Source organism: Streptomyces achromogenes subsp. achromogenes, assembly GCF_000720835.1.
Lineage (GTDB): Bacteria > Actinomycetota > Actinomycetes > Streptomycetales > Streptomycetaceae > Streptomyces > Streptomyces achromogenes.
In genome coordinates this window covers 1-54344 of the sequence record NZ_JODT01000045.1, presented here as the reverse complement: position 1 = coordinate 54344, position 54344 = coordinate 1, and the positions used below count along the sequence as shown (strand labels likewise).

At 73.0% G+C, this 54344-nt stretch carries 56 protein-coding genes and 2 pseudogenes (1 of these 58 running past the window's edge); 34 read left to right on the top strand and 24 right to left on the bottom strand.

All coding sequences use genetic code 11. The features are described from left to right. The 3 genes in view from IH25_RS0133080 to IH25_RS0133070 are tightly spaced (at most 46 nt apart) and all read left to right on the top strand, a layout consistent with a single transcriptional unit that may run on beyond the window. Positions 1–1086 carry the 3' portion of a cytochrome P450 gene (locus tag IH25_RS0133080; protein ID WP_030619322.1) on the top strand. The gene continues 138 nt to the left of window position 1, outside the view, so 1086 of the gene's 1224 nt are visible here — the last part of the coding sequence; its start codon lies beyond the left edge, outside the window; its stop codon occupies positions 1084–1086. 46 nt (positions 1087–1132) lie between these two features. Then, a complete protein-coding gene (locus IH25_RS0133075; protein ID WP_030619319.1) occupies positions 1133–1327 on the top strand; it encodes a ferredoxin in 195 nt (64 codons plus the stop codon). Next, the gene (locus IH25_RS0133070) at positions 1324–2598 is read left to right on the top strand and encodes an NAD(P)/FAD-dependent oxidoreductase (RefSeq protein ID WP_030619316.1); all 1275 of its coding nucleotides are present in this window, start codon (positions 1324–1326) and stop codon (positions 2596–2598) included. The genes IH25_RS0133075 and IH25_RS0133070 overlap by 4 nt, the downstream gene beginning before the upstream one ends. A 46-nt stretch (positions 2599–2644) precedes the next feature. Here IH25_RS0133070 and IH25_RS0133065 read toward each other — a convergent pair whose 3' ends face one another. Further along, positions 2645–4774 (bottom strand): cellulose binding domain-containing protein, encoded by a 2130-nt coding sequence (locus IH25_RS0133065; RefSeq protein ID WP_030619313.1) that lies wholly within the window; start codon positions 4772–4774, stop codon positions 2645–2647. Between the two features lie 351 nt (positions 4775–5125). Further along, positions 5126–5326 (bottom strand): SCO3870 family protein, encoded by a 201-nt coding sequence (locus tag IH25_RS0133060; RefSeq protein WP_030619311.1) that lies wholly within the window; start codon positions 5324–5326, stop codon positions 5126–5128. Positions 5327–5451: 125 nt separating this feature from the next. Between IH25_RS0133060 and IH25_RS0133055 the strand changes: the two genes are divergently transcribed. Next, positions 5452–6273, top strand: coding sequence for a DUF1963 domain-containing protein (locus IH25_RS0133055; RefSeq protein WP_030619309.1), 822 nt, complete (start codon positions 5452–5454; stop codon positions 6271–6273). A gap of 267 nt (positions 6274–6540) precedes the next feature. On the opposite strand, the gene IH25_RS0133050 is transcribed toward IH25_RS0133055, so the two are convergent. Further along, positions 6541–7419: an alpha/beta fold hydrolase gene (locus IH25_RS0133050; RefSeq protein ID WP_030619307.1), complete on the bottom strand. Its 879-nt coding sequence runs from the start codon at positions 7417–7419 to the stop codon at positions 6541–6543. Between the two features lie 114 nt (positions 7420–7533). Here IH25_RS0133050 and IH25_RS0133045 point away from each other — a divergent pair, with 114 nt between their 5' ends. Next, a complete protein-coding gene (locus IH25_RS0133045; RefSeq protein WP_030619305.1) occupies positions 7534–9471 on the top strand; it encodes an AfsR/SARP family transcriptional regulator in 1938 nt (645 codons plus the stop codon). 112 nt (positions 9472–9583) lie between these two features. Here IH25_RS0133045 and IH25_RS0133040 read toward each other — a convergent pair whose 3' ends face one another. The 3 genes from IH25_RS0133040 to IH25_RS0133030 are packed head-to-tail and all read right to left on the bottom strand — an operon-like array spanning position 9584 to position 11685. Next, positions 9584–10399: a nucleotidyltransferase domain-containing protein gene (locus IH25_RS0133040; protein ID WP_030619302.1), complete on the bottom strand. Its 816-nt coding sequence runs from the start codon at positions 10397–10399 to the stop codon at positions 9584–9586. A gap of 42 nt (positions 10400–10441) precedes the next feature. After that, positions 10442–10948, bottom strand: coding sequence for an NUDIX hydrolase (locus IH25_RS0133035; RefSeq protein WP_030619301.1), 507 nt, complete (start codon positions 10946–10948; stop codon positions 10442–10444). Between the two features lie 20 nt (positions 10949–10968). After that, positions 10969–11685 (bottom strand): TetR/AcrR family transcriptional regulator, encoded by a 717-nt coding sequence (locus IH25_RS0133030; protein WP_030619300.1) that lies wholly within the window; start codon positions 11683–11685, stop codon positions 10969–10971. Positions 11686–11933: 248 nt separating this feature from the next. On the opposite strand from IH25_RS0133030, the gene IH25_RS0133025 reads away from it, so the two are divergent. Beyond that, positions 11934–13067 (top strand): FAD-dependent oxidoreductase, encoded by a 1134-nt coding sequence (locus tag IH25_RS0133025; RefSeq protein WP_030619298.1) that lies wholly within the window; start codon positions 11934–11936, stop codon positions 13065–13067. 249 nt (positions 13068–13316) lie between these two features. Here the strand turns inward: IH25_RS0133025 and IH25_RS0133020 are convergent, their stop codons facing one another. After that, a complete protein-coding gene (locus tag IH25_RS0133020) occupies positions 13317–13973 on the bottom strand; it encodes an HD domain-containing protein (protein WP_030619282.1) in 657 nt (218 codons plus the stop codon). A gap of 366 nt (positions 13974–14339) precedes the next feature. Between IH25_RS0133020 and IH25_RS0133015 the strand changes: the two genes are divergently transcribed. Then, positions 14340–15056: an MIP family channel protein gene (locus IH25_RS0133015; RefSeq protein WP_030619279.1), complete on the top strand. Its 717-nt coding sequence runs from the start codon at positions 14340–14342 to the stop codon at positions 15054–15056. A gap of 122 nt (positions 15057–15178) precedes the next feature. Here the strand turns inward: IH25_RS0133015 and IH25_RS0133010 are convergent, their stop codons facing one another. Continuing rightward, positions 15179–15805: a hypothetical protein gene (locus IH25_RS0133010; protein WP_157847068.1), complete on the bottom strand. Its 627-nt coding sequence runs from the start codon at positions 15803–15805 to the stop codon at positions 15179–15181. Between the two features lie 771 nt (positions 15806–16576). Next, the gene (locus tag IH25_RS0133005) at positions 16577–16762 is read right to left on the bottom strand and encodes a hypothetical protein (RefSeq protein ID WP_030619273.1); all 186 of its coding nucleotides are present in this window, start codon (positions 16760–16762) and stop codon (positions 16577–16579) included. Between the two features lie 234 nt (positions 16763–16996). Here IH25_RS0133005 and IH25_RS43245 point away from each other — a divergent pair. The 4 genes and pseudogenes from IH25_RS43245 to IH25_RS0132990 form a co-directional block, all read left to right on the top strand. Then, a pseudogene (locus IH25_RS43245) lies at positions 16997–17211 on the top strand (IS5/IS1182 family transposase); the annotation flags it as partial. 174 nt (positions 17212–17385) lie between these two features. Then, a complete protein-coding gene (locus IH25_RS41440; RefSeq protein WP_157847067.1) occupies positions 17386–17955 on the top strand; it encodes a Scr1 family TA system antitoxin-like transcriptional regulator in 570 nt (189 codons plus the stop codon). Next, positions 17952–18750 (top strand): annotated as a pseudogene (locus IH25_RS38075) (SAM-dependent methyltransferase). The gene IH25_RS41440 and the pseudogene IH25_RS38075 overlap by 4 nt, the downstream one beginning before the upstream one ends. A 191-nt stretch (positions 18751–18941) precedes the next feature. Beyond that, on the top strand, positions 18942–19295 hold the full coding sequence (locus tag IH25_RS0132990; RefSeq protein WP_157847066.1) for a hypothetical protein: 354 nt from the start codon (positions 18942–18944) through the stop codon (positions 19293–19295). A 178-nt stretch (positions 19296–19473) separates the two neighbouring features. Here IH25_RS0132990 and IH25_RS0132985 read toward each other — a convergent pair whose 3' ends face one another. After that, the gene (locus tag IH25_RS0132985; protein WP_030619268.1) at positions 19474–20433 is read right to left on the bottom strand and encodes an alpha/beta hydrolase family protein; all 960 of its coding nucleotides are present in this window, start codon (positions 20431–20433) and stop codon (positions 19474–19476) included. 169 nt (positions 20434–20602) lie between these two features. Here IH25_RS0132985 and IH25_RS0132980 point away from each other — a divergent pair, with 169 nt between their 5' ends. Both IH25_RS0132980 and IH25_RS0132975 read left to right on the top strand, forming a co-directional pair. After that, the gene (locus tag IH25_RS0132980; protein WP_030619267.1) at positions 20603–21196 is read left to right on the top strand and encodes a TetR/AcrR family transcriptional regulator; all 594 of its coding nucleotides are present in this window, start codon (positions 20603–20605) and stop codon (positions 21194–21196) included. A gap of 188 nt (positions 21197–21384) precedes the next feature. Further along, a complete protein-coding gene (locus tag IH25_RS0132975) occupies positions 21385–22005 on the top strand; it encodes an SRPBCC family protein (RefSeq protein ID WP_030619266.1) in 621 nt (206 codons plus the stop codon). Positions 22006–22011: 6 nt separating this feature from the next. Here the strand turns inward: IH25_RS0132975 and IH25_RS0132970 are convergent, their stop codons facing one another. After that, positions 22012–22908 (bottom strand): phenylalanine 4-monooxygenase, encoded by an 897-nt coding sequence (locus tag IH25_RS0132970; RefSeq protein ID WP_051754334.1) that lies wholly within the window; start codon positions 22906–22908, stop codon positions 22012–22014. Positions 22909–23650: 742 nt separating this feature from the next. On the opposite strand from IH25_RS0132970, the gene IH25_RS0132960 reads away from it, so the two are divergent. Both IH25_RS0132960 and IH25_RS0132955 read left to right on the top strand, forming a co-directional pair. Next, positions 23651–24730 carry an MDR family NADP-dependent oxidoreductase gene (locus tag IH25_RS0132960; protein ID WP_030619260.1) on the top strand — a complete coding sequence of 360 codons (1080 nt, stop codon included), beginning with the start codon at positions 23651–23653 and terminating at the stop codon, positions 24728–24730. 34 nt (positions 24731–24764) lie between these two features. Further along, positions 24765–25184 (top strand): MerR family transcriptional regulator, encoded by a 420-nt coding sequence (locus IH25_RS0132955; RefSeq protein ID WP_030619257.1) that lies wholly within the window; start codon positions 24765–24767, stop codon positions 25182–25184. A gap of 46 nt (positions 25185–25230) precedes the next feature. Here the strand turns inward: IH25_RS0132955 and IH25_RS0132950 are convergent, their stop codons facing one another. Next, positions 25231–26451: an MFS transporter gene (locus IH25_RS0132950; protein WP_030619254.1), complete on the bottom strand. Its 1221-nt coding sequence runs from the start codon at positions 26449–26451 to the stop codon at positions 25231–25233. Positions 26452–26546: 95 nt separating this feature from the next. On the opposite strand from IH25_RS0132950, the gene IH25_RS0132945 reads away from it, so the two are divergent. Both IH25_RS0132945 and IH25_RS0132940 read left to right on the top strand, forming a co-directional pair. Then, on the top strand, positions 26547–27011 hold the full coding sequence (locus tag IH25_RS0132945; RefSeq protein WP_030619253.1) for a winged helix-turn-helix transcriptional regulator: 465 nt from the start codon (positions 26547–26549) through the stop codon (positions 27009–27011). Between the two features lie 156 nt (positions 27012–27167). Further along, the gene (locus IH25_RS0132940) at positions 27168–27812 is read left to right on the top strand and encodes a 2'-5' RNA ligase family protein (RefSeq protein ID WP_245172961.1); all 645 of its coding nucleotides are present in this window, start codon (positions 27168–27170) and stop codon (positions 27810–27812) included. A gap of 366 nt (positions 27813–28178) precedes the next feature. On the opposite strand, the gene IH25_RS0132935 is transcribed toward IH25_RS0132940, so the two are convergent. Together IH25_RS0132935 and IH25_RS0132930 are read right to left on the bottom strand one after the other, a co-directional pair. Further along, positions 28179–28550, bottom strand: a complete 372-nt coding sequence (locus IH25_RS0132935) for a hypothetical protein (RefSeq protein WP_030619247.1) — start codon at positions 28548–28550, stop codon at positions 28179–28181. Positions 28551–28734: 184 nt separating this feature from the next. After that, positions 28735–29139, bottom strand: coding sequence for a winged helix-turn-helix transcriptional regulator (locus tag IH25_RS0132930; protein WP_030619245.1), 405 nt, complete (start codon positions 29137–29139; stop codon positions 28735–28737). Positions 29140–29229: 90 nt separating this feature from the next. Here IH25_RS0132930 and IH25_RS0132925 point away from each other — a divergent pair, with 90 nt between their 5' ends. Further along, positions 29230–30051: an MBL fold metallo-hydrolase gene (locus IH25_RS0132925; protein WP_245172960.1), complete on the top strand. Its 822-nt coding sequence runs from the start codon at positions 29230–29232 to the stop codon at positions 30049–30051. A gap of 48 nt (positions 30052–30099) precedes the next feature. Here the strand turns inward: IH25_RS0132925 and IH25_RS0132920 are convergent, their stop codons facing one another. The 3 genes from IH25_RS0132920 to IH25_RS0132910 all read right to left on the bottom strand — a co-directional run bounded on the left by IH25_RS0132920 (position 30100) and on the right by IH25_RS0132910 (position 33120). Next, entirely contained in the window at positions 30100–30900 is an 801-nt protein-coding gene (locus tag IH25_RS0132920; protein WP_030619240.1) for a GNAT family N-acetyltransferase, read from the bottom strand. Between the two features lie 90 nt (positions 30901–30990). Next, entirely contained in the window at positions 30991–32385 is a 1395-nt protein-coding gene (locus IH25_RS0132915; RefSeq protein ID WP_157847065.1) for an NB-ARC domain-containing protein, read from the bottom strand. A 135-nt stretch (positions 32386–32520) separates the two neighbouring features. Beyond that, on the bottom strand, positions 32521–33120 hold the full coding sequence (locus IH25_RS0132910; RefSeq protein WP_030619235.1) for a TetR/AcrR family transcriptional regulator: 600 nt from the start codon (positions 33118–33120) through the stop codon (positions 32521–32523). 146 nt (positions 33121–33266) lie between these two features. Here IH25_RS0132910 and IH25_RS41830 point away from each other — a divergent pair, with 146 nt between their 5' ends. Then, positions 33267–33413 carry a hypothetical protein gene (locus tag IH25_RS41830; protein ID WP_167346062.1) on the top strand — a complete coding sequence of 49 codons (147 nt, stop codon included), beginning with the start codon at positions 33267–33269 and terminating at the stop codon, positions 33411–33413. Positions 33414–33487: 74 nt separating this feature from the next. Here the strand turns inward: IH25_RS41830 and IH25_RS0132900 are convergent, their stop codons facing one another. After that, positions 33488–33970 carry a cupin domain-containing protein gene (locus IH25_RS0132900; protein ID WP_037656099.1) on the bottom strand — a complete coding sequence of 161 codons (483 nt, stop codon included), beginning with the start codon at positions 33968–33970 and terminating at the stop codon, positions 33488–33490. A 269-nt stretch (positions 33971–34239) separates the two neighbouring features. Here IH25_RS0132900 and IH25_RS0132895 point away from each other — a divergent pair, with 269 nt between their 5' ends. After that, complete coding sequence (locus IH25_RS0132895) at positions 34240–35001, top strand: SDR family NAD(P)-dependent oxidoreductase (protein ID WP_030619228.1); 762 nt, start codon at positions 34240–34242, stop codon at positions 34999–35001. A 155-nt stretch (positions 35002–35156) separates the two neighbouring features. Here the strand turns inward: IH25_RS0132895 and IH25_RS0132890 are convergent, their stop codons facing one another. Both IH25_RS0132890 and IH25_RS0132885 read right to left on the bottom strand, forming a co-directional pair. Then, on the bottom strand, positions 35157–36386 hold the full coding sequence (locus IH25_RS0132890; RefSeq protein WP_078844546.1) for a Cmx/CmrA family chloramphenicol efflux MFS transporter: 1230 nt from the start codon (positions 36384–36386) through the stop codon (positions 35157–35159). Positions 36387–36529: 143 nt separating this feature from the next. Next, positions 36530–37480: a helix-turn-helix domain-containing protein gene (locus IH25_RS0132885; protein ID WP_051754331.1), complete on the bottom strand. Its 951-nt coding sequence runs from the start codon at positions 37478–37480 to the stop codon at positions 36530–36532. A 518-nt stretch (positions 37481–37998) separates the two neighbouring features. On the opposite strand from IH25_RS0132885, the gene IH25_RS0132880 reads away from it, so the two are divergent. The 3 genes from IH25_RS0132880 to IH25_RS0132870 all read left to right on the top strand — a co-directional run bounded on the left by IH25_RS0132880 (position 37999) and on the right by IH25_RS0132870 (position 40081). Continuing rightward, a complete protein-coding gene (locus IH25_RS0132880; protein ID WP_051754329.1) occupies positions 37999–38970 on the top strand; it encodes an alpha/beta hydrolase in 972 nt (323 codons plus the stop codon). Between the two features lie 71 nt (positions 38971–39041). Next, positions 39042–39452 carry a RidA family protein gene (locus tag IH25_RS0132875; protein ID WP_030619217.1) on the top strand — a complete coding sequence of 137 codons (411 nt, stop codon included), beginning with the start codon at positions 39042–39044 and terminating at the stop codon, positions 39450–39452. Between the two features lie 50 nt (positions 39453–39502). Continuing rightward, a complete protein-coding gene (locus IH25_RS0132870; RefSeq protein ID WP_030619214.1) occupies positions 39503–40081 on the top strand; it encodes a TetR/AcrR family transcriptional regulator in 579 nt (192 codons plus the stop codon). A gap of 105 nt (positions 40082–40186) precedes the next feature. On the opposite strand, the gene IH25_RS0132865 is transcribed toward IH25_RS0132870, so the two are convergent. Further along, positions 40187–41080, bottom strand: coding sequence for an NADP-dependent oxidoreductase (locus IH25_RS0132865; RefSeq protein WP_030619212.1), 894 nt, complete (start codon positions 41078–41080; stop codon positions 40187–40189). A gap of 70 nt (positions 41081–41150) precedes the next feature. Between IH25_RS0132865 and IH25_RS0132860 the strand changes: the two genes are divergently transcribed. Beyond that, complete coding sequence (locus tag IH25_RS0132860; protein ID WP_030619209.1) at positions 41151–41756, top strand: TetR/AcrR family transcriptional regulator; 606 nt, start codon at positions 41151–41153, stop codon at positions 41754–41756. A 77-nt stretch (positions 41757–41833) separates the two neighbouring features. On the opposite strand, the gene IH25_RS38065 is transcribed toward IH25_RS0132860, so the two are convergent. The 3 genes from IH25_RS38065 to IH25_RS0132845 all read right to left on the bottom strand — a co-directional run bounded on the left by IH25_RS38065 (position 41834) and on the right by IH25_RS0132845 (position 44091). Then, positions 41834–42106 carry a helix-turn-helix domain-containing protein gene (locus tag IH25_RS38065; protein ID WP_030619206.1) on the bottom strand — a complete coding sequence of 91 codons (273 nt, stop codon included), beginning with the start codon at positions 42104–42106 and terminating at the stop codon, positions 41834–41836. A gap of 195 nt (positions 42107–42301) precedes the next feature. Next, positions 42302–43261 carry an amidohydrolase family protein gene (locus IH25_RS0132850; RefSeq protein ID WP_030619203.1) on the bottom strand — a complete coding sequence of 320 codons (960 nt, stop codon included), beginning with the start codon at positions 43259–43261 and terminating at the stop codon, positions 42302–42304. Between the two features lie 29 nt (positions 43262–43290). Then, positions 43291–44091 (bottom strand): arylamine N-acetyltransferase family protein, encoded by an 801-nt coding sequence (locus tag IH25_RS0132845; protein WP_030619200.1) that lies wholly within the window; start codon positions 44089–44091, stop codon positions 43291–43293. Positions 44092–44372: 281 nt separating this feature from the next. Between IH25_RS0132845 and IH25_RS0132840 the strand changes: the two genes are divergently transcribed. The 10 genes from IH25_RS0132840 to aroC all read left to right on the top strand — a co-directional run. After that, on the top strand, positions 44373–44690 hold the full coding sequence (locus tag IH25_RS0132840) for a helix-turn-helix domain-containing protein (RefSeq protein ID WP_078844545.1): 318 nt from the start codon (positions 44373–44375) through the stop codon (positions 44688–44690). Positions 44691–45103: 413 nt separating this feature from the next. Further along, positions 45104–46279 carry a 3-deoxy-7-phosphoheptulonate synthase gene (locus IH25_RS0132835; RefSeq protein ID WP_030619196.1) on the top strand — a complete coding sequence of 392 codons (1176 nt, stop codon included), beginning with the start codon at positions 45104–45106 and terminating at the stop codon, positions 46277–46279. Positions 46280–46337: 58 nt separating this feature from the next. Beyond that, positions 46338–47108, top strand: coding sequence for a 2,3-dihydro-2,3-dihydroxybenzoate dehydrogenase (locus tag IH25_RS0132830; protein ID WP_030619195.1), 771 nt, complete (start codon positions 46338–46340; stop codon positions 47106–47108). Between the two features lie 22 nt (positions 47109–47130). Continuing rightward, on the top strand, positions 47131–47790 hold the full coding sequence (locus IH25_RS0132825) for an isochorismatase family protein (RefSeq protein WP_030619193.1): 660 nt from the start codon (positions 47131–47133) through the stop codon (positions 47788–47790). 29 nt (positions 47791–47819) lie between these two features. Next, positions 47820–49712 carry an anthranilate synthase family protein gene (locus IH25_RS0132820; protein ID WP_030619190.1) on the top strand — a complete coding sequence of 631 codons (1893 nt, stop codon included), beginning with the start codon at positions 47820–47822 and terminating at the stop codon, positions 49710–49712. Beyond that, complete coding sequence (locus IH25_RS0132815) at positions 49700–50041, top strand: hypothetical protein (protein WP_030619188.1); 342 nt, start codon at positions 49700–49702, stop codon at positions 50039–50041. The genes IH25_RS0132820 and IH25_RS0132815 overlap by 13 nt, the downstream gene beginning before the upstream one ends. Before the next feature lie 375 nt (positions 50042–50416). Beyond that, positions 50417–50932, top strand: coding sequence for a shikimate kinase (locus tag IH25_RS0132810; protein ID WP_030619185.1), 516 nt, complete (start codon positions 50417–50419; stop codon positions 50930–50932). 91 nt (positions 50933–51023) lie between these two features. Then, a complete protein-coding gene (gene aroA, locus IH25_RS0132805) occupies positions 51024–52319 on the top strand; it encodes a 3-phosphoshikimate 1-carboxyvinyltransferase (protein ID WP_030619183.1) in 1296 nt (431 codons plus the stop codon). Positions 52320–52367: 48 nt separating this feature from the next. Next, positions 52368–53570, top strand: a complete 1203-nt coding sequence (locus IH25_RS0132800; protein WP_030619181.1) for a 3-hydroxybenzoate 6-monooxygenase — start codon at positions 52368–52370, stop codon at positions 53568–53570. Beyond that, the coding region (gene aroC, locus IH25_RS0132795) for a chorismate synthase (RefSeq protein WP_037656104.1) at positions 53567–54344 on the top strand (778 nt) is incomplete at its 3' end. The genes IH25_RS0132800 and aroC, both read left to right, overlap by 4 nt.

Sequence of the window (54344 nt, the reverse complement as noted above, 5' to 3'; positions counted from 1 at the left end):
TGGCTCGCCACCCGGTACGCGGACGTCCGGGCGATCCTCGGCGACACGCGCTTCAGCTCCGACACCTCCGCCCCGGGCTATCCGGTCAGCGGCATGACCGGCGGCAGCCCGCGTCCCGGCGCCACCCGGGGCTTCATCCGCATGGACCCGCCGGAGCACACCCGGCTGCGCCGCATGGTCACCCGGGACTTCATGGTCAAGCGGGTGGAGGCGCTGCGCCCCACCCTGCAGCGGCTCACCGACGAACTGTGCGACGCGATGGAGCGCGTCGACCGCAGCGAGCACCCCGTCGACCTGGTCCAGGCCCTGGCGCTGCCGCTGCCCTCGCTGGCCATCAGCCTGCTGCTGGGCGTGCCCTACGAGGACCACGACACCTTCCAGCGGCTCACCGGCACCCTGCTCTCGCGTGACCTCACCGAAGACCAGCGCGAGCCCGCCCGCGTCGAACTCCTCGCCTACATCAACCAGTTGGTGAACGCCAAGAAGGCCGCGCCGGGCGACGACATCATCAGCCGGCTCGTCACCGAGCAGTACGCGCGGGGCGAGCTGACGCACGAGGACCTCGTGGCGTTCGCCGTACTGCTGCTGGTCGCCGGGCACGAGACGACGGCCAACATGATCGGCCTGAGCGCCCTGTCCCTCATGCTCGACCAGGAGACCGCCGGCCGGCTGCGCGAGGACCCCTCCCTGGTCCGCGGCGCCGTGGAGGAGCTGCTGCGGTTCCACAGCATCATCCGCAACGGCCCCCGGCGCGCGGCCCTGGCGGACGTCGAGGTCGGCGGACAGCTCATCCGCCGCGGGGAGGGCGTCATCGTCGCCGTGCCCTCCGCCAACCGCGACGAGGACACCTTCCCCGACGCCGACCGGCTCGACATCGGCCGCCCCAACGCCCAGCACCACGTGGCCTTCGGCTACGGCATCCACCAGTGCCTCGGCCAGGCGCTGGCCCGCGCCGAGCTCCAGGTGGTGATCACCACCCTGCTGCGCCGCTTCCCGGGCATGCGCCCCGCCGTGCCGGTCGAGGAGATCCCCTTCCGCACGGACATGGTCGTCTACGGCTGCCACGCCCTCCCGGTCACCTGGTGACCCACGGATCCCTGGCCGTCCCCACCCCACCCTTGGAGGAATCCTGATGCAGATCACCATCGACGAGGCGAAGTGCTGCGGCGCCGGCCAGTGCGTGCTGGTCGCCCCCGAGGTCTTCGACCAGCGTGACGAGGACGGCATCGTCGTCCTGCTGGACGCCACCCCGGACGCAGGGCAGCACGCCGCCGTGCGCGAGGCCGCCACCATCTGTCCCGCCGCGGCCATCCAGGTGCGGGAATGAGCGCCGCGCACACCCCCCGCCCCCGTATCGCCGTCGTCGGCGCGGCAGCGGCCGGGCTGGCCGCCGCCGAAGGGCTGCGCCGCCTGGGCTGGGACGGGGAGATCACCCTCGTCGGCGACGAACCCCATCCGCCCTACGACCGGCCGCCGTTGTCCAAGCACGTGCTGTCCGGCAGCTGGGAGCCCGAGCGCACCGCGCTGCGGGACGCCGGCCAGTTGACGGAGCTCGGCCTGGACCTTCGGCTGGGCACCCGCGCCGTCGCCTACGACCCCGAGCGGCGTGCGCTCACGCTCGGCGACGCCGGGCGGACCGTGCTGCGCTGCGCCGGTGTCATCGTCGCCACCGGTGTGCTGCCCCGCACCCTGCCCGGCGGCGACGGGGTCGAGGGGGTGCACGTGCTGCGCACCCTGGACGACGCGCTCGCCCTGCGCCGGCGCCTCGCCACACCGGGCCGTCGGCTGGCCGTGGTCGGCGGTGGTGTGCTCGGTGCCGAGGCCGCCGCCGTGGCGCGTGCGCTCGGCCACCAGGTCACGCTCGTCGGCACCGAGGACACGGTGATGGGGCGGGTGCTGGGCCCGGAGGTCGGCCGGCTCCTCGCCGACGTGCACCGCGCCCAGGGTGTCACCCTGCGCTCGGGGCAGGCGGTCACCGGCATCCGCGCCGAGGCCGGCCGGGCCACGGGTGTCGTGCTCGCCAACGGCACCGTGGTGGAGGCCGACGACGTGCTGCTGGCCATCGGCTCCGTCCCGGCCGTCGACTGGCTGCGCGGCCCCGGCGCCGAGGCGGTGGGCCTGGACCTGTCGGACGGACTGCGCTGCGACGAGTTCTGCGCCGCGGCCCCCGGGCTCTACGGCGCCGGTGACGTCGCCCGCTGGTACCACCCCGGCCTGGGCCGGGAGCTGCGGATCGAGCACCGGATGAACGCCAGCGAGCAGGGCCTCGCCGCCGCCCGCAACCTCCTGGCCGAGCTGGACCCGGAACGCTTCGGCGAGCGGCGCCCGTTCACCCCGGTGCCGTACTTCTGGTCCGACCAGTACGACCTGAAGCTCCAGGCCCACGGTGTACTGGCCGGCGCCGACCGGACGGAGGTCCGCGTGCTGGGCAAGGACCCGCTGCGGCTGGCCGCGCTGTACGGCACCGCCGGCCGGGCCACCGGAATCCTGACGATCGGCCTGCCCCCGCGTCGGACCCGGTCGCTGCGCGCCCTGATCGCCACGCCCGCCCCCTGGCCGGAGGCGATCACCGGGCTGACGGAGACGGTGGAGGCCTGACCGGGCCCGCCCGGGACAGGTCGGCTGCCCCGGGCGGGCCGATTCCTCAACCGCCGGAGCAGACGGCGCCGTTGAGACGGAAGACCGTCGGATCCGGGTTGGGGCCGTCGTTGGCGCCGACGAATCCGAAGGAGGCCGTCGACGCGCCGTCCGGGGCCAGCGGCCCGGCGCCCTCGGGCGCGGTCACCCGCACGTGGGAGCCGGTCTGGTGGAACGTGGCGTTCCAGCCGGAGGACACCGACTGGCCGCCGGTCGGCCAGTCCCAGTCCACGGTCCAGCCGGTGATCGGCGTGTCCGACAGATTGCGGACGGTGACCGTGGCGACGAAGCCGTTGCCCCAGCCGGTGTCCCGGTGGTACGTCACCGCGCAGGTCGCGTTCGACGGGGTGCCGGTGGTGAAGGTCAGCGGGGAGGACGGGGCGGAGAGCCGTCCCGAGGCGTCGGACGCGAGCACGTTGACCGTGTGGCCGCTGCCCGGGGGCAGGTTGCGCAGGGTCACGGAGGTGCCGGTGGTCTCGCCGACCAGGCGGGTGTACGCGCCGTCGCGCTCCTGGACCAGATAGCGGGCCGCGCCCGGAGCACCCGTCCAGGACAGGCGTGCGGTGGTGTCGGTCACCGCCTCCAGCCTCGGGGTGCCCGGGGTCCCCGCGGCCGAGGCGCCGGGACCGGTGCCGGCCCGCGGTTCGAGCGTGACCGTGAGCAGCCCGTACGGTGGCACGGTGACCTGGGATGCGGTCGCCGCCCCGGCACCGGCGTCGGTGATGTCGCTGTCGCCGCGCGCGTAGCGGTGGACCACGGGTGCGCCGGCGGAGGGGGTGAAGCCCGCGTAGTCCAGGTCCACGGTGTGGGCGGCGTCCGGGTCCTTGTTGACGAGCAGGACGCTCAGGCGGCCGTCGCGACGGAGCACGGCGTGCGCCGAGACGTCCCGCGCGGAGGACTCCGTGGCGACCATGGTGTCGCCCGCGGTGCCCAGTTCGCTGGTCATCTTCATGCCGTAGTAGGGGTGGAACGGCGTGTTCGGCGCCGGCTCGCAGACGTCGCCGGTGCAGGCGCCGCTGGAGAGCATCCCCATGTCGCCGTAGTCGGTCTCGCCGTCGACGGTGGTGATCTGGCCGGCGCCGTTGTGGGTGTCCCACCAGTCGACGTTGAACACGCCGTTCTCCAGCGCCGTCATGAAGGCGTCGGCGGCGAACAGGCCGTTGGGGCGGGCCGTGAGCCGGGCACCGCCGGTGTTGGTGTTGATCTCCGTGAGGGCGATGCCGATGCGCGGTGAGTCCGCGCCCGCGTACCGGTCGAGCTGGGCGCGCACCTCCCGCAGCTCACCGGGCAGCCGGGCCAGCCGGTCCATGGCGTCCTGGGCGGTGGTGTCGGACCCGCCCGCGTACCAGTGGACGCTCACGAAGTCGATCACGTCGGTGACTTCGGCGAGCACGGTGTTGTTCCAGTCGCCGGGATCGCCCTCGCCGACCACGCCGTCCGGCCACTCGCCCGGCGCGGTGAGGACCGCGCCGATCTTGACCGTCGGGTCGACGGCCTTCATGGCCTCGGCGTACGCGCGGACCTGGCGGGCGTACTCGCGGGGGCTCTTGTCGGCGTGGTCGTCGTGCTCCCAGCCGCTGCCGTAATGGCCGTTGCCGTAGATCTCGTTGCCGATCTCCCAGTACTTCGCGCCGTAGTTCTTGGTGATGTTCGCGTACCTGACCCAGCCGGCCGCCTCCTCGGGCGTTCCCGAGCCGTAGTTGGCGATCAGGATGGGCTGCGCGCCGGTGGCGCGGACGGTGCCCATGAAGGCGTCGAAGCCGGTGCCGGGGGCGACGTATCCGCCGGGCGCCGTGTGCGTCTCCCAGTGGTAGATGTCCGCGTACGAGCCGCCGGGGTAGCGCATCATCCCGACATCGGCGGCCTTCATCAGGCGGGTGACCTCGGGGTCGTTCATGTGCGAGTCCCAGATGGCGGTGTTGACGCCCCGGGCGGTGTCGGACAGCCGGCCCAGTGCCGCCTGGGCGTTGACCCGGACGTCCACGTCCCCGACGGCCGCCGTCCGCGGTGCGGCGGGTGCGACACCGGCCAGCGGGGTCAGCAGGGCGAGCGCGGCGGCCAGCACGAACGCGCCGCGTGCGAGGGCGCCAGGGCCCCCGGCGCCGGCCGGCCGGCCGGGTCTGTGCAGTGGTGGCATGGGGTCCTCCCTCATGGTCCGGCGGCACGGCGGATGCCGGACGGGACCGCCGGACAGGCGAAGTGCCGGCGCGGCAGCAGGACGTTCCGCGCCGGTGACACGGGAAACGGAGCGGGCGGAGCGGAGTGCGTTGCGATCGTGCGCGTGCGGAGGCGATGGTGCGGGGCGGTACGGGGCGGCCGGATTCCCTCTATGGGAGCGCTCCCATGATGAGAGGGGTGTGACGCCGTGTCAACGCCTGTACAGGAGGGAGGATCGGGGCCGGGGCCCGTGGGACGCGGCGCCCGGCGCGCACCTGCCCTGCCCCGGCTCGGCTGGGGCAGGGCAGGTGTCCGGTGTGCGGGGCCCGGCTCAGTTCGAGTGCGGCCGGCCGTCCCGCACCCAGGTCATCACCACGAGAGCCGCGGTGATGTACATCAGGACGCTGAAGGTGCTGACGGATTCGACGTACTGCTCGTGACCCTGTGCGCGCAGTTCGAGCGCGAGGGAGCCGAGCGCGGTGCCCAGCGCCACGGTAGCGACGGACATGGCGACGAACAGACCCTTCGTCATGGGTACTTCCTCCAAACCGCGAGACTGTTGACCAAGATCGAGGCTACCCGCACCACGAAGTCACCTGTCACTCCACGCGATTCGGGTCCGCGACGGCTCGCCCAGGAGCCCGTTAGGGTGACCGCGTGACCGACGAGACCGTGGACGGACCGAACCGCTTCCGAGCCGAGGCGGCAGCCCAGGGCCTGCCGCCTCAGGAGGTGGAGGCATGGATACGTACCGCCCGGCCGGCGGTGTTCCTGGCCGAGGGCGGTGACGGTCCCGTCGTGGCCCGGGCCGGCGGCGACCCCCTGCTCCCGCACGGTGTGCCGAAGCCGTCCGATCCGTTCGTGGCCTCGGTCGACCTCGCGGCCCTCCCGCCGGGCGCCACCGGCCTCCCCCTCCCCGCCGACGGCCACCTGCTCTTCTTCGCCGGCACCGATGTGGGCGGCGGCGAGGGCCAGGTGACCGACGCGGTGATGTACGTCCCCGCCGGGACCCCGACGGCACCGAGCCCCCTTGACCACGCCTGGCGCAAGCCGTACCGGCCGCGTGAACTCCGCACGGTCTGGCAGCAGTTGAGCGCCCAGATGCCGGAGAGCTTCGCCCTCGACCGCTGGGGCGACCTCGCCGACGACGAGCAGTTCGAACTCGCCGACGAACTCGCCGACGCCTGGGCGCACGGGGGCGGCTACCGCCCTCCCTGGGCCTTGCAGCTCGGCGGCCATCCGGTCTCGCCCCAGAACGACCCCGTCCACTACGCCCGTGATGCCGGGGAGGCCGGTCCCTCCGGGCAGGGCGGCACGGCCGAGGCGGCGGGCGCCGGCGACTGGGCTCTCCTGGCCACCTGGAGGTACGGCGACGACGTCCCGGAACTGGACTCCGGCGTGGCCCACTGGGTGATCCGACACCGGGACCTGGCGGCCCGGCGCTTCGACCGGGTCCACCGCTACATCGAGATGGCCTGACGGCGCGGGGCGAGGACGGCCGGCCCCGCCGGGAGCACCGGTCGTCCTCGCCGGCCCGGCCGAACAGGCCGCCCCGGTCGAACAGGTCGCCCGGTCCGTGCCGTCATCGTGGCGGCCCGGCCTGCCGGACGCGGGTGCCGAACGCCTCCGATCCCCCGCTCCACCCCTCCGGCTCCCCTCCTACACCACGGCAGCCCCGCCCGTGGGGAAATGCGACTGGGACGGATCCCGGCTCGCGCGCCGCCGCCCGTGGCCCGGTCGGCCGGCTCAGCGGCGCAGCAGGTCGCGGATCGCCCCCGCGATGTCGTCGGGCGCCTCCTCGGCCATGAAGTGCCCCGCCCTGGTCAGCCGGTGGTCCAGGTCCGGTGCCCACGCGCGCCAGACGGCGGCGGCGTCGTAGCCGAGGCGCGCGCCCCAGTCCTGCTGGACGACCGTCACGGGCATGGCCAGCTGGGAGCCGGCGTCCCGGTCCGCCTGGTCGTGGGTGACGTCGATGCCCGCCGAGGCCCGGTAGTCCGCGACGATCGACGGCACGGCCGCGGCGCTCGCCCGCAGGTACTCGGCCCGGACGGGTTCCGGCAGGGCGGCCGGGTCGGCGGCCCAGGCGTCGAGGAAGGAGCCGAAGTAGGCGTCCGCGCTGTTGGCGATCATCGTCTCCGGCAGCCCCGGCGGCTGCGCCATGAGGAACAGGTGGTAGCCGACCGCGGCCCGGACGCCGTGCAGGACGTCCCACATGTCCAGCGTCGGCACGACGTCGAGGATGCCCAGGTGGGTGAGGGTCTCGGGATGGTCCAGTCCCGCCCGGAAGGCGACCAGGGCACCCCGGTCGTGGCCGACGAGGGCGAAGCGCTGGTGGCCGAGCGCGGCCGCCAGGGCGACGACGTCCGCGGCCATGGTGCGCTTGGAGTACACCTCGGGGCCGGTGGCCGCCGGCTTGTCGCTGGCGCCGTAGCCGCGCAGGTCGGGGCAGATCACCGTGTGCTCGCCGGCGAGCCGCTCGGCGACGTGCCGCCACATCAGGTGGGTCTGGGGAAAGCCGTGCAGCAGCACGACCGGACTGCCGCTGCCGCCGACGGCGGCGGCCAGCTCCACTCCGTCCGTGCCGGGCAGGCGGACGTGGTCGAAGCCGGGAAGGGTGAGTGTCATGAAAGGCCCTTTTCTGGGGTCGGCGGGACTGACCGGACCAGCGTGGGCGACGGCGATCAGCAGCCGATCAGTACGCTTCGACACCGCGGACCCGCGGCCTGGAAGATGGAGTGCATGCGAATCGACGTGCTCGGTGCCGTGCGGGCCCTCCGTGCTGACGGCACCCCGGTTGACCTGGGCGGACCCCGCCATCGCGAGGTACTCGCCCGGCTCGTCGCCGCCGGGGGACGGATGGTCGCCACCGACACCCTCGTGGCCGACCTCTGGGCCGAGCCGCCGGTGCGCGCCGTGGGTGCGCTGCGTACGTTCGTCGCCGCGCTGCGCCGCGCCGTCGAACCCGACCGGCCGCCCCGCACTCCGCCGCGCGTACTCGTCACGGAAGGCCCTGGCTACGCGCTGCGGCTGCCGCGCGACCAGGTGGACGCCCACCGGTTCGAGGACGCCCTGGCCCGTGCCCGGCGCACCCCCGAGGCGCTGGCCGACCTCGAAGCGGCCCTCGCGGCCTGGCGCGGTCCCGCCTACGCCGACGTGACCGGCTCCCTGTGGGCCCAGCGGGAGCGGGCCCGGCTGGAGGAGCTTCGGCTGGAGGGGATCGAGCTGCGCGCCCGTCTCCTCCTGGACTCGGGTGCGGGGGCCGAGCTCGTCGCCGAACTGGGCGCGCATGTCACCGAACATCCCTGGCGTGAGCCGGCCTGGGGGCTGCTGGCCCGCGCGCTGCACCGGGCGGGCCGTCAGGCGGACGCGCTGGCCACCCTCCGCCGGGCCCGCACGATGCTCGTGGAGCAGCTCGGGCTGGACCCCGGTGCCGAACTCCGGCGCTTGGAGGCGGACATCCTGCACGGAGCCACGACGCTCCCGCCGGCGCGTACCGTGTGGACCGTCGGCGTACGGCTCGGCCCGCGCACCACCGTGGAACTGGCCCGCACCCTGGCCCTGGCGGGTGGCGACGCCCTCGTCCACTCGCGGCGCGACCGCCTCGCCGCCGTCCAGGCGGCGGAGCGCACCGGGGACATCGCCCTGACCGCCCGGGTCATCGGCGCCTACGACGTGCCCGCCCTGTGGAGCCGGGCCGACGACCCCGAGCAGTCCCGCGCCGTCGTCGCGGCGGCCGAGCGTACGCTCACCGCGCTCGGTACCGACGGCCCCGCCGCACTGCGCGCCCGGCTGCTGGCCACCGTCGCGGTCGAGAGCCGCAGCGCCGATCTGTCCGGCACCGCGTCGGAGCGTGCCGGGCGGGCGGCGCGTGAGGCCGAGGCGCTGGCTCGGGAGCTGGGCGATCCCGCCCTGCTGGTGTTCGCCCTCAACGGCGTGTTCCTCCAGTCCTTCACCCGTCCCGGGCTCGCGGCGGCACGGGACGTGATCGGCGCCGAGATCCTCGAGCTGGCCACCCGGCACGCGTTGCCGAACTTCGCCGTGCTCGGCCGGCTCGTCCGCCTGCAGTCCGCCTCCGCGCTCGGCGACCTCGACGCCGCGAGCGCGCACGCCCGGGCCGCCGAGCGGCTCGCCGTGAGCACCGAGGCCTCTCTTGTCCCCGTCCTGACCGGCTGGTTCCGGGCCCGGGTCACGGCCGCCCGCAGCGCGGAGCCCGGTGGGCCGACCGCCGCCACGGCCGCGGCGCACTACCGCGCCGCGGAGGACGCCCTCGCCGGGACCGCGAGCATGCCCGGGCTGCACCGGGGCCTGTTCGCCCTCGCCCTCCTGGGCCTGCGTCTCCTGCACGACCGTCCCGCGCCCACCGATCCCGCCCTCGACTGGGGCCCGTACCGCCCCTGGACCCAGCCCTTGGTGCTGCTCGCCCGGAACCGGGTCGAGGAGGCCCGTACCGCCCTGGCCGCGGCTCCCGAACCACCCCTTGATCACATGCAGGAGGCACTCTGGTGCCTGACCGCCCACGCCGCCGCCCGCCTCGGCGAACACCGGGCCGCCGCCCGCGCCGCCACGGCCCTGCGCACCGCCCGCACCGAACACGCGGGCGGCGCGAGCGGACTGCTGACGCTGGGCCCGGTGGCGCGGTACCTGAAAGAGGCGGAAAAATGCGCCACCCAGGGGTGACCGGCACACCCCGCGCACCGCACCTGCCCTGCCCAGACTTGACGTCCGTCTCGGCCGGGACCCGGCCTTCGACAGCCAGTGGGTCGGCAGGGGCACGAGCGGGGCACCCCGTTCACCCCGCGAGTTTCTCGCACACCTCTGCGGTCAGGCGGTCGGCGTCGTCGAGTGTGGTGGTGAGGGTGCGCGGAGTCGTGCCGAGGGCGGAGAGCAGTTGGTGCGCGCGGTCGGTGAAGTCCGCGGGGGCGATGGCGAGTTCTCCGGTGGCGCGTACCGCTCCCTTCTCGTTGAGGACCCAGCGGCGGGCGTGGGCGTGGAGGGCGTGGACGAGGAGTCCGACCGCGCGGAAGAGACAGCCGGCGACGTAGAAGACGTCACCGCGGGCTGCCCCCTTGCGGGCGCCGGCCAGGATGAACGGTGCCTCCCAGCGGGCGTTGTCGATGAGCGCCTCGCGCAGTGGCTCCGGGTAGTGGCGCGTCTGCTCCCGCAGGGTACGAAGCTCACCGCCGGGGTCGGCGAGGACTTGGCCGAGGGCCACCTCACCGGCGTAGGAGTGGGAGTACACGCCCAGGGGGTGGCCGGGCTGGGTGCCGATCTCGAACCGCCCGGCGCGGCACTCCCGCCAGACGCGGTGCACCCGGTCCAGGTCCCGGTAGATCCAGTCGACGCGGTGGCCGTCGATGGTCAGCCAGGCGCCGCCGTCCACCCACGGCCCCCAGCCGCCCGGCTCGGTCACCTCCACCGGCCCGCCGGTCAGCTCGGCCGCGAGCAGGCGCAGGGCGGCGGTGTCGAGCGGCGGCCGGTAGTACAGGCCCAGGTCGAAGTCGGAGTCGGGGCCATGGGTTCCTCTCGCCCGGCTGCCGCCCAGGCACACCCCGACGACGCCGCCGACACCGGCCAGCCGATCCGCGATCTCCGTCAAGCGCTCCACGCCCCCCAGTCTGCTGCCGGTACGCCTCCCTCCGCGACCGGATTACCCGGCCCCGAAGGAGTGCTCTCGCAAGGCCTTCGCGATCAGGTCGTGGACGAGGCGTTCGCCGGGGGCGCGATTCTCCTTGAGGACGGGAAGGTCGTCGGGGCCGAACCAGCGGTAGGCGGTGTGTTTGGCCCACTCCAGGACGGGGCGGTCCAGATCGCCGTCGACCTCGACGAGGTAGTCGGCCTCATGCCGGAGTCCGGCCCCGTCGTCACCGGTCCAGGTGCTGATTCCGAGCAGGCTCCGGACGCGGCGCAGACGCCAGCCGGTTTCCTCTTCGATCTCGCGGGCGAGGGCGTCCCGCAACGACTCGCCGGGCTCGACGTGCCCGCCGACGATGTCCCAGCAGTCGGGGAAGAGCCGCCGGCGAGGACCGCGCTTCTGGGCGAAGGCCCGGCCGTCCCGGTCGAGGACGACCGCACCGACCGTCCACGCTTCACCGGGGGCGGGTACGGGGAACTCGACATCGTCGTCCACGGTCACGTGGTGCTGGTCGTCCGGCATGCCCTCACCCTAGGGGCACGTCAGGGCCGTGTCCGGCCGTCGGCCCGGCCGGCGGTGATGCCCGCGAGAATGAGGTCGATACCGGCGACGAACTCCGCTCGGTCGTCGTGTTCGCGCAGTTGTCCGGCGACATCGCGGGTGAACCGGTACTGGTCGGGGTCCAGTTCCCGCCACGCGGTCGCCACCGCGTCGAGGAACGCGGCCCGGTCCGTGTTCGCCCGGTCCGCGTTAGCCTGCGCCGCCCGGGTGTTGGCGGCATTCTGGCCCGCCACTCCGAGGATGTAGCTCAGCAGCGCGGACGCCGCGGTGAACTGGGCGGCTTCGGGCACGCGCAGCGCCTGGACCTGGCGTCCGATGCGCTCGAAGACCCGCAGCATCGGGGACTTCCCCGGCGTGCGGGGGAGCTGGGCGAGCGTGGTGCCGACCCATGGGTGGGCGTCGATCGCGTCGAACACCCCGAGCGCGAGCGAGCGGATCGCCTCCTGCGGCGTCGTGCCGGTGTCGTCGCCGGCGAGGGTGGGGGCGATGACGGCGTCTATGGCGGCGGCGAGGAGTTCGTTCTTGCCCGTGACGTGCCAGTAGATCGCTCCCGGGCCGGTCGCGAGGCGCTCGGCCAGCGCGCGGAACGTGAGACCGCCCTCGCCGACGGTGTCGAGGAGTTCGACGGCGGCGGCGACGATGCGCTCCCGGGAGAGGGGTTCCTGCCGTCGTTCCGGACGACTCTTCCTGCTTGCCATGTCTCCATTCTAAGCGCGATGGAACAGCATTCCAGCTTGACAAGACATGGAACACCGTTCCAGGGTGGGACTGCTGGAACAACGTTCCAGTCGGCACATGGAACACCGTTCCAGTCGACTGACGGACCCCCGTTCGAGTCGGCTGACGGACCACGGTTCCAGTCCGCTGACGGACCACCGTTCCAGTCGTGCTTGGCCGATCCGCCGGGTGTCCGCCCGGCGGTCCGCGATCCGAAGGGAAACCACCCATGACCACTCCTGTCACGATCATCGGAGCGGGACTCGGCGGACTCACGCTCGCCCGCGTTCTCCATGTGCACGGCATCCCGGCGACGGTCTACGAGGCGGAGACCTCCCCGGCGGCCCGCACCCAGGGCGGCCTGCTCGACATCCACGACCGCGACGGACAGCTCGCGCTCAAGGCCGCCGGGCTCCACGAGGAGTTCCTCGGCATCGTCCACCAGGGCGCCGAAGCCTCCCGGATCCTCGACAAGGACGGAAAGGTCCTGCTGGACGAGCCGGACGACGGTACCGGCGCGCGTCCGGAGGTGCCCCGCGGCGAGCTGCGGCGGATCCTGCTCGACTCGCTGCCCGCCGGCACGGTCCGGTGGGGGCGCAAGGTCACCTCGGTACGGGCCCTCGGCGGCGGCCGGCACGAGGTGACGTTCGCGGACGGGGCGACCGTGACGACCGGCCTGCTCGTCGGCGCGGACGGAGCATGGTCGCGGGTCCGTCCGCTGCTGTCCGGGGCCAGGCCCGAGTACGTCGGGACATGCCTGATCGAGACCTACCTGTACGACGCCGACACCCGCCATCCGGCCAGTGCCCGGGCCGTGGGCGACGGCTCGCTGTTCGCGCTCGCCCCCGGCAGGGGCATCGCCGCCCATCGCGAGCCGGGCGGCGTCCTGCACACCTATGTGACGCTCCGCAAGCCGCGGAAGTGGCTGGACTCCCTCGACTTCGGCGACGCCGCCGGTGTCACCGCCCGGATCGCCGCCGAGTTCCACGGCTGGGCCCCGGAACTCACCGCACTGATCACGGACGGGGAGACTCCGCCGGTTCCGCGCGCCATCCACACCCTGCCGACCGGACACCGCTGGGACCGCGTGCCCGGCGTCACCCTGCTCGGCGACGCCGCCCACCTGATGTGCCCGTCCGGCGAGGGAGCCAACCTCGCCATGTACGACGGGGCCGAACTCGGCAACGCCCTCGCCGCGCACCCGTACGACACCGAGGCCGCGCTCGCCTCGTACGAGGAGGCCCTCTTCCCCCGCAGCGCCGCCGCTGCCGCCGAGGCTTCCCGCGTCCATGCCCTGTGCCTCGACGACAACGCCCCGCACAGCCTCGTCGGCTTCTTCACCGGCCACGGACAGGCCGAGTGAGCCGCCGGGGTTTTGGCCGGAGGACACGGGGGCGGATCCGGCGCTGCGACACCGGGTCGTCGGACACCGGGGCGTCTACGGCCGGTGGATCTCCCGCTGCCCGGCAGGGCGACGTGCCGGGCGCGCGGCTGCGGGTCGGCGGAACGACACCCGGCGCCAGGGCCGGGCGCGCGGCTCCGGACCGACGGAGTGACACCCGGCGTCAGGGCCGGGCGCGGCGGCTCCAGGCCGGCGGAGAGACGCCCCGCGTCAGGGCCGGGACACGCCGCTTCTCGACCAGCCGCGGGTCTCCCCCTCGTCGATGAGGCGCCGCCCGGCCTCCCACAGCGCGGAGGACGCCTCCCCGATCACGGCCTTGCGGGCGCGGACATCGTCCGCGGTGATCCCCGGAGTACGCCAAGTGCCGCCACGGGCCATCCAGTTGAGCAGGAGTGGCTGGAGCCGGTCCATCGCCTTGGCGAACTTCGCTTCCGGGGTGCGGCGTTCCTCGAATTCGTCCCACAAGGAGCGCATCCGCCGGGCCTGGTCCGCCGGCAGCAGCCCGAACAACTCGTCGGCCGCGGCGACTTCACGCTCCCGCTGATCGACCCCCGCGGCACTGTCGTACAGCGGGGTGTCGCCGGCGTAGATCTCCACCAGGTCGTGCAGCAGGACGAGCTGGATGGTGTGCCCGACATCGATGGGCTCGTCGGAGTGTTCGGCGAGGATCACCACCATCATCGCCAGGTGCCACGAATGCTCCGCGTCGTTCTCGCGCCGGTCCGCGGCGGCCAGGGGGGACTGCCGGAGGATGGTTTTGAGCTGATCCACCTCCACCAGGAAGGTGAGTTGGGCGCGCAGTCTTTCGTCGAGGTCGTCGGGGAAGGGTGTCTTCTCCGCGAGCAGGCTCCGCCGTTCATCACTCATGCGCTCATCGTGACACACAGGGTTACGAAGACATCCGCGGCCGGGAACGGCCACGCACGGAGCCGCTCTCGGGCACCCCGCGTGTGCGCCCCGTGTCAGTGGTGCGCGACGGACTCGCCTCGGCGGCGTACGGCCGGGCCGGGTCGCCTCGCATGCCGTTCCCGCGAGCAGGCCCGGCTCACCGCGGAGCCTGGCGAAGCCGCACGCGCTGCCGTCGCGAGGACGACTGAGGCCGGGCCGGCGAGGTCCATCCGTCACTCCTTCGGCCCCGTATCACGCCCTCCGACGGGCGCGCGTACCCCATCCGGCCGAGGCTTCCTTACGACACGACTGAAATCGACGTGGGTGAGGGTGGTGGCGATGGCGATGCGCACGCGGGCGTTGGCATCGGAGTTCCTCGGTACTCTGCTTCTGGTCTTCTTCGCCGTGGGCTGCGCGGTTCTGGGGGTCGAGTTCCTCGGCACCCTGGGGATCGCGCTGGCTTTCGGCTTCGTGCTGCTCGCCCTGGCCTACGCGCTCGGGCCGATCTCCGGGTGCCACGTCAATCCGGCGGTGACCCTGGGCATGCTGTGCGCCCGCCGCATCGACGTGGGCACCGCGATCGGCTACTGGATCGCGCAGTTCGTCGGCGGCATCGCCGGGGCGGCCCTGCTCTTCCTGCTGGCCAAGCAGGTGCCCGGCTTCCACGCCGACGGCGCCTTCGGCAGCAACGGCTACGGGAACCGGTCCCCGGTGCACATCAACACCGGCGGCGCGTTCCTCGCCGAGGTCGTCCTCACCTTCCTCCTCGTGTTCGTGGTGCTCGGAGTGACGCACCGGGTCGCGGTCGTCGGCTTCGACGGCCTGCCGATCGGCATCGCCCTCGCCGTCATCCACCTTCTCGGCATCCCGCTGACCGGCACGTCGGTCAATCCGGCGCGCAGCCTCGGCCCGGCCCTGTTCGCCGGTGGTTCCGCGCTGTCGCAGCTGTGGCTGTTCATCGTCGCACCGCTGGTCGGCGGTCTGCTCGCGGCGCTCGTCCACCACGTGACGCACCCGGCGGGCGAGGAGCGCTTGATCGCCGACGAAGCGGCGGCGGCCTGAGGACGGACCTGTCGGTCGAGCAGTTCCGCGACCATTGCGGCGATCTCGTCCGGGGTAGCGAGGCGGACGCCGAGGGACTCACCCTTCACACGCTGGGCCCCCCCACCGCCGCGACGGCCAGATCAGCCCACGAGTGGTCCGTCGACCGAAGCGGCAGGCACGGCCTGCGCACCCTGGGGAGGTGACGCCACGGTGACGGCCTTGCCCAAATCGGTCAGGTTCATCGTCGAAGAAACCTTCGCGCTGCCGAAATCGCACACCAGGAGGACGCGGGTGATCAGTCCGTCCTTGGTGACCCACACGTCGGCGGTCGCCGGAAGTCCGTCGCCCATCTTCACCATCGGCTCTTCCGCCTTCTCGCGACGCTCCTTCACCATCCGCAGCAGCAGAGGCTTGTGGTTCAGCTTCCCGGTGTAATGCCGAGCCGGAACTCCGTTCACCTTCTCCTCGCCGGCCGCGGTGACGCTGTGCGCCATGCTCACCTGGCGCAGCACGAACTCCGGGTCGTTGAGGGGCGCGCGCAACATCGCGTGGACTTCGGCCTCGTCCCGGGGAGTGGACCGCCAGCCGGTGTCGCCGTTCATTTCCTCGGGCATGCGGAAATAGACGGTGCTCCCGTGGAAGATCTCGTCCAGGGGCACCGCGGCATCGGAGGAGGTGCCGGTCTGCGCCAGTGAGACCTTCAGGCTCCCCCGGTCGGCCTTCATGTCGAAGGCACCCTTCACCGTGGTGGTGAAGTCCTGGCCCATGCCGGTCACCCTGATCCGGTCGTCGATCCGGGCCGTGCTCTGCTTCGTGGTGTCGACGGCGGCCTGTATGTCCCGGCCCGCGTCGACGGCCGGTGCCGGAGACGACGCTGCGGACGTCGTCCGTTCCTTGCCCTCGGCCCCCTGTCCGTCCTCCGAGCCCGAGGAGCAGCCGGACGCGAGTACGGCTATGGCACTGATGCCGATGAGAGTGGCTGAACGCCGCATGTGATCCCCGTAGGTATTGATGGGACGAGGCGGAGCCCCCCTTGTTACAGACGGCAGTCTATTACCGCAGCTCAGCCCGCCTTACCTGCACCGCGATGTGACCGCGGCCCACCCCTTGGCCAGAACATGCGCAGCGGCTGAGGCGGGATCCCCTACTCGCCGAGGACGCGGGCAACCGAGCCGCCCCCGTCGCCGCGGACACCCTCGGCTACCACGGCAAGCCCATCACCCGGCACCGCAACGAGTCCGGCGGGACATGGCAAAGGCGGGCGACCGCCTCCTACGCGTTCCCGGCCCGCTGCCGCCGCCCGCTCCTGAAGGGCGATGACCAGCCAACGCCCGCCAGGAACAGGGATGTTGCAGCGGAGCTGCCACAGGACGCGAATCGACGCAGGACCTGCTGGACGCGGTGGGCGCACGCCCTCACCGCCGACCCGCACGCCTTCGGAGACCCGGCCGGCCCCCGGGGCAGATCACAACCGACCCCGGCGGCCCGGCCGCCGACTCCTGCTCCTGGTTCCTGCTTCGGCCGCGGCTACCTCGTTCTCACCAGGCGGTGGGAAGCTGCTTGGGCTCGAAGGCGTTCCGCGGTGCACCCGGCTGGGAGGTTGACATCCAGGGCAGTACCCGTGCCAGGTCGCGATGTATGCGGTCGGCTTCACCGCGGACCTGGACGGGGATGTCGCCGCGTTCGGCGACGAGGCGGTCGTAGACGGGTGTCTCCTGGAACACAGTGGGACGGTTTCCCTTCAGCGGGCGGTTTGCCGGACGTTCGCAGCATACGGGCCGCGTGCTCATGACCGCCCTCGGTAGGAGGCAAGAGCCGCAGACGGCAGCCGTCTTGATGCTGAACCAGTGAAGTGAAGACAGTGCCGACGGGTGAGCTTGGCCAGTACCAAGCCCCGCCGCCCCGGCGCCTTGCCCGAGGACGGCCTGGTTTGCTACGGCGACGAGGGCTGTTAGGACGCCGGCGGCACCATACGGGTGCCCTTCCGCGGCAAACACCGCGACCTCTCCTCGCCCAGCAGGCCACCAATGTTGTCCACGCGCGCCGCGCCGTCGACGAAAAGGCCATGGTCACCCTGAAGAGCCAGCGTCTTTTGCGCAAACTGCGGTGCAGCACTGCCCGCATCACCGGTCTCGTGCGGACCGTCCTCGCGCTTCATCGCTCATGGGCCTGAGGTTGGAAAGGGCTCAGTGCGGCGGAGCACGGCACGGCGGTCGGCGCCGATCGCGCGGAGCAACAAGCTTGTGGTGCCGGGTAGGTTGAACAATCTCGCGAGTTGCGAACAGAGAATGCAAGGTGCAGACTCCGCCCTGTCTGTAGGTTGCGGAAAGGGCCGGAGGGGGAGTCTGTGGCTCGCGAGCGGTCTGGCAGGACCATCGCGCACCTTGTCTTCACCATCCCGCTCACCACCTTGCGCGAAGCTGCAGCATTACCCCGGGGAGAGGCTGCCAAGGCGCGCGGAGCCCAGTCCGCAACCGTCTGTCGCAGCGAACCGACCGAGGCATCCCTGGATAAGGGTTCGGTCAACACGCTGCTGACGGCGTACGGAGCAGACGCGGGTGAGATCGAGGAGTTCCGCGGACAGCTCGCCACAGCCAATCTCAGGGGCCGGTGGCACGAGCGGCGGATCGTCATGGACTTATGGCAGCTGAATCTGATGAGCGTGGAGTCGGCAGCGCGCATCGTCCGTGTGTGGGATCCCACGCTGGTTCCTGCCCTGCTGCGCACGCCGGTCTACGTTCATGCCGTCGATGACGTTCACAGACCGCGCCTGTCCCCCGCGGGCAAGGACCGGCGGGCCGCGCTGCTGGTCGCACGCCAAGAGCGGTGCCGAGCAGCGGCAGGGGCTGCCGTAGGCCGCAGAGCGTCTGGATATCGCTCCCTGCACCCTGATGAGTCGAAGGAAGTACTGGCATGACCGAATCCACTCGTCCGTCCCCCCAGATCGACACGTCCGTTCCTCACAGCGCTCGCGTCTGGAATTACTGGCTGGGCGGGAAGGACCACTATCCGGCAGACCAGGCGGCTGGTGACGCCTACAGCAGCAAATACCCCAATATTGTGCCGTTCGCGGGCGAATCACGGGACTTTCTGCGGCGCACCATCACATTTCTGGCCCGGGACGCCGGTATTCGTCAGTTCATTTGACCTCGGGGCAGGGTTGCCCACGCGCAACAACACCCACGAAGTCGCACAGCGGATCGCCCCCGACTCCCGAGTGGTCTACGTAGATCACGACCCCATCGTGCTGCTCCACGTTCATGCACTGCTCACCAGCACGCCCGAGGGCGCTACCGCCTACGTGCAGTCCGACATGCGTGATACCGACGCCGTCCTGGCCAGCGCGGCGAAGACACTGGACATGACCAAGCCGATCGCTCTGGTCATCAACGATGTTCTGGGCCACATCGTGGACTGGGACGAAGCGCGCGGGCTCGTGCGCAGGCTGGTGGACCGGCTCCCCTCGGGCAGTTACCTCTCTTTGAGTCACTCGACCGCCTCCGACCCGGAGCACCAGGTGGTGCAGGATGAATACAACCGGTCCGGGGCGATCCCGTATATCTTCCGTGAGCCCTCGGTGGCCGTTCAGCTCTTCGAAGGCACGGAACTCATCGAGCCCGGCTTCACAAGCTGGCCTCGCTGGCGCCCCGACGCGAACACCGGCCACCTCACCGACCGCGCCGGCTGGGGCGGGGTGGCGCGAATCGCATGACCAGGATCAGGCCGGAGCCCGCGTCTGCCTGGCCTGAGAAGGCGACGCGGTATCAGGTAGTCCGGCGAGGCTCTCCCGTGCAACAGCCCCACAGACCTACCGCGCCAGGGAGTACGTGCTCGCGGGCGTCACTCCGGTCCTGGTGCACAACAGCAGATGCCCTCACCGGTCGGGCCGGGTTGCTCTTGGACATGCGCACTGCTCTGCAGTACCGCACGGCGAATGCCGCGCTCCTCGTAGTGCGCGGACTGCGGTCGTTCAGGTGGAGTGAGGAGGCACTGGAGCGAGACCTGCTGAACTCCGCGGTCATGTCGAGCGCCCCCACCATGGTCAAGCGGATGTGGCGGATGGACCTCGGTTCGTTCCCGGATGGTGAGCTGTCCATCGAGGGCAAGGCGGCGGACTTCTTCCTCCTGGATGCCCAGGGGGTACCAGAAGCACCACCGAGCTACCCAAATCACCACCTCGACCAGGTCAGGCATGGGCTCCTGTGGTGGGATTCCGTATGCACAGTGCTGGAGTCGTCCAGCACCAGCAGCGACTGAACTCCCGTACGCGCGAAGCGGCCCGCCAGGTCATCGTTGGCGGGCCGCCGCCGTCTGCCGACCGGCCGGAGAACGCACGGGAGCGCAGGGAGTGGATGGGAGCATGCGCCTGATGTCCCACATCGCCGCCACTCACCCCAAACTCGAACCGAACAACCCCGCCAAGCGGAACGCTCTTTTATTTGTATTCGACTCGTCCTACCGGGGCGGGGCCGGTCGTCAGTGCCTCGCATGCGGTTTGCCACGTGGGGGCGCCCGGGTGGAGCCGGCTGTGCAGGTAGGCCGCGGTGAGCTGGGCGAGGGCGGCGACTCGCCGGGGGTTCTCGTCCGTGGTCTCGGCGGCGTCGTATCCGGCGATCCCGCCGAGCCCGTGCTCCGCGTCGAACAGGGTCAGCAGGGTCTTGGGGCCGGGAGCGAGGGTGTAGGGGTCGGCGTGCCAGTCCGGCCCCATGTCCGTGAAGTGCCGGGGGTCGTCCTTGTCGCCGGCGACGACCAGCGCGGGTGTGGTCATGGTGGAGAAGTCCACGGCCCCGATGATCGGCCACTGCTCGGCCATGGGCCCGTTGAATGCCTCGCCCCCTCTGCCGGGCGCGGCGAGCAGGACGCCCGCCTTGATCCGGGGCTCGACGAGGTGCACCACCTCCCCGGTGTCGGGGTCGTTGAGCCCGGCGCCCAGCAGGAGGGCGGCGGTGAAGCCGCCGAGCGAGTGTCCGGCGAGGGCGACCTTGGTGGGGTCGATTCGTCCGGCAAGCTGCGGCACGGTGCTCTCGATCACGTCGAGCCGGTCGAGGATATGGGTCATGTCCTCGGCGCGGGAGCGCCAGAAGTCGGGCGCGCCGGGTGCGTCGGCGACCAGGTGGCCGAGCGTCCGGGAGGTGAGGTGGGTGGGCTGGACGACGACGAATCCGTGTGCCGCCCAGAAGTTGGCGAGGGGCGCGTAACCGTTGAGCGAGGAGAGGTGGTTCGAGGGGCCGTGGCCGTGGGAGAGGAGGATGACGGGGAGGCCGGTTCCGGTCGCGGGTGCGGAGACGCGCACCTGGAGGTCCACGGGCCGTCCGGGCACGGTCAGGGTCACGGGGCTGAAGGAGAGGACCGGCGCGGGCGCGCCCAAGGCGTCGATGGTGGTGGATGTGCTCACGGTGTGGGTTCCCTTTCGGCGGCGCCTGCCGCCCGCCGGTCTCCTGTGGCCGACGGGCGGGCAAGGCGGTCAGGGGCGTCCCGCTTCGGCTAGACTGAAACGGAACGCTGCTCCACTTAGTATCCGGAGCACCGCTCCGTTTTGTCAATCGGTGTCGAAGGAGTTCGTGATGGCCGCCGAAGGTCCCGCAGGGGGGTCAGCGTCCCGGAGCAAGCGGGCCGACGCCCAACGCAACCGGGAGACGGTGCTCACTGCCGCAGCCGAGGTGTTCGTCACCTCCGGCGTCGACGCGCCGATCCGCCGGATCGCGGCCCAGGCGGGCGTCGGGATGGCGACGATCTACCGTCACTTCCCGACCAGGGCGGACCTGGTCACCGCCGTGTACCAGCACCAGATCGAGGCCTGCGCCGAAGCCGGCCCGCACCTGCTGGCGCGTGCCGGCTCCCCGTTCGACGCGCTGCGCCAGTGGATCGACATCTTCGTCGACTTCCTCGTCACCAAGCACGGACTCGCCGACGCCCTGCAGTCCGACAGCGACCGCTTCGCCGCGCTGCACGCCCACTTCCTCGACCGCTTGCTGCCCGTCTGTGCCCAGTTGCTCGACGCTGCGGTCGAGGCCGGCGACATCAGGCCGGGCACGCAGCCGTACGAGCTGCTGCGCGGCATCGGCAACCTCTGCGTCGGACGCGACGACGACCCCCGCTACGACCCCCGACGCCTGATCGCCCTCCTCCTCCAGGGACTCCGGCCCCACGCGTCCTGATGGCAGCAGTACCTTGAGGCGAACGGGCCCGCCTGAACGACAAGGAACGCCGGCCATCCGTACGGCAGGAAAACCGGTGCGCCAGGTGCACGGAGGACCGTGCGGCTTCGGAGGTGCGGGCTGAACCGGAGCAGCGTCGTGGCAGCCGCACCATCATCCAAGAGACCGCCCCGCGCCAAGGAGCAACCATGACCGTGACCCGTGGCACCGGTATCCGCGCCGCCTTACGCGCCCTCCCGCTCGTCGTCGGCCTCCTCTCGGCCGCCGTCGTGCCGGCCGGAGCCGTCTCCCCCGGCCCGGCCACGTCCCTCACCTGCGAGGGGAAGGGTGTCGATCCGCACGCACAGGTCCGCTACCGCACCGAGACCCTGATCCACGCGCCGTTGCGCACGGTGTGGCGGCTCCAGACCGATGTGGAGCGCCGGCCCTCCTGGCAGCCCTCCGTCATGACCGCGGAACGTCTCGGTCACGGCCGGCTCCGGGCGGGTTCGGCGTTCCGGTGGACCACCCCGGTGCCGCCCAACCCCGCCACGCCGGCCACCGAGTTGGAGATCACCTCCACGGTCGGGCAACTGCGCCGCCACTCCTGCCTCCGCTGGACGGGCCCCGCGGTCGGCGAGGGGCTGCGCATCGACGGCGTCCACGTGTGGACCTTCACCGCGACCGGGGACGGTGTCCGGGTGCGCACCGAGGAGACACATTCCGGCGCCCAGGTCGACGCCGACGTCCCCACCGCGAGCGAGTTGCTGCGCGCGAGTCTCGAGGCATGGCTACGCGATCTGAGGACCGCCGCCGAAGCCCGCGGCTGAACCCGCTCAGCGGCCGATGGCGGTACCTGCCGCGCCCGGGCCCGGCCGTCGGTCCGGTGCGATGTCGTCGTCCAGGTCCTCCAGGAAGCCGGCCAGGACGTCGGTGACCTCGTCCAGGGTGCGGGCGCTGAAGAGGACCGGCTGGTAGCCGCGGATGTCGTAGGGGGTGGCGAGCATGACGCCGATGTCCAGCGGCCGGACGTCGGCCGCGTGCAGCCGGCCGATCTCGCCGAAGGAGGACAGCAGGGCCGCGCCGTACGCCTTGGGTGTCCCGCCCTCGTCGAGGACGCCGTACTCCAGGGTGAACCAGTACACGTCGCTGATCATCTGCAACACGTCGGCGCGCTCCACCCGCATCGCCGCCTTCCCGATCAGGCGGTAGATCCGGGCGAAGGCGGGCGAGGCGAGGTGGATCCCGTGGCCGAAGACGTCGTGGATGACGTCGGGCTCCGGCGTGAACAGCGGTACGGCGGGGTGCCGGACGAACTGCACCGCGTGGAAGTAGCCGTCCGCCATCGATCCCAGGAACCGTTTGTTCTCGACCACTCCCCCGGCGAGGGTGAAGTCGAACCCGGTCAGCCGCCTCAGGTGGGCGCCGACCTCGGCGTGCTGCGGGATGTGGTCCGCGGGGATCGGGGCGTGTTCCCTGGCTTCGAGGGCGGCACGGCAGGCGTGCTCGCCCTGGGCCGACCACAGCGCCCGGTGGACGGTGCGCCAGGTTCTCTCCTCGTCCTCGGTGTAGTCCACGGGCGGGGACGGGTCGCCCACCCGGTGGCCGCGGGCCCGTGCGGCGATCTCCCGGCGCCGCAGCAGATAGTCCGGATCGCTGAGCCCGGGGTGCTCGTCGGCCTCGCCCAGTCGGCCGTCGGCCGCGACGGGTGTTCGCACCTGGATGCCGCTCATGAACCGATCGCTCCTTCCCGGTCCGGGTCGGTCGGGCGGTACGCGTGGCAGCGGATGCGGGGCGCCGGTGGGCACCGGTCCGGCCGACGGCATGGTGACCGGGCCGAAAGCGCGGCGCCTGGCGGGCGGTTGGGGGTGGGGGCCTGCGCTGTCACCCCTAGTACCGCCTGAGGCGTCTCGGTCGCGTGGCCGCCTCGCACCATGGCCGGGGCCCGCGGGCCCGGGCCGGGCGGCGACGCGTCTCCCGGACCGACTGTTCAGCTAGCTCACTCGTTCGAGTGCATCGAGCGTGACGCACGCCTTCCGTGGACAGTCTCCCCTCAGCGCGACGGTTCGGCCACCGGCGCCGCGCGGCGGTACGGCGTGGTGGTCCTGCCGTCACCGTCGGTACCCGCCGCCGAGGGGTGCGCCGACGCCGAGGGCGGCACCCGGGGCGGGTCGCCCGGCGCTTCCTGTCCGCGTACGACGGCAAGCCCCCAGGCGCCGCCGCCGTACCCTCCCGGGCCGCGCCCCTCCGGCGGACCGGGGCGCCGGACCGGCCGTGGGCCCACCGCGCGGGCACGGCGCGGCCCGGGACCGTACGCCGGGCGTCCGGCTCCTCGCCCGGGGCGGCCTTGCCTTTGACGTGCGGGTCAGGGCTTAGCGTGTGCGCGCCCGGTCGGCCGGAGCCACCGCGTCCCGGCCGCCGGACGCGTCGGCATGCCGCCACGCGTCGTCCCGCCACTCCCCCAGGAGGTCACGCATGACCCCGGTCCCCCAGCGGATCAGCCGTGAGGTACGGCTCGCCGCTCTGCCCGCGGGGCTGCCCACGCCCGCGGACTTCGCCCTCGCCGAAGTCCCGGTGGGTGCCCCGGCGCCCGGTGAAGTCCTCGTCCGCAACCGGTGGTTCCTGGTCTACGGCGGACTGCGCACCCTGCTCGGCGGGGCGGCGAAGGACACTCCGGTGCCCGTGCTGCGCCCCGGAGACACGCTGTACGGGCCGGCTGTCGGCGAGGTGGTCCTCGCTCCGCCGGGCAGCCCGCTGCGCCCGGGCGATGTGGTGACGCACCTGCTCGGCTGGCGCGAGTACGCCCTCGTACCCGAGGCGGAGTGCGCGAGGGTCGACCCGGCACTGCCCGACCCGGTCGCCAAGCTCGCCTCCGGCTCCGCCGCGTACGGGGCGCTGACCCGGGTCGCCCGGGTGCGCGAGGGAGATGTCGTCCTGGTCACCGGGGCGGCCGGCGGGGTGGGTTCGCTGGCGGGCCAGATCGCCCGGCTGCTGGGCGCCTCCCGGGTGATCGGCACCACCGGCTCACCGGGGAAGGCCGGGCGTCTCGTCGCCGAGCTCGGCTACGACACGGTGCTGACCGCCGGGTCCTGGCGCGAGGGGCCCGGCTCGGGGAACTCCCGGGAGGCGTACCGGGACTTCGCCGGACGGCTCGCCGAGGCCGCGCCGGACGGCATCGACGTCCTCCTCGACACCGTGGGCGGCCCGCAGCTCACCGCGGCGGTCGACGCCGCCCGGCACGGCGCCCGGTTCGCCCTGGTCGGGGCGCTGTCCGGGCAGCTGGCGGCGGACGGTGCGGGTGCCGCCGCGCCGGCGGAGATCGACACGTTCCGGCTGATCGTGCAGGGCGTGTCGGTGCGGGGGTACCTCGGCACCGACCATCTCGGTGTGGAGGCGGAGTGGACCGCGCGGTTCGCCGGCTGGCTGCGGTCCGGCCGGATCCGTCTCCCGCTCACCCGGATCACGGGCATCGATCGCGCTCCCCGGGCGTTGCGGGAACTGATCGGGGGAGAGCATTTCGGCACGGTCGTCGTGGAGTTGCCGGAGCATGGCTGACGACCGCTGCCACGGACGGCGGGAGACGGACATCATGCGGATCGGCGACGCGGCGGCGGCCGTGGGGACGACACCCAGGGCGCTGCGCTTCTACGAACAACGCGGCCTGCTGCCGCCACCGCCGCGCACGAGGTCGGGGCAGCGGGACTACGGCCCCCGGGAACTCGCCGTGCTCCGCGTCATCCGGGAACTGCTCGCCCTCGGGCTCACCGTCGAGGATCTGCGGGGCGTCGCCGGCCGGCTCCCCCTGCTCGCCGTCCACCCGGTGCCGAGGTGCGGGACCGCGGCGGCGGACAGGGGCGGACCGGGAGTCGTGGGAGAGGCGGTGGTGGAGCGGCGGATCGCCGCGCTCGACACGGAGATCGAACGGCTCACCCGGCTCCGGGACGGGCTGCGGGCGGGCCTGTCCGCACAGCGCGGCGGTGACCGGCCGCGGCGCTCGACGGCCCGGTGAAGCGGGAGCGGGGGGCGCGCAGGGAAGTGCGCCGTGGGCGGCGGACTCAGGGGGTGCGGGTCGTCGCCCACAGCAGCAGGGCGGCGCAGCTGAAGGCCGCGCCGAGGGCGGACACGCCGGGCCATCCCGCCGCCGCGTACGCCAGTGAGGAGCCGGTGGCGCCGAGGGCGCTGCCGGCCGAGTAGAAGATCATGTAGCCGCCGATGATCCGGCTTCCCGCGTCCGGGCGCACCGCGTGGACGAGGGTCTGGTTGGTGACGTGCACGGCCTGGACGGCGAAGTCCAGCAGGACCGTCCCGGCGGCGAGCGCCCACAGCGACTGCCGGGTGAACGCCAGCGGGAGCCACGACAGGGCCAGCAGGACCAGCGCGGTGCCGGTGGTGCGCTGCGCGAGCCCGCGGTCGTTCCAGCGGCCGGCGATGCCCGCGGCCAGCGCGCCGGCCGCCCCGGCGAGCCCGAACGCGCCGATCGCGGTGTGCGACAGCGACCACGGGGGGCTGCTGAGGGGCTGGACGACGCTGCTCCACAGGGTGCTGAAGGCGGCGAAGACGAGGAGCGCCAGCGCGCCGCGCACCCGGAGCAGGTGGTCGCGGGCGAACAGGGCGATGGTGGAGGCGAGCAGCCGCCGGTACGGCAGCCGGGCCGCCGGCGGCGGACCGGCCGGCAGGGCGCGGCGCAGCAGCACGGCGAGGGTGGCGGTGACGGCGGCCGAGAAGAGGTAGACGGACCGCCATCCGGCCAGGTCGGCCAAGACGCCCGCGACCGTGCGGGCCAGCAGGATGCCGGTGATCACGCCGCTGGTGACCGCTCCGACGACCCGTCCCCGGTAGGCCGGGGCGGCGAGGTGGGCCGCCGCGGCGACCATCGTCTGGGCGACGACGGCGAGCGCGCCGACCAGTGCGAGGGCGGCGAGCAGCACGGCGGTCGCCGGTGCCAGGGCGACGGCCAGCAGAGCGGCGGCGAGCAGGCCGAGCTGGAGCGTGATCAGTCTCCGGCGGTCGGCCAGGTCACCGAGCGGGACGAGCAGGAACAGGCCTGCCGCGTAGCCGGCTTGGGTGACGGTGACGAGGGTGCCGAGCAGGCCGGAGCCGAGCGAGAACCGCTCGCCGAGGGTGACCAGCAGGGGCTGGGCGAAGTAGACGTTGGCCACCGCGCTGCCGCAGGCGACGGCGAAGAGCAGGACCAGGCGGGCCGGCGGCGGGCCGGTCGGTGCGAGCGCGGTGTTGCGGGCCGTCCGTCCGCTCGTCGTGGAGCAGTCACTCGGCATACGGCACCCTCCCCAGGTGGTTGCAAGTTGCTACCTGCCGGACTCTAGGGGGCACTGGTAGCATGTTGCAACCAGAAGTGAAGGAGGGGAGCCCGATGGTCGCCCGCACCCGGCTCGACGCCGACCCCTGCCCCGTCGCCCGGTCGATCGACGCCATCGGCGACTGGTGGTCGCTGCTGATCGTGCGTGACGCCTTCGACGGCAGCCGCCGCTTCGGCGAGTTCCGGCGCAGCCTGGGGATCGCCAAGAACATCCTCACCACCCGGCTGCGCGCGCTGGAGCGGGCCGGGGTGCTGGAGACCGTGCCGGCCTCCGACGGCAGCCCCTACCAGGAGTACGTGCTCACGGAGAAGGGCCGCGCCCTCTTCCCCGTGATCGTCGCGCTGCGCCAGTGGGGCGAGTCCCACTGCTTCGCCCCCGGGGAAGCGCACTCGCGGCTCCTCGACCGCCGCGACCGGCGCCCGCTGAGCCCGCTGGAGATCCGCTCCGGCGACGGACGCCCGGTCGGCCCGGAGGAGACGGTCGTCGAGAAGCTCGACCCCGCCGACGGCACCCGTTAGCGTCACCGGCCCCACCCGCGAGGCGGGTTGCACCGGCCGGCCCGCGGGCGTTTGCTGAGCCTACCGGCGGTGCGGCGGAACCACCGCCGCGCGACCCGGCCGCCTCCAGGCCGCACACGGCCTCGGGCGCGGACAGGCGAAGGGCGTGTGACGGCGGTGCGAGACGCAGGGGACACGGAGGCCGGCCGGATCGCGGCCTTCGACGGGGCCGGACCGCCGGACGTGCTCGCGGTGGCGTCGACTCCCCGTACGGCGGTGGCGTGGCTGCCGCCGCCACGGCTCTGGGGGCCGGTCCAGGACATCCGCTGGGAGCACGATCCGCAGGTACGGCGGTGGCCGCCGCATGTGAACGTGCTGTTCGGGTTCGTGCCGGAGGAGGAGTTCACGCGGGCGGTGCCACTGCTCGGCGCCGCGGCGGCGCGCACCCCGGCGTTCACGGCACGGCTGTCCGGGGTGCGTTTCTTCCGGCACCGGCACTACGCCACGGTCTGGCTCGATCCGGCCGCCGCCGGACCGGCACCGTGGGAGCGCCTGTACCGGGAGCTGGAGCCGCGGTTCCCGCTGTGCCGTGGGCGTGGCGGGCGCTTCACCCCGCACCTGTCGCTCGGCCGCACCCGGGATCCCCGGCGCCTGGCCGCCGAGTGCGCCGCGCGGCTCGGCGGACTGTCGGCGGCGGTCGAGGAGGTGGTCGTCCTCTCCCGGCGTGGCGAGGGTCCGATGCGGCCCCGGGCCGTGATCACGCTGGGCACGGGCGAGGTCCGGTGGCCGGCAAACGATCTGGACTGCCCTGGGTACGACTGAGGGTACCCGGGCAACGGGGTCGGGACTTCGGCCACGGCGCGGACGGCGGGCGTGGGCCGGTGGGCCGGCCGGGTGGTCGGGCGCCGGGCGGCGCGGGCGGTGGCGGCGAGGCCGGCCGCCGTCGGCTCGGGGTGCCGCCCGGCACGGCGGTCACCTCGCGGACGTCCCGCGTGGGGCCGGCGGACCGGCGCGTGCGGCCGTTGCCGTACCAGCACACGCATCGGCGGGCTGCCGCGGCTCCGGCCACCCCGGTGCCGATCGGCCACGCCGGCTCCCCCCACCTCCCATGGGCCTTGGCGGCCGGCCCCCCAGCCGCGTGATCGCGGTGCCACGGGAGGTGAGGCGGGAGGGCCGGGGCCGGCTCGGTCAGTTCAGGGGCGCGGGGGCCGGCGTGCCGTAGAAGGTGACCGCCGGCCAGCCCCGGGTGGCCAGGAACTTGTTGATCGCGTCGGCGATCTCCTGCGGGGTGACGGAGTAGGCCGCCGGCGTCTCGGCGTTCGCGATGCTGAACTTGATCTCCAGCTCGGAAGGCATGTCGCCGCTGATGTTCCGCTGCGACCGGCCGCCGAAGAGCGTCCCCTCGGGGAAGTCGGCCGCCGTGCTCGCCGACGCGGTCTCGGCGGCCTGGGCGGGCTGGGCGGCCTGAGCCGGCGACGCCGAGGCCGTACCGGCGATCACCGCGCCGGCCGCGGCCGTCCCCGAGTACCCGATCAGGGACCGCCTGGAAATGCTGCTCATAACTCCCCCTCTTTTCCCGGCCGTCGGGTGTTTCCCGAGGCCATCGCTTGATCGTAAGCGCAGGGGAGGGCGTCGGGGGCAGAATGAGGCCGTCCGTTTCGTGACGGTCTCCGGCCCGGCTATGACCGGTCGTCGCCGCTCACCCCGAACCCGCCCGGGTGGACGCGTTCACCGTGGCCGGCGTTCAGGCGGAGGCGTCCCGTCGGGCCGCGCCCCACTCCCACATGCCGCGCAACACGGGTTCCAGTGCGCGGCCCAGGCCGGTGAGCTCGTAGCGGACCCGGGGCGGCCAACCGGGGATCCGGTGGCGTTCGATGACGCCCGCCCTGGTCAGCTGGGCCAGCCGGTCCGAGAGGACCTTGTCCGAGAGGGCGGGCAGGGCGGCGGACAGCTCGGTGTAGGTGGCCTGGCCACGGCGCAGGAACTCGCGGAGCACCAGCGGGGTCCACCGGCCGCCCAGGGCCGCGAGCGTGATGTCGACGGGGCAGCGCGGCTCGTCACCGGGCGGCACGAGGGCGTCGTCCGGGCAGTCCGCCAGCGGGCCGTCCCGGTCGGGTGTCCGCTGGTGTCCAACCGTTTGGTGAGTCACGAGGGCACCTCCTAGCGTCGGTCGTGAACAGCCCACCCATACGCGCTTGTAGGGGCCACGATGCGTATTCATCATCTCAACTGCGGTTCCATGCGGGAGATTCCACCGCTGTACGAGGAGTCCTCCGGAGCGGGTGCCGTGGCCCGGGCACGGCCCCTGGTCTGCCATTGCCTGCTGATCGAGACGGACACGGACGGGCTGGTCCTGGTGGAGACCGGTCTCGGCACCGCCGATCCCCAGGACCCGCAACGGTCGTTGGGCGCGGACTGGGTGGCGTACGCGCGGCCCGCGCTGGACCCGGAGGAGACCGCGCTGCGCCAGGTCGTACGGCTCGGGTACGCGGCGGCGGACGTGCGGCACATCGTGCTCACCCACCTGCACCGCGACCACACGGGAGGGCTGCCGGACTTCCCGCACGCGCGCGTCCACGTGCACCCCGCCGAGTACCGGGCCGTCAGCGATCCCTCGGCAGCGCACCACCGGCACAGCCTGGACCGCTTCATGCCGGCGCACCGGGCACACGCTCCGCTGCTGACACCCGCGCCGGTGCCGGAGCACGCGGAGTGGTTCGGTTTCCCGGGCGTGGCAAGACCGGAGGGGCTGTCGTGCGAGCTGCTGCTGGTGCCGCTGCCCGGTCACTCGGCGGGACACGCGGGCGTGGCCGTGCGCGACGGCGACGGACGGTGGCTGCTGCACGCGGGGGACGCGTACATGTACCACGGGGAACTCGACGCCCGCCCGCCGCTCGCCCATCCCCTCCTCGAACCGGTCCAGCACGGCGCACAGACCGATGCGGCGGCCCGCGTCACGACCCTGGACCGCCTCCGCTCCCTCAAGCGCGCGCACGCCGAGGAGGTCACGGTCTTCAGCGCCCACGATCCCTGGGAGTTCGCCCGCCTCGTTGGCCGGTGAGGGCTGCCGAATTCTCCTGCGCCCGCGCCTACACGGCACGGCCGCGGGTCACTGTTTGAGGCTGTAGAAGCCCATCGGCGAGTTGGGCCGGAAGCCGATCCTGGGGTACACCGGTGCCCCCGCCGCCGTCGCGTGCAGGGTGGCGCGGGTCAGGCCGGTGGCGCGGGCGCCCTCGTACAGGGCCTTGCGCGTCACCGCCTCGCCGTAGCCCCGGCGTTCCCACTCCGGCGCGGTGGCGACGAGTACGACGAACAGCCGCCCGTCCGCCTCCACCGTCGCGGCGCAGCTCACGGGGACGCCGTCGCGCAGGCCGAGGTAGGCGTGCGCCTGGTTCTTCCACAGGGTGGATCCGAGGAGTCCGTCGCGGCCGTCCTCCAGCGGGAAGCCGTAGGCCCGCGAGTTCAGGTCGGCGTACGCCCGGAGCTGGTCGTCGGTGGTCACGCGGACGAACGTCAGCTCGGGGTGGGCCGGTTCGGGAAGGGGGAGCAGGTCGCCGGCCATGCCGGTACCGGGGAAGGCGTACTCCAGCCCCGCTTTCTCCGCCTCCGCCCGGACCTGGGCGCGGGCCTCGGTGTCGAGGAGGTCCTCGAAGAGCCACAGGAACCCGGGGTGGCGCTTCGCGCGCATGATGTCCGCCGCCTGGCGCAGGCGTTCCCCGAGCAGCGCCGGGTCCGCGTCGACCTCGGTCAGCGTGACACAGTTCCAGAAGGCGAACCGGCAGTCGGCCCAGCGGACGGCGATGCCCGGCAGGTCGCGTACATCGGCGGCCGGATCACGGTCGAGCACCATGGCGCGCCAGACCAGGGCCAGTTGCTCCATCGATTCGATCGACTCGGTACGATCCGGCATCCGGGCTCCTCGGGTGGTGGAGTTGCGGGTGAGCCCACCCAGTAATACGCCACTTGGCCGTGGGTGTCGCGCACCCGGGCCAGGGACGAGTCATGCCGCGAGGACGCGTGCCGGGCCGGCGCCGGCGGCCTCGGTGTGCGCCCGCACGCGGCACAGGGCCTGGCGGATGGACGTGGCCGGCACATCGAGGCCGACGCGTTCTTCGGCGTAGGCGCGGACGAGCGCGGGCATGCGGAACCGGCCGGGTCCGGTTTCCGTCAGCAGGTGGGCCGCGCACAGCGCGTCGAGGTGACGCCGTACGGCCTGCTCGCACTCCCCGGCGAGCGCCACGGCCCGGGCGGTGTCCGTGCGGTCCAGCGGGTGGAGGGCCAGGAGCCGCAGCAACTTACGGGAATCCGGCGGGGTTTGGGCGTCTGAGGCCGCGATCGCGGCGCGGACGCCCTCCTCCAGTGCGAGCGGCACGACGGTCTCGCTGTGGTAGTCGGCGAGGGTCCATCCGGTGTGCTGCCGCATGTGCCGGCCGATGAGGGTCAGGGCCAGCGGGAGGTGTCCCAGGTCGGCGGCGATCCGCCGGAAGGCGGCGGTGTCCGTGGCGAGGGGGTCGGCTCCCGCCGTCCGCCGTAGGAGAGTCACAGAGTCGTCCGGGGCCAGGGGTTCCACGGTGAGGCGGGTGGCGCCGGGCAGCGCGCGCATCACGCGGCGGCTGGTGACCAGTGTCCGGCAGGCCGGGTCCCCGGGGAGCAGTGGTCGTACCTGCTCGGCGTCCGCCGCGTCGTCGAGGACGACCAACGCGCTCGTACCGCGAAGGAGTTGCCGGTAGAGGGCGGCTCGGGCGGTGACGCCGTGGGGGATGCGGTCGCCGGTGACGCCGAGCAGCCGCAGGAAGGTCTCCAGCACGGCGGCGGGGTCGGCGGCCGGGCCGGTCGGCGCGCTTCCGCGCAGCCGGGCGAAGAGCACGGGTGCGCCGGTGGAGCTGCGGGCGGCGATCCGGCGGGCCACGTGCAGGGCCAGCGAGGTCTTGCCGACGCCGGCGGTGCCTTCCAGCACCACCGCGCCCGGCCGCCGCGCGGCCGTGAGGGCGGCGGTGACGGTGGACGCGGCCCGGGTGCGGCCGAGCAGCGGGGACGGCCCGGCGGGCAGCCGGTCGCAGGCGCGGACGCGGGCGGCCGCCTCGGCTTCCCCGAGGACCGTGCGCAGCGCCTGCCGCCACAGGGCGACGGTCGCTTCGTCGCCGCCGACGAGGGCCCGTACGACGGCCAGCAGCAGGTCGGGATTGGGGCGGCGGCGGCCCGGCAGGAAGCAGTTCCCGATGGTCGACCGGGCCGGCCACTCGGTGCGCGGACGGCCCGCACGGCGCCAGTCCTGGTGCACACGGCGGGTGATCTCGGTGATCGAGGGGCCGCCCGCCCATGCCTTCAGCAGCCGCAGCTCGCCGATGAACTCGTCCATCGTGCGGGCCTTGCCCGGATCCAGTACCTGTGGCACGACCATCCTCCCCCGTGGGACACCTGGGCCCCGACCCATAACTTGGAACGCCCGTTTCAAGTTACGGGGTGGGGGAAGCCAACTGTCAAGCGGGGTCCACTGATCGGCCGTCGACGATTCGGCCGGACGATCGGCTCAGGCGGCGGGTGACCGTCCGATCGAATCCAGCGCGGAGGCCACGGTCGCGCGCAGGGCGCGGGCGTCGGCTCCGGCGCGGGAGCGCAGGTTCACGCCGTAGGCGAGCAGGGCCAGCACATCGGCGGTGGCCCCGGGGTCGACACCCGGGGCGAGTTGTCCGCGCTCCTCGGCCACGACGAGCGCAGCGCGCAGCGCGTCCCGCAGGTCCTGGTGGTGCCGTTCCAGCAGGGCGCGCACCTCGAAGTCGCCGTACTCGGCGCCGGCCTGGGCGTTGACGGCCATGCAGCCCCAGCCCGCGTACTCGCCCGCACACCGGGCCGCTATCAGGCCCTCGAAGAAGTCGGCGACGGCGGGCAGCCCGCGCCCGTCCTCCGCCAGCCGCCGGTACTTGGGCCGGGAGCGCAGTTCCACGTAGCGGTTCAACGCGGCGAGGTACAGCTCCCGCTTGCCGCCGAAGGTGGCGTACAGACTGGAGCGGTTCAGGCCGGTGGCGGTGACGATGTCCTGGATCCCGGTCGTGGCCATGCCCTGGCGCCAGAACAGCCGCAGCGCGGTGTCCAGAGCAGCGTCCGGGTCGAAGTGTTTGACGTCCGGCATGTCCCACCCGCCATCCTGGAATAGTGGTTCCAGGATACTCCGGGGCCGGGCACGGCGAACGCCGCCTCCCGCGGGGGGACTTGGCGGCGTCCAGGATCGTCCACGATGTGCCGTGCCGGTACGGCCCGGGGCCCATGCTGCGGGGCATGTACCGCATACCCGCACTGTGGCCGGCGGCCTACGGGCCCCGGGTCCGCCCGTTGCCCCGGCTGCTCGCCCGTACGGCCGTCCGGCTGGCCGACTTCGTCCGCGCGCTCGCGCTCGCGGACCACCGGCCGTTCACCACGCTGTGAGCTGTGGCCGCTCGGCGACGGCCACGTCCGGGCCCGCCGTGCCCGCTCGCCCGGGGCTCGTCCCCGGGAGGGCGTCAGACGTACTCGGCTCGGTAGCGGGCCACGATGCTCTGGGCCTTCGCGACATCGGCCGCGTACTGCGCGGCCTCGGGGGCGGGCACGCCCTCCTCGGCCGGGACGCCCAGCTCGGTGAAGAAGCGCTCGAAGCCGGCGGGCGTGAAGATGATGAGCATCTTGCAGGGCTCGTCGCCGACGTTCTTGAACGCGTGGACCTTGCCCTTGGGCACGAAGACGAACGCGCCGGCCCCGACGATCTGCTTCCGCTTCTCGTTGGAGATCTCCAGCTCGCCCTCGATGAGGTAGAAGGCCTCGTCGCTGTCGTGGTGGATGTGGAGCGGCGGTCCCCCGCCCGGCGGCACCATGGCCTCGATCAGGCCGAGCGAGCCGCTTGTGTTCTCCTTGTCCGCCTTGATCGTGTAGTGGTCTCCGAACACCCAGCGTGCCGGTCCTGCCTTCGGCGGGATGTGGACGATGCCCTCGAATTCCTCGAAGCTCAAGGTTTTCCCTTCTCCGCGGGTGTGCGCGTGCTCGCTCAACTCCACAGGACGACGGACCCGGCCGGCATCACGTGTTCACGGGGTCTCGCGACGGGCTTGCGCCGCTTCCCGGCGGCCGGCGGGGCGACTGTTCGCTCGCGCCGGTCGCCCCGGCCGCGAAAAACCAGGTGAACACGTGATGGCGCGGGCGGCGGTTGCGCCCATCGTGGTGCGTGCGCGGCGCGTGCGACGTGCGCGTGCACGCAGGTAGCGACGATGGGATGAGAGACATGACTGATCGCTTCACCGGCAAGGTGGCGCTGGTCACCGGTGGCGGATCCGGGATCGGCCGCGCCACCGCGGTGGCCTTCGCCCGCGAGGGTGCCACCGTGGTGGTCGCCGGACGCACCTCCGACCGGCTGGTCGAGACGGTCGAGCTGATCGAGAAGGACGGCGGCGAGGCGAGCTGGGCGACCGTCGACATCGCCGTCGAGGCGGAGGTGGAGGCGCTGGTCAGGACGGTCGTGGAACGGCACGGCGGCCTGGACATCGCGGTCAACAACGCCGGATACCTGCCCGAGCCGGCCGGGCTCGCCGAGCTCGCCGAGGACGTCTTCGAGCAGACACTGCAGATCAACCTGCTGGGGACCTGGCGGTCGATGAAGCACGAGATCCGCCACATGCGGGCGCACGGCGGCGGTGTCATCGTCAACGTGGGCTCGGTGGTCGGCGCACACCTGACGATTCCGGGGGCCGGCGCCTACGGGGCGAGCAAGGCGGCGATCGCGGCGCTCGGGCGGAGCGCGGCGCGTGAGTACGCCGCCGACGGGATCAGGGTGAACACGCTCAGCCCGTCCTCGATGGACACTCCCATGTCGCTGCTGGAGAACGAGACGCCGGAGGAGCGCGTGGAGCGCGCCAAGGGCATGTTCCCGCTCGGCCGGATCGGTTCCCTGGAGGAGGGCGCGGCGGCGGTGCTGTACCTGGCCTCGCCGGAGTCGGGCTTCGCCCTCGGCCACGACCTGGTGATCGACGGCGGCATCACGGCCTGACCGCCGTCGAATCCTTCCGGGCATGACCGTGCCCCGGTCCGTCGGCGGGGGAGGCAACGGGCCGGGGCACGGCGCTTTTCGGGTACGCCCGCTGTCGGCTCAAGCGACGTGGGCGACAGGGGGCACTGGGCAGGGGCAGGGGCCGTCGTACCGGGTCACACGGGGGTTTCGGTGCGCTCCTGGCCTTGGCGCGTGCCGCTGCCGCCGCCCGCGACCACAGCGCCCTTGACCGGGCGGGAGCGGTACTGGAGGTGTCCCGCCCACAGGGTCCCGAGGAGGCCGGCGGTGGCGAGCGCCGCTCCGACCCAGGCCACCGAGGCGAAGCCGAACCCGGCGTTGATGGTCATGCCGCCGAGGGCCGGAGCGAGCGTGTTGCCGACGTTGAAGGCCGAGGTGTTGGTGGCGCCGACCAGCGTCGGTGCGCCGGGTGCGACGACGAAGACCCGGGACTGCAGGATCGGGTTGGTGACGTATCCCGCCATGCCGAGGACGAAGACCAGGGCCACGGTGACGACGGTGTTGTCCGCCAGGACGGCGAGCAGTGCGGAGGCCACGGCGAGGACACCGGTGCCGAGCGCGAGCGTGCGGATCGGATAGGCCTCCGCGGTCCTGCCGCCGATGACCATGCCGAGCAGGCCGCCGACGCCGAACAGCGCCAGCAGGACGGGCACCCAGCCGTCGGCCAGTCCGGTGACGTCGGTGAGCAGGGAGGCGAGGTAGCTGAAGGTGACGATGACGGCGCCGAAGGAGAACGCCGTCACCGCGTACGAGAGCCACAGCTGCGGCCGGGCCATCGCCCGCAGTTCGGCGCGGACGGTACGCGTCTCCTCCGCGGACCCCCGCCCGCCGGGAATGGCGAACACCGAGCAGGCCAGGCTGATCAGGGTGAGCAGGGCCACGCCCCAGAAGGCGGCGCGCCATCCGGCGAACTGGCTGAGCACCGTGCCCGCGGGGACGCCGATGATGGTGGCGAGGGTGAGTCCGCTGGCGACGACCGCGACCGCCTTGCCCTTGGCGTTCGCCGGGACGAGGGCGACGGCGGTGGCCACGGCGACACCCCAGAAGCCCGCGTAGGCGAGCGCGCTGATGACCCGCGTGGCGAACAGGACTCCGTAGCCCGGGGCGAGGGCGCCGACGATGTGCGCGGCGATGAAGGCGGCCTGCAGGGCGACCAGGGCCGTGCGGCGGGGCCACTTGAGCGTGGCGACCGCGAGGAGCGGTGCCCCGACGACCATGCCTATGGCGAACGCCGAGATCAGCAGCCCGGCATCGGGGATGGAGACACCCAGGTCGTCGGCCAGGTTGGGGAGCAGTCCGGAGAGCATGAACTCCGATGTGCCTTGGGTGAAGATTCCCAAGCCGAGGATGTAGACGGCCAGGGGCATGGAATGCCTCCAAATGCGGGGGTGCGGACCGGTGTTGTGTCCGGTCATGAGCGGAAGGGCGTCCTCGGGGAGTGACGCTAGCACATTTCGGAGCGACTGCTTCAAAACTCGGGAAGGGTGAGATGCGGCCCCGAAGTGGCGGCTCAGTCGCGCCAGTTGCCAGGGGCGTTCAGCCGCCACAGCAGCAGCGCGGTCCAGGCGCGCTGCCGCTGCGCGGGGTCGCTCAGCGACATGCCCAGGGCACGTTCGGCCCTCGTCACCCGGTGGGCGACGGAACTGTGGTGCAGACACAGCAGCTTGGCCGCCTCCCGCAGCGATCGGGTGCGGCAGACGGTCTCCAGGGTCGCCAGCATCTGCGCCCCGTCCGGCTCGGCTTCGAGGCGGGCGAGCGCCGCCACGTCCGGGTGCGCGAGCGCCGTGTGCCGGGGTATGTCGGCCAGCAGGGCCTCGGCCCCGAGTTCCGCCGCGTCCGCCAGCCGGGGCCAGGTCGGGCCCAGGCCCGCGAACCGCGCGGCGCGCCGGGCCTCGGTCCACGACTCGGGAAGCCGCTCGGGGGCGACCGCCGGGCCCAGGCCGACGGCCACGCCGCAGGGCACCGGGGCCGGGGGCCGGGCGGTGCCGGCCGCGGGCAGCAGCAGGACGCCCACCCTGGGCCACAGCGCCGCCTGGGGGGCCGGACCGCCCGCCCGGGTGGGCGGCGCTAGCAGACCCGCGGCGCAGGCGCGCAACGCCTCGGACAGGGCGGCGGGTTCGGTGACGACCACGGCGGCGGCCCGCATCGGACCGGCCAGGGCGAGCCCGAGCAGGTACAGCGCGCGGGACCGCTGGGCCTCGGGCATCGCGGACGAGAGCACCGCCTGGACGAGCGCCGGGTCCCCGAGTCCGCCCGGCCGCCACAGGTCGTCGTACGGCCCGTGGCCGGCCGGACCACCGGGCACCGGCCCCGCCTCGACGCCGGTCCCCCAGTCCCACGCGGGATCCGTGATGTCCCACGTGGGATCCGCGACGTTCCACCCGGGATCGGCGACGTTCCACCCGGGATCGGCGGCGCGAGCGGACACCGGGCCGGGCGCCGAGCCCCACCCGGCGTCCACGCGAGCTTCCGCGGAGAACCCGAGGGGCGGCCCGGCGGACGGTCCGGCGGAGAACTCCGCACACGGCCCGCCGGTCAGCCCCGCGCACGGCCCGCCGGAGAGTCCGGCGGACGAGTCGGGCAGATGACGCTGACCGGCGGCGGGACCCGCCGGACAACCGTGTCCGGCGACGGACCCCGCCGGACATCCCTGGCCGGCGGCGGGGCTCGGCCCACGGCGCCGACCGGCAGAGGCGTCCCGAGCCGTGCGGAGGCCCGGCAGCGGGCCTTGCCCGGAGGCCGGGGGGGAGCCCGCCGACGCGTCCCGACGGCCAGGGTCCGCCGCGGAACGCCCGGCGAGCGGCTGCGATGGGTTCGGCATCAGTTCGTACACCCGCGCAGGCTAGATCCGGGGAGCGGGCCGGCACCCTCACCCGGGGCAGACTCCGTCAGGTCGGCACACCAATCGTCGGCCGGGGCGCCCCAAGTCGCGACAGATGTCGGCGGCGAACTCCCTTGCCCGCAGGACACGATGACCCCATGAGTGACGCCACCAGCAAAGACGCCACGCCCGCGCCCACCCGTATGACACTCCGCCCGGATCTGGCCCCGCTCGTCGAGGAGATCCCCTACCTCGATGTCGCCCAGCCGGACGTCGCCCGCCGCACCCTCAAGGACCTCGAGGCCCAGTGGGAGCCGGCCGACACGAGCGCCCTCACGGTCACCGAGCGGCTCATCCCCGGTCCCGAGGGCGCGCCCGACGTCACCGTACGCATCTACATCCCCAAGACGGCCGGTCCGCACGGCGGTCTGCTGTGGATCCACGGCGGCGGCTTCGTGATGGGCAGCCTGGAGACCGAGCACAACCAGTGCGTGTGGTTCGCCTCGCGCGCGAACGTCGTCGTGGTGAGCGTCGAGTACCGGCTGGCGCCCGAGAACCCCTTCCCCGCGGGCGCCGAGGACTGCTACGCGGCCCTGCGGTGGCTCGCCGCCCACGCCGGCGAGCTGGGGGTCGACCCCGGACGCCTGGGTGTCGCGGGCTGCAGCGCGGGCGGTGCCCTCGCCGCCTCCGTCGCCCTGATGGCACGTGACCGCAAGGGCCCCGGGCTCGCCCTCCAGCTGCTCACCTACCCGGTGACCGACGACCGCATGGACACTCCGTCCGCGCGGAGCTTCCACGACACCCCCGTCTGGTCCACGCCGCAGTCCGAGGCGATGTGGCGCCACTACCTCGGCGAAGGGCACGAGCGGCGGGAGACCTCGCCGTACGCGGCGCCGAACCGCGCCGACGACCTCAGCGGGCTTCCCGCCGCGCACATCGTGACGGCCCAGTACGACCCGCTGCGCGACGAGGGCCTCCACTACGGCCGGCGGCTGTTGGAGGCGGGCGTCCCGGTCACGCTCCACCAGTGGGCCGGCGCCTTCCACATCTTCGACTCCTTCGGCACCGAGTCCGGCCAGCGGTCGATCGACGAGCAAGTGCTGGCCGTCCAGGAGGCGTTGGGCGACTGACCGGTCCGCCGGTCCGCCTAGACTCGCCTTCCGTCAGTTGCCCCGCTTTCCTCGCCCCTAGGAGGAGTCCCATGACCGACGCATCCGGTGCCCCGCAGCGTGTCCGCGTCACCGCCGATCCCGACTGGTACGCCCCCGCCGGGATCGCGCTCGGCATCCGCGTCGGCGACCTGGTCTTCACCTCGGGGCAGGGGCCGATCGACGAGCACGGCGCGACGGTCGGCAAGGGCGACTTCGAGGCCCAGGCCCGGCAGGCGCTGGCCAACCTGGCCCTCGTGCTGAAGAACGCCGGTTCCGGTCTCGACCAGGTTGTCAAGGCGACCGTGTTCGTCACCGACATCGCCCGGGACCAGGAGACCTTCGCGCGGCTGCGGGCCGAGTACTTCGTCCCGCACACGTTCGCCGAGTCCTTCGTGCAGGTCGCCTCCCTCGCCGATCCCGACTGGCTGATCGAGATCGAGGCCGTCGCGGTGGCGGGATGATCCGCCCCCGAGTTTCCGTGCGCTCGCTCCAAAATACGTAGAATGCGGGTATGGCCAGGCCAAGGAAGTTCGACGAGACGCACGCCCTGACCGCCGCCATGGAAACCTTCTGGCGGCGGGGATACGAGGCCACCTCGACCCGGAACCTCTCCGACTCGACCGGTCTCGGCCAGTCGAGCCTGTACAACACCTTCGGCGACAAGCGGGAGTTGTACCTGCGGGCCCTGCGCCACTACTACGAGACGCACACCGCCGAGCAGACCGCGCTCCTCGACCGGCCCGGCCCGGCCAAGGACCGGCTGCGGGACCTGATGGTCCACGCCGTCGACACCGACCTGGCGGACCCCGAGGCCTCCGGATGCTTCACCATCAACGCGTCGGTGGAGAAGGCCGATTCGGACGACGAGGTCCGCGAGGAGGTCCGCCGGCACTTCACCACGGTGGAGCGCGCGCTGGCCGAGACCATCGCGCGGGGGCAGCGTTCCGGGGAGATCTCGTCGGAACGGAGCGCCGGGACGCTCGCCCGCCAGATACTGAGCACGTACTACGGACTGCGGGTGCTCGCCCGCATCCAGAAGGACAGGGACGCCCTGCTCGGCATCGTGGAAAGCACCGTCTCCGCCCTCTGACCGGCGCCCCGCGCCGGCCCGGAGGGCCCCCGTGAACACGCGGGAAGGGTCTCTCGACCGCGCGAAGGCACCGCCGTCCGCGCGCGGGCGGCGCCGGGCCGGCCGTCAGACGGTCAGGACGCGGCGTCCGCGGGTGTGACCGGCCTGACTGTCGGTGTGCGCCGCCGCGGCCTCGGCGAGCGGGTACGACTTCTCCACCGGGATGTGCAGCCTGCCGAGCGCCAGGAGACGGACGGTCTCGGCGAGGGCGTCCGGCACGCTGCCCGCCACGCCGGAGAACCGGACACCGAACTCCGGCGCGCTCGCGTCGGCGATGGAGACCACCTTGCGCGGATCCCCCGTCAGCTCGACGAGTTCGCGGAGCACGCCGGAGCCGGCCAGATCGAGAGCGGCGTCGACGTGGCCGAATCGCCGCACCCGCTCCACCCAGCCCGCGCCGTACGTCGTGGCGAGGGCGCCCAGGCCGCGCAGATAGTCCTGGTTGGCAGCCCCGGCCGTGCCGATCACCGTGATGCCGCGGTCGCGGGCGATCTGGAGGACCGCCGATCCGACTCCCCCGGACGCGCCGCTGACCAGCAGCGTCTGCCCGGCCCGGACGCCGGTCTCGCCGATGACGCGCAGCGCGGTCTCCATCACGGAGGGGTATCCGGCCGCCTCCTCGAACGTCAGCCCTTCGGGCATGCGGGCCCAGGCCGACAGTACGGCGAACTCGGCGTAGGTGCTCGCCCCCTCCCCGAACACACGGTCGCCGACCTCGACCCCTTCGACACCCTCGCCGACCTCGTCCACCACCCCGGCGGCGTCCAGGCCGATTCCCGACGGCAACTCGATCGGACGGGTTGTCCGGAACTGGCCTTCCCGGAGCCGCCAGTCGAAGGGGTTCACGCCCGCCGCCCGCACGGCGACGCGTATCCGACCGGGGCCCGCATGGGGCTCGTCAGCGTCGATGAGGTGGAGAACGTCGGGACCGCCGAACTCGGCGAAGCTCACTTTCTTCATGGCGCAGACCGTAACACTACCGGTTAGCTTTTCGGAACGGTTACACCTTCGTATTTGGTAGCGTTGCGCCATGACCGCGCCGACCGGACGCCGTGAACGCAAGAAGGCCGCGACCCGCCAGAAGATCGCCGACACCGCCCTGCGGCTCTTCCTGGAACGCGGGTACGAGGCGGTGGGCATCCGCGATGTGGCCGCCGAGGCCGACGTGGCCGTGACCACGCTTTTCGCCCACTTCCCCTCGAAAGAGGCCCTGGTGTTCGGCCAGGACCAGGACTTCGAGCGGCGCCTGACCCAGGCGGTCACCGACCGGGCGCCGGGCGAGCCGCTCATCCCCGCGCTGCGCCGCGAGGTCCGGGCCCTGGTGGGCCATTGCACGGGCGAGGGCGCCGCCCCGGTCTGGCGCATGATCGACGCGTCACAGACCTTGCTGGACTACGAGAAGGCGATGCGGCTGCGCCACGCGGAGTCGCTCGCGGCGGCCATCGCCGCCGATCTCGGGCTGCCACCGGACACGACGGCGTGCCGGACCGTCGCGCGGTTCGTGATCGACGCCTATTCGCTGGCCCGGGAGGCGGCCGACCCGGAGACCGCGCTGGACGAGATCTTCCGGATGATCGAGGCGGCCTGGGCCGTCGCCCGCCCTTCGGGGGACCCCGCCGGCACGACAGCGCCGTAGACCCGAGGGCGCTGGCCGGCGTCTCGTGCCGGGCACGGCGGTGCCGCCTTACGGCGCGGGATCAGATCGCCGCGTCCTCATCCGGCGGACGTCGGTCGCGTGCCGGGGGCCGGGGCCGGCGCGCGGGTGCGCAGGGCGAGCAGGGCCGCGAAGCGGAAGGCGGGGTCACCCAGCCGTTCCCGGAACAGCGCATCCAGCCGTCGTAGCCGCTTGCGGGCCGTCTGCGGAGGGATGTCCAGGGCCCGTGCCACCTCCGGCGCCGTCCGGTTCCACGACATCAGCAGGGCGTCGAGCGTCTCGGCCGGCCGTGCGGCCCGGCCCGGCGCAAGGTCCCGCAGGACGCCCGGCACCCGCTCGCCGAGCAGCCGTCCGATGCGGATCCCGTGGCGCGGATGCGCCTCCGCCAGCCCGTCGGCCGCCCGGACGAACGCGTCCGCGCCGGCCGGACGCCACGAACGCCCCGTCTGCTGAACCAGCGCGCCGTGAGCGGGCGCACGCCTCCGGGGTGCGCCCGCGCTACCGTGAGCGTCGCCTGTGATACGGGCTCAGGCCCCCGCGAGCCGGGGGAACAGCGCCAGCGCGTTGGTGCGGCCGATGGCCGTGCGCTGCTGGTCGTCCCAGCCCGGGTAGCGGTGGAAGCCCTCCACGTTCTCGGTGGTGTGGGAGGCCGGCATGAACGGGTAGTCGCTGCCGAAGAGGATCTTGTCGGGAGCGGCCAGCTCGGTCAGCGCGGGCAGCGCGTACGAGGTGGCGGACATGGCGATGTCGTAGTAGATGCCGCGCAGTTGGCCGATCACGTCGGCGGGGGCGCGGTCGGTGAGGTACTTGCCGATGGTCGGCCCGTAGGTGAGGCGCTGGGCGAGGAAGGGCAGGGTGCCGCCCGCGTGGGAGACGATGAGCTTGAGGTGCGGAAGGCGCCCCAGCACCCCGTTGAAGAGCAGGCTGACCACGGTGCGGGTGGTCTCGAAGGTGAACTCGTACAGCGACGGCGGCAGATCGAAGGTCGCCAGGTCCTTGGCCGGCGGTGTGCCCGGGTGGACGTGGACCGGCAGGCCGCGCTCGGCGATCTCCGCGAGCAGCGGCTCGAACTCGGGATCGCCCAGGTAACGGTTTCCGTAGCTGGTCAGCAGACCGACCCCGTCCAGGCCGAGTTCGTCGACGGCGTAGGCCAGTTCGTCCTTGGCGGCGGCCACGTCGGGCAGCGGCAGGATGGCGAAGGCGCCGAAGCGGTCCGGGTGGGCGGCCACGGTCTGGGCGAAGAACTCGTTGACCTGACGGGCCAGCCGGCGGGCCTCGTCACCTTCGGCGAAGGTGACCCCGGGGGCGGTGATGGACAGCACGGCGGCGGCGATGGAGTGGCGGTCCATCACATCGAGGCTGGCCTCGGCGCTCCAGGTGGGGTAGTCGACGCCGGGGATGGCGACACGGTCGCCCAGCGCCTTGGCGTAGGCCGGCGGGATCGCGTGGTGGTGGACGTCGATGAGACCGGTCGGCTGTTGCGTCATGGTGGGTGTCTCCGTGGATCGGTGGAACGTCAGGAGTGCTCGTGGGCGTCGGCCGAGGGCGGGACGGACGCCAGCTCGATGCCGAACACGGTGCGGTAGGCGGCCAGCAGCGCGGTGTCGTCGGCGAGGTGTTCCTTGGTCTTCCCCTCGCCCGTGGTCCGGGTGAGGGTGCGCCCGGCCAGGGTGACGCGGCCCTCCGCGGTGGGCAGGGTGCACACCTGCCGGGCGAGGAACGGGGAGTCCTCGCTGCTGCGCAGCCACCAGGTCATGGCGGCGAAGTCCGCCAGTTCGCGGGGGCGTTGCTCCATGCGGTACTGGAGTTCGCCGTCCCGCAGCAGGTCCAGGTCGCCGTGGTCCGCCTCGACCAGCCGGAAGGTGCCCTGCACGTCGGCTTGTTCGCCCCGCTCGGCCAGGCGCAGCGGGTGGCGGAAGGCGTTTCCGTAGCCCACGTCGGCCAGATACGGCCCGTCGCCGTCCTCGGTCAGGACCCGCAGGGCCATGTGCCCCAGCGGCGGGGTGAAGCCGTTGTCCTCCATCACCCGGGCGGCCAGGGGCACGACGTCGAATCCGAGGCTGCGCAGCAGCTCGTGGAAGGCGCCGTTGAGTTCGTAACAGCAGCCGCCGCGATTGCGGCCGATGATCTTTTCCAGGGCGGGGGCACCGAGGCCGATGGGCGGGCTGGGCCTGCCGTAAGCGAAGTCGATGTTCTCGAACGGGACGCTGAGCACATGCCGCTCGTGCAGATGGGCCAGGGCCTTCGCGTCGGCACGTTCGGGGCGTTTGGCGCCGATGCGCTCCAGATAGGCGTCGACGGTCGCTGAGTCGAGCATCAGACCCGCTCCTGTGCACGGTGGGAGGTGCTGTGCGGTGGCGCGGTACGCAAGGTGATGTCCTCTCGACAGGTGGGTGCATCCGACATTCCAGCGGACGCGGGCGGATTCCGCATCACGTGTCCGCGCGATGTCCGGGGGCGAGATCCGGCCGGCCCGTCCCCGGCCGGCATATCAAAAAACGTGTATCGCCCACCCGGAAGTGATGCGCCGGCACCGGAACCTGACGGACTGACCGTCATGGCGTTGCCGCCCCCGGGTCCGCCGGAAAGAGTCATCCGGTGACCTACACCATCGCAGCCGACCGGTACACCCGCCCGCACTCCCCCGCCACCACCGCGGTGGGCCCCTCCCGGCGCACGGCCGCGGTCCACCCCGGCTGGGCGAGCCTGACCCCCGCGGAGCTGCGGGTGGCCCGCCTGGTGGCCGAAGGACTGACCAACCGCGCCGTGGCCCAGCGTCTGTGCATCTCCCCGCACACGGTCGACAGCCATCTGCGGCACGCCTTCGCCAAGCTGGGCATCTCCAGCCGGGTCGCCCTGGCCCGGCTCACCCTGATCCACGACCACATCAGGGCCGACGAGCCGGCCGACCGCTAGGGCCTGTCCGACAGCCCCGGGCCTTCCGGGCAGCGTGCGCGACGAGGCGCCCGCCGACGACCCCGGAAGGCATCCGGCCACCGATCCGGCTTCCTCAACTCACTTTATTACAGCGGTACTTGAGAGGGATCGGGCGCGACCGAAGCGCCTTCCCCGTACGTGACAGACTACGCGTCGCGGCGTTGCCGAACCGCACACAGGTCCCGGACAGTGGTGTGAACAGCGGGGCGCTCCGAAGGCACAGCCGGCGCCCCACCCCCACCATCCCGGCCTCAGCGCCGTACACGAGCCGCTGCCGGATGAAACACCGGGCGGTGAACCGGGCCGGTGCCCGGCTGCCCTGTGTTGTTTCACGAACGATCACGCCCACCATCAGCCGGAGTCGCTCCGGCGCGCTCTGCCGAGGGAATCTGATGATCGACGTTGAGTCCCACCTCCGATCCCTGCCCGCTCTCCAGCAGCCCGACTGGTCCGCTCACCCCGACCTCGCCGGCGTCCGCACCCACCTGGCCCGGATGCCCGCCCTGGTGGACCTGGAGTCGGTACGCCGTCTGCACGCGCTGCTGGCCGAGGCCGCCGCGGGACACCTCCAGGTGGTCCAGTCCGGCGACTGCGCCGAGGACCCGGCCGAGGCCACCCCCGAGGACGTCGCCCGCAAGACCGCGCTGCTGGACATGCTGGCGGGGACGATGAAGCTCGCCTCCGGCAAGCCGGTCCTGCGGGTCGGCCGGATCGCCGGCCAGTTCGGCAAGCCCCGCTCCAACCCGACCGAGACCGTGCACGGGGTCGAACTGCCCGTCTACCGCGGCCACATGGTCAACCGCCCCGAGCCGGACGCCGAGTTGCGCCGCCCCGACCCCGGCCATCTGCTCACCGGCTACCGCGCCGCCAGCGACACCATGCACTACCTGGGCTGGCTCGGCTCGGCGGGACGCCGCCCGGAGTTCGGCGCGCCGGTGTGGACCAGCCACGAGGCGCTGCTGCTCGACTACGAACTGCCCCTGCTGCGGCGGGAGCCCGACGGCACGCTGCTGCTGACCTCCACCCACTGGCCGTGGGTGGGCGAGCGCACCCGCCGGCTGGACGGCGCGCACATCGCGCTGCTGGCCGCCGTCTCCAACCCGGTGGCGGTCAAGGTCGGGCCGAGCATGACGCCCGAGGAGGTCCTCGCCCTGTGCGAGAAGCTGGACCCCCACCGTCGCCCGGGTCGGCTCACGCTGATCTCGCGCATGGGCGCCCAGAACGCGGCCGAGAAGCTGCCGGCGCTGGTCGAGGCGGTCGCCCGCGAGGGCCATCCGGTGCTGTGGCTGTCGGACCCGATGCACGGCAACACCGTCACCGGTCCCGAAGGTCTGAAGACCCGCCTGGTCACGACCGTGGTCCAGGAGATCCAGGCGTTCCAGGAGGCGGTACGCGCGAACGGCGGCGTCGCGGCCGGCCTGCACCTGGAGACGACGCCCGAGGCGGTCACCGAGTGCGTCTCGCACGACATCAGCCTGGAGCGCATCGGCGACAAGTACCTCAGCTTCTGCGACCCGCGCCTGAACCCGCGCCAGGCCGTCGAGGCGGCCTCGGCCTGGCGGGGCTGATCCCCGGGCTCCGCCCACCGTTTCCCACCGAGACACATCACGTACGGAGGTTCGGACCGTGCAAGAAACCCTCGCCCTGGTCACCGGGGCGGCCGGCGGCATCGGAGAGGCCGTGACCCGGCTGCTGGCCGAGCAGGGCACCACGGTGGCGGCCGTGGACCGCGACGCCGAACGGCTGGCCGAGACGGCCGCCCTGCTGCGCAAGGAGGGCCTGGCGGTGACCGAGTTCGCCGCCGACGTCACCTCCAGCAGTGCCGTGGAGCGGCTCGTGGAGGAGGTCGAGACCCGGCTCGGGCCCGTGCACCAGCTGGTCAACACCGCGGGCGTGCTGCGCCTCGGCCCGGCGCACACCCTGACCGACGAGGACTGGAACGCCACCCTCGCCGTCAACGCCACCGGTGTGTTCCACATGTCGCGGGCCGTGGTCGCCCGGATGATCCCGCGCCGCACCGGCGCCGTGGTCACCGTGGCGTCGAACGCGGCCGGCACGGCCCGCGCCGAGATGGCGGCCTACGCGGCGTCCAAGGCCGCCGCCACCGCCTTCACCAAGTGCCTGGGCCTGGAGGTGGCGTCGTACGGCATCCGCTGCAACGTGGTGGCCCCCGGCTCCACCGACACCCCGATGCTGCGCGGCATGCACACCGCCGAGACCGCCGCCCAGGCCTCCGTGGCGGGCCGTCCGGACCAGTACCGGGTGGGCATCCCGCTGGGCAAGGTCGCCCTGCCCGAGGACGTGGCCCGGGCCGTCGCGTTCCTGCTCTCCGAGGACGCGGGCCACATCACGATGCACGAACTGACCGTGGACGGCGGAGCCACCCTCGGTGTCTGACGACGAAAGGAACCACCGTACGATGCCCGGCATCCCCCCTGTCGAGCCCTACCCCATGCCGACCGCCGAGGAGCTGCCCGAGAACACCGTCGGCTGGCGGGTGGACCCGCGGCGCGCGGTGCTGCTGCTGCACGACATGCAGGAGTACTTCCTCAAGCCGTTCCCCCGCGACACCGCCCTCGGCCGGGCCCTGGTGGACAACACCGCGCGGCTGCGCGCGACCTGCAAGGCGCTGGGCGTCCCCGTCGCCTACACCGCGCAGCCCGGCAGCATGACCCCCGAACAGCGCGGCCTGCTCAAGGACTTCTGGGGCCCCGGCATGCGGGCCACGCCCGAGCACCGCAAGGTGGTCTCCCCGCTGGAGCCGGACGACGAGGACTGGACCTTCACCAAGTGGCGCTACAGCGCCTTCTTCAAGTCCGACCTGTTGGAGCGGATGCGCGCCGGCGGGCGGGACCAGCTGATCGTGTGCGGGGTGTACGCGCACGTGGGCGTGCTGATGACCGCGGTGGAGGCGTACACGAACGACATCGAGACGTTCGTGGTGGCCGACGCGGTCGCCGACTTCTCCGCCCACTACCACCGGCTGGCCCTCACCTACGCCGCCGAACGGGCCGCGAAGGTCGTGACGTCCCAGGCGGTACTGACCGAACTCGACGCGGCCACCGCGGCGGCCCGCTGACGGCCGACGCCGGCGAAAGGACCCACACCATGGCAAGGACCGGGGACGCAGAGCGCCTGCTGGCGCGCATCCTCGACGGGTCGGCGGGGGCGTTCGCGCTGCTGCACCGTCCCGAGACCGCGGGGCCGGACACCCTGGAGCTGCTGACCGGCGAGGTGACGCGGGCCGAGACGCTCGCCGAGCTGGAGCTTCAGGAGCCGGCGGGCACCGGCGCCCACCAGGAGCTGCTGGCGCTCATCCCCTACCGGCAGCTGGCCGAGCGCGGTTTCGCCGCGCCCGACGACGGCACCCCGCTGCTGGCGATGCGCGTGAGCGAGCAGGCCTCGCTGCCGCTGCGCCCGGCGCTCGCGCTGCTGCCCGACCACCCGGTGAAGATGACCGAGGAGCACTTCGACGTCGACGACGACGCCTACGCCGAGACCGTGCGCCGGGTCGTCGCCGACGAGATCGGCACCGGCGAGGGCGCCAACTTCGTGATGAAGCGCTCCTTCACCGCACTGCTGCCCGACTTCGACAGCGCCGCCGCCCTGTCGTTCTTCCGCCGGCTGGTGGAGCGGGAGGCGGGCGCGTACTGGACCTTCCTGATCCACACCGGCGAGCGCACGCTCGTGGGCGCCACCCCCGAACGGCACATCAGCGTCCACGACGGCAACGCGGTGATGAACCCCATCAGCGGCACCTACCGCTACCCGTCCTCCGGCCCCGACCTGAACGGCGTGCTGGACTTCCTCGCCGACGAGAAGGAAGCCGACGAGCTGTACATGGTCGTCGACGAGGAACTGAAGATGATGGGCCGGATCTGCCCCGCGGGCGGCCGGGTGCGGGGGCCGTACCTGAAGGAGATGGCGCGCCTGGCCCACACCGAGTACTTCATCGAGGGCCGCACCGACCGCGATGTGCGCGACATCCTGCGCGAGACCCTGTTCGCGCCGACGGTGACCGGCTCCCCGCTGGAGAGCGCGGCCCGGGTCATCAGCCGCTACGAGCCGCAGGGCCGCGGCTACTACAGCGGGGTGGCCGCCCTGATCGGACGCGACGCGGCCGGCGGGCGCACGCTGGACTCCTCGATCCTGATCCGCACCGCCGACATCGACGCGGACGGACGGATGCGCATCGGGGTGGGCGCGACCCTCGTGCGCCACTCCGACCCCGCCTCCGAGGTGCAGGAGACGCGCGCCAAGGCCGCCGGTCTGCTGGCCGCGCTCGGGGACGCCGAGCCCACCCGGTACGGTTCCCACCCGGCGGTGCGCGAGGCGCTGGACTCCCGCAACGACGGCATCGCCCGGTTCTGGCTCCGGGAGCCGGACGGACCGGGCGCGGCCGACGGTCCGCTGGCCGGGCGCAAGGTGCTGATCGTGGACGCCGAGGACACCTTCACGGAGATGATTGCCCATCAGATCCGGTCGCTGGACTGCGAGGTGACGGTACGGCGCTTCGACGAGGCGTACGACTTCGACGCGCACGACCTGGTGGTGATGGGCCCGGGGCCGGGCGACCCGCGCGAGACGGCGCACCCGAAGATCGCCCATCTGCGGTCGGCGGTGGCCCAACTCCTGGCGGAGAAGCGGCCGTTCCTCGCGGTGTGCCTGAGCCATCAGGTGCTGAGCATGCTCCTCGGCTTGGACCTGCGGCGCCGCCCGACGCCCAACCAGGGCGCCCAGCACCTGATCGACCTCTTCGGCCGCACCGAGCGGGTCGGTTTCTACAACACCTTCGCCGCCCACAGCGACACCGGCGGCTTCGCCCACCCGGAGTACGGAACGGTCGAGGTGAGCCGGGACGCGGTGACGGGCGAGGTGCACGCGCTGCGCGCCCCGGGCTTCGCCTCGATGCAGTTCCACGCCGAGTCCGTGCTGACCGTGGACGGGCCGCGCATCATCGGCTCGCTGCTGGCGGAGGTGGCCGGCACATGCACGCGGTGATCGCCTGGTGGGACCTGGGCCGCTCCGAGCAGACCATCGGGTCCCTGCGCGACTTCCTCCGCGACGAGGCGGTGGACCGCTTCTCCCGGATGCCCGGACTGCGGCTGAAGTTCTGGATCTCGGACGAGGCCACGAACCGGTGGGGGGCGGTGCTGCTGTGGGAGTCGCGCGAGGCGGCCGCGGCTCCCCTGCCGAACCGGGCCGCGGAGCTGATCGGCTACCCGCCCACCGAACGGCACGCCTTCGACGTGGAGGCCACCGTGGAGGGCGACTTCGCCCTCGCCGCGCTCGCCGGCCGGGGCCTGGCGCTCACCCCGGCCACCGGCTGACCGGCGCCCCGCACAGCCCCGGGACCGTACGGAGCACCCGGACCGGGACCTCCTGCTCCGGCGCCGGCACGGTCGGCCCACCAGGACGGTCCCCGAACACCCGCCCGCGCCGCCGGATCCCCCCTCTCCGGCGGCGGGCGGGAACCTCCTGCCGCCGCGCGGTCCGTGACCGGGCCGCGCGGCGCGGGAGCGGGCCCCGTACGGCCCGGTCCGCCGGGGCCCCGGCGGACCGGCATCCCACGGGTCACCGGCCCGTACGCCCCGACGCGCACGGCCCGGACCCCGCGAGCCCTCCCCCGGCAGCCCGGCCACGCCCGGCGTGCCCGCCCCGCCCCGTGGTGGCTCGATGTCCCTCGATCCGAAAGGCAGCACCCCATGACAGGACCCGCGGCCATCCTGATCGGCATGCCCGGCGTGGGCAAGACCTCCGTCGGCCGGGAGCTGGCCGGGCTGCTGGGTGTCTCGTTCCGTGACAGCGACGAGGACGTGACCCGGCTGGCGGGCCGGCCCGCCCCCGAGGTGCTGCGGGAGAAGGGCGAGCCGGTCTTCCGTCTCCTGGAACACCAAGCGGTCACCGCGGCCCTGGCCGAGCACGACGGTGTGCTCGCCTTGGGCGGCGGCGCGGTCCTGCACGAAGGCACCCGGGCCCGGCTGGACGGGTGCCGTGTGGTGCACCTGTGGGCCGGTCTGGAAACGCTGGCGGGCCGGGTCCTGGCCGACGGCGACCGGCCCCTGCTCGACGGCGACCCCCGGGCCGGGCTCACGCGGCTGATGCGTGACCGGCTGCCCCTGTACAGGCGGCTCGCGGTCGTGTCGGTGCGCGCCGAGGACCGCGGCCCGCGCGAGATCGCCGAAGAGATCACCGCCCTGCTCGCTTCCGCCGCCCCTTGACCGGTACGGAACCCCGCCGCCGTGTTCCTCCGTGCCGTCGCAGACCATCAGCGCCGCTCCCGATGCCGGCCGCACTCGACAAAGGACAGCCATGACCACCGTCCCCGCGCCACCCGAGGCGCTGCACGCCCGTGTTCCCGGCTCGAAGTCACTGACCAACAGAGCGCTCCTGCTCGCCGCCGCGGCGGAGGGGACCAGTGTGCTCACCGCTCCACTCGTCAGCGACGACACCATGGCCTTCCGCCAGGCGCTCGGCGACCTGGGCGTGCGGATCCGGTCGTCGGACGACGACGGCGCCTGGCAGGTGACCGGGCTGGGCCGCGGCCCGCGGGGCACCGGCCGCATCTGGTGCGCGGACGCCGGCACCGCCGCGCGGTTCCTGCCGCCGCTGGCCGCCGCCGGCCACGGTGACTTCGTCTTCACGGGCAGCGACCAGCTCACCGCCCGCCCCGTGGCACCGCTCGCCGACGCGCTGCGCCGCCTGGGCGCCCAGGTGGACACCGGACCGGACGGCACCCTGCCGCTGCGGGTGCGCGCCGAGGGGCTGGACGGCGGCGAGCTGGAGGTCGACTCCCGTCTCAGCAGCCAGTTCCTGAGCGGGCTGCTGATGGCGGCCCCGCTGCTGCGCGGCGGTCTGCTGCTGAAGGTGCGCGAACTGGTGAGCCGTCCCTACGTCGACATGACGATCGCGCTGATGCGGCGGTTCGGCGCCGAGGTGGCCGAGGACGCCCCGGGCGGGTTCGCCGTGCGTCCCACCGGTTACCGGGCCGCCGACCTGCGGATCGAGCCGGACGCCTCCACCGCCTCGTACTTCCTCGCCGCCGCGGCCGTCACCGGGCACTCGGTGACCGTACCCGGTCTGGGGCACGGCAGCCTCCAGGGCGATGTGCGGTTCGCCGAGGTGCTGGAGCGGGCCGGGGCCCGGGTGCGGCGCACCGAGGACGCCGTGACGGTCACCGGAACCGGCACGCTCAGGGGCGGTTTCGCCGTCGACATGGGGGACATCTCCGATACGTTCATGACGTTGGCGGCGATCGCCCCGCTGGCCGACGCTCCCCTGACCATCCACGGCATCGGCCATGCCCGGCTCAAGGAGTCGGACCGGATCGAGGCGGTCGCCCGGAACCTGCGCGCGCTGGGCGTGCGCACCGACACCGGCCGGGACTGGATCACCGTGCACCCGGGCGCCACCTCGCCCGCGCGGATCGCCTGTCACCGCGACCACCGCATCGCCATGGCGTTCTCGGTGCTGAATCTGCGCACGGGGAACCTCACGCTCGACGACCCCGGCTGTGTCGCCAAGACCTTCCCCGGATTCCACGAGGAGTTCCACCGGCTCTTCCCCGTTCATCCGCTGCCGGCCGGCCCGGCCCGCGCCTCCGCCTAGCCCACAGAACAGCAACGCGTATGCAAGTGAAGGGATTTGAGGATCGGAATGACACACATACTGATCGCCGGGGGCGGCATCGGCGGGCTGGCCACGGCTGTGTCGCTGGCCCGCAACGGGCACCGGGTCACCGTGCTGGAACGCCGTGACACCTTCGCCGAGATCGGTGCCGGCATCCAGCTCGGGCCCAACGCGTTCCACGCCCTGGACCGCCTGGGCGTGGGCGAGGGGGTGCGCGAGCAGGCCGTGTTCACCGACGAGCTGTGCTTCATGGACGGCACCACGGGCGAGAAGGTCGCCGGCATGGAGCTGACCCAGGCCTACCGCGACCGGTTCGGCAACCCCTACGCCGTGGTGCACCGCGGCGACCTCTACCAGCCGCTGCTGTCCGCCTGCCAGGGGCTGGACGCCGTGGAACTCGTCCCCGACGCCTCGGTGGAGCGCTACGAGCAGAGCGCCACGGGCGTCACGGCGCACACCACCGACGGACGGGTCTTCCACGGCGCGGCACTGATCGGCGCGGACGGCATCCGCTCCACGGTGCGCGCGCAGATGCTGGGCGACGGCGAGCCCCGGGTGTCGGGACACACCATCTACCGCTCGGTGATACCGATCGAGAAGGTGCCCGAGGAACTGCGCTGGAACACGGTCACCCTCTGGGCCGGTCCCAAGTGGCACTTCGTGCACTACATCATCGGCGGCGGCCGGTACCTCAATCTGGCCGTCACCCGCGACAACGGCGCCACGGTGCCGGTGGCCGGGCGCGAGGCCGAACGCGCCCATGTGCTCGACCAGTTCCCCGGCATCGGCACGACCGCCCGGCGGCTGCTGGAACTCGGGGAAGGCTGGCGCGAGTGGGTGCTGTGCGACCGCGACCCGGTCCCGGCCTGGACCGAGGGCCGGGTCGCGCTGCTCGGTGACGCCGCCCACCCCATGCTGCAGTACGCGGCCCAGGGCGCCTGCCAGGCCCTGGAGGACGCGGTGGTCCTCGGCGAGGTGACCGAGACCGCGCGGGAGGACGATCTGGTGCAGCGCCTGGAGAAGTACAACGCCCTGCGCCGTGAACGCGCGGGACGCACCCAGCTCATCGCCCGCCGCATGGGCAGCGAGCTGTACCACCCGGCGGGTGAGCGGGCGAAGGAGCGCAACACGATGCTCTCCGCCTTGTCCCAGCGGGACATGTACGAGAAGGTCTCCTGGCTGCACGGCGACCGGGCCTTCACCGACAGCGGCACCGGAGGAGAGCGTTGAGCACGTTGCGCTGGCTGACCGCGGGGGAATCACACGGCCCCGCGCTCGTGGCCACACTGGAGGGTCTTCCCGCCGGTGTGCCGATCACCACGGAGATGGTGGCGGACCACCTGGCGCGGCGGCGCCCGGTCGACCCGGAGGTGCTGGCCGGTCTGGCGCGCAACGCTCCGTTGACGCGTCCGCGTCCGGGGCACGCCGATCTGGCGGGTATGCAGAAGTACGGCTTCGACGAGGCGCGTCCGATCCTGGAGCGTGCCTCGGCCCGGGAGACGGCGGCCCGGGTGGCGCTGGGCGCGGTGGCCCGTTCGTACCTGAGGGAGACGGCCGGGATCGAGATCGTCTCGCACGTGGTGGAGCTGGCCGCGGCGAAGGCCCCGTACGGGGTGTACCCGACGCCGGCGGATGTGGAGAGGCTGGACGCGGATCCGGTGCGGTGTCTGGACGCGGACGCCTCCAAGGCGATGGTCGCGGAGATCGACCAGGCCCACAAGGACGGTGACACCCTCGGCGGTGTGGTCGAGGTGCTGGCCTACGGCGTGCCGGTCGGTCTGGGCTCGCATGTGCACTGGGACCGGCGGTTGGACGCGCGGCTGGCCGCCGCGCTGATGGGCATCCAGGCGATCAAGGGCGTGGAGGTCGGCGACGGTTTCGACCTCGCCCGGGTGCCCGGCTCGGAGGCGCATGACGAGATCGTGACCACGGAGGAGGGTGTCAGGCGGGTCACGGGCCGTTCCGGTGGTACCGAGGGTGGTCTGAGCACGGGTGAGCTGCTGC

What these genes read in the sequence shown, in the direction of transcription:
- IH25_RS0133075 (WP_030619319.1), top strand. Translation starts at nt 1,133, where the DNA reads ATGCAGATCACCATCGACGAGGCGAAGTGCTGCGGCGCCGGCCAGTGC.
- IH25_RS0133070 (WP_030619316.1), top strand. Translation starts at nt 1,324, where the DNA reads ATGAGCGCCGCGCACACCCCCCGCCCCCGTATCGCCGTCGTCGGCGCG.
- IH25_RS0133065 (WP_030619313.1), bottom strand. Translation starts at nt 4,774, where the DNA reads ATGCCACCACTGCACAGACCCGGCCGGCCGGCCGGCGCCGGGGGCCCT.
- IH25_RS0133060 (WP_030619311.1), bottom strand. Translation starts at nt 5,326, where the DNA reads ATGACGAAGGGTCTGTTCGTCGCCATGTCCGTCGCTACCGTGGCGCTG.
- IH25_RS0133050 (WP_030619307.1), bottom strand. Translation starts at nt 7,419, where the DNA reads ATGACACTCACCCTTCCCGGCTTCGACCACGTCCGCCTGCCCGGCACG.
- IH25_RS0133045 (WP_030619305.1), top strand. Translation starts at nt 7,534, where the DNA reads ATGCGAATCGACGTGCTCGGTGCCGTGCGGGCCCTCCGTGCTGACGGC.
- IH25_RS0133035 (WP_030619301.1), bottom strand. Translation starts at nt 10,948, where the DNA reads ATGCCGGACGACCAGCACCACGTGACCGTGGACGACGATGTCGAGTTC.
- IH25_RS0133030 (WP_030619300.1), bottom strand. Translation starts at nt 11,685, where the DNA reads ATGGCAAGCAGGAAGAGTCGTCCGGAACGACGGCAGGAACCCCTCTCC.
- IH25_RS0133025 (WP_030619298.1), top strand. Translation starts at nt 11,934, where the DNA reads ATGACCACTCCTGTCACGATCATCGGAGCGGGACTCGGCGGACTCACG.
- IH25_RS0133020 (WP_030619282.1), bottom strand. Translation starts at nt 13,973, where the DNA reads ATGAGTGATGAACGGCGGAGCCTGCTCGCGGAGAAGACACCCTTCCCC.
- IH25_RS0133015 (WP_030619279.1), top strand. Translation starts at nt 14,340, where the DNA reads ATGCGCACGCGGGCGTTGGCATCGGAGTTCCTCGGTACTCTGCTTCTG.
- IH25_RS0133010 (WP_157847068.1), bottom strand. Translation starts at nt 15,805, where the DNA reads ATGGGCCAGGACTTCACCACCACGGTGAAGGGTGCCTTCGACATGAAG.
- IH25_RS0132990 (WP_157847066.1), top strand. Translation starts at nt 18,942, where the DNA reads ATGCGCACTGCTCTGCAGTACCGCACGGCGAATGCCGCGCTCCTCGTA.
- IH25_RS0132980 (WP_030619267.1), top strand. Translation starts at nt 20,603, where the DNA reads ATGGCCGCCGAAGGTCCCGCAGGGGGGTCAGCGTCCCGGAGCAAGCGG.
- IH25_RS0132975 (WP_030619266.1), top strand. Translation starts at nt 21,385, where the DNA reads ATGACCGTGACCCGTGGCACCGGTATCCGCGCCGCCTTACGCGCCCTC.
- IH25_RS0132970 (WP_051754334.1), bottom strand. Translation starts at nt 22,908, where the DNA reads ATGAGCGGCATCCAGGTGCGAACACCCGTCGCGGCCGACGGCCGACTG.
- IH25_RS0132960 (WP_030619260.1), top strand. Translation starts at nt 23,651, where the DNA reads ATGACCCCGGTCCCCCAGCGGATCAGCCGTGAGGTACGGCTCGCCGCT.
- IH25_RS0132955 (WP_030619257.1), top strand. Translation starts at nt 24,765, where the DNA reads ATGCGGATCGGCGACGCGGCGGCGGCCGTGGGGACGACACCCAGGGCG.
- IH25_RS0132950 (WP_030619254.1), bottom strand. Translation starts at nt 26,451, where the DNA reads ATGCCGAGTGACTGCTCCACGACGAGCGGACGGACGGCCCGCAACACC.
- IH25_RS0132945 (WP_030619253.1), top strand. Translation starts at nt 26,547, where the DNA reads ATGGTCGCCCGCACCCGGCTCGACGCCGACCCCTGCCCCGTCGCCCGG.
- IH25_RS0132935 (WP_030619247.1), bottom strand. Translation starts at nt 28,550, where the DNA reads ATGAGCAGCATTTCCAGGCGGTCCCTGATCGGGTACTCGGGGACGGCC.
- IH25_RS0132925 (WP_245172960.1), top strand. Translation starts at nt 29,230, where the DNA reads ATGCGGGAGATTCCACCGCTGTACGAGGAGTCCTCCGGAGCGGGTGCC.
- IH25_RS0132920 (WP_030619240.1), bottom strand. Translation starts at nt 30,900, where the DNA reads ATGCCGGATCGTACCGAGTCGATCGAATCGATGGAGCAACTGGCCCTG.
- IH25_RS0132910 (WP_030619235.1), bottom strand. Translation starts at nt 33,120, where the DNA reads ATGCCGGACGTCAAACACTTCGACCCGGACGCTGCTCTGGACACCGCG.
- IH25_RS41830 (WP_167346062.1), top strand. Translation starts at nt 33,267, where the DNA reads ATGTACCGCATACCCGCACTGTGGCCGGCGGCCTACGGGCCCCGGGTC.
- IH25_RS0132895 (WP_030619228.1), top strand. Translation starts at nt 34,240, where the DNA reads ATGACTGATCGCTTCACCGGCAAGGTGGCGCTGGTCACCGGTGGCGGA.
- IH25_RS0132890 (WP_078844546.1), bottom strand. Translation starts at nt 36,386, where the DNA reads ATGCCCCTGGCCGTCTACATCCTCGGCTTGGGAATCTTCACCCAAGGC.
- IH25_RS0132880 (WP_051754329.1), top strand. Translation starts at nt 37,999, where the DNA reads ATGAGTGACGCCACCAGCAAAGACGCCACGCCCGCGCCCACCCGTATG.
- IH25_RS0132875 (WP_030619217.1), top strand. Translation starts at nt 39,042, where the DNA reads ATGACCGACGCATCCGGTGCCCCGCAGCGTGTCCGCGTCACCGCCGAT.
- IH25_RS0132870 (WP_030619214.1), top strand. Translation starts at nt 39,503, where the DNA reads ATGGCCAGGCCAAGGAAGTTCGACGAGACGCACGCCCTGACCGCCGCC.
- IH25_RS0132865 (WP_030619212.1), bottom strand. Translation starts at nt 41,080, where the DNA reads ATGAAGAAAGTGAGCTTCGCCGAGTTCGGCGGTCCCGACGTTCTCCAC.
- IH25_RS0132860 (WP_030619209.1), top strand. Translation starts at nt 41,151, where the DNA reads ATGACCGCGCCGACCGGACGCCGTGAACGCAAGAAGGCCGCGACCCGC.
- IH25_RS0132850 (WP_030619203.1), bottom strand. Translation starts at nt 43,261, where the DNA reads ATGACGCAACAGCCGACCGGTCTCATCGACGTCCACCACCACGCGATC.
- IH25_RS0132845 (WP_030619200.1), bottom strand. Translation starts at nt 44,091, where the DNA reads ATGCTCGACTCAGCGACCGTCGACGCCTATCTGGAGCGCATCGGCGCC.
- IH25_RS0132835 (WP_030619196.1), top strand. Translation starts at nt 45,104, where the DNA reads ATGATCGACGTTGAGTCCCACCTCCGATCCCTGCCCGCTCTCCAGCAG.
- IH25_RS0132825 (WP_030619193.1), top strand. Translation starts at nt 47,131, where the DNA reads ATGCCCGGCATCCCCCCTGTCGAGCCCTACCCCATGCCGACCGCCGAG.
- IH25_RS0132820 (WP_030619190.1), top strand. Translation starts at nt 47,820, where the DNA reads ATGGCAAGGACCGGGGACGCAGAGCGCCTGCTGGCGCGCATCCTCGAC.
- IH25_RS0132815 (WP_030619188.1), top strand. Translation starts at nt 49,700, where the DNA reads ATGCACGCGGTGATCGCCTGGTGGGACCTGGGCCGCTCCGAGCAGACC.
- IH25_RS0132810 (WP_030619185.1), top strand. Translation starts at nt 50,417, where the DNA reads ATGACAGGACCCGCGGCCATCCTGATCGGCATGCCCGGCGTGGGCAAG.
- aroA (WP_030619183.1), top strand. Translation starts at nt 51,024, where the DNA reads ATGACCACCGTCCCCGCGCCACCCGAGGCGCTGCACGCCCGTGTTCCC.
- IH25_RS0132800 (WP_030619181.1), top strand. Translation starts at nt 52,368, where the DNA reads ATGACACACATACTGATCGCCGGGGGCGGCATCGGCGGGCTGGCCACG.